38 protein-coding genes and 2 pseudogenes (2 of these 40 cut by a window edge) are annotated in these 57,671 nt (G+C 70.6%); 26 read left to right on the forward strand and 14 right to left on the reverse strand.

The window, feature by feature from the left end; all coding sequences use genetic code 11:
* Together metX and AQJ30_RS06490 are read right to left on the reverse strand one after the other, a co-directional pair.
* Window positions 1–162 carry the 5' portion of a homoserine O-acetyltransferase MetX gene (gene metX / locus AQJ30_RS06485; protein WP_079083866.1) on the reverse strand. 978 nt of this gene lie to the left of the window's left edge, so only the first 162 of its 1,140 coding nucleotides appear in the window; its start codon is at window positions 160–162; its stop codon lies beyond the left edge, outside the window.
* The gene (locus AQJ30_RS06490) at window positions 159–1,520 is read right to left on the reverse strand and encodes a bifunctional o-acetylhomoserine/o-acetylserine sulfhydrylase (protein WP_079083867.1); all 1,362 of its coding nucleotides are present in this window, start codon (window positions 1,518–1,520) and stop codon (window positions 159–161) included. Before AQJ30_RS06490 ends, metX begins: the two co-directional genes overlap by 4 nt.
* Before the next feature lie 478 nt (window positions 1,521–1,998).
* Here AQJ30_RS06490 and AQJ30_RS06495 point away from each other — a divergent pair, with 478 nt between their 5' ends.
* The 3 genes from AQJ30_RS06495 to AQJ30_RS06505 all read left to right on the forward strand — a co-directional run bounded on the left by AQJ30_RS06495 (window position 1,999) and on the right by AQJ30_RS06505 (window position 5,366).
* A complete protein-coding gene (locus AQJ30_RS06495) occupies window positions 1,999–3,303 on the forward strand; it encodes a sensor histidine kinase (protein WP_245726822.1) in 1,305 nt (434 codons plus the stop codon).
* A 103-nt stretch (window positions 3,304–3,406) separates the two neighbouring features.
* Entirely contained in the window at window positions 3,407–4,087 is a 681-nt protein-coding gene (locus AQJ30_RS06500) for a response regulator transcription factor (RefSeq protein WP_067229774.1), read from the forward strand.
* 85 nt (window positions 4,088–4,172) lie between these two features.
* Window positions 4,173–5,366 carry a cytochrome P450 family protein gene (locus AQJ30_RS06505; protein ID WP_169808462.1) on the forward strand — a complete coding sequence of 398 codons (1,194 nt, stop codon included), beginning with the start codon at window positions 4,173–4,175 and terminating at the stop codon, window positions 5,364–5,366.
* Between the two features lie 37 nt (window positions 5,367–5,403).
* On the opposite strand, the gene AQJ30_RS06510 is transcribed toward AQJ30_RS06505, so the two are convergent.
* On the reverse strand, window positions 5,404–6,429 hold the full coding sequence (locus tag AQJ30_RS06510) for a Gfo/Idh/MocA family protein (protein WP_067229777.1): 1,026 nt from the start codon (window positions 6,427–6,429) through the stop codon (window positions 5,404–5,406).
* A 129-nt stretch (window positions 6,430–6,558) separates the two neighbouring features.
* Here AQJ30_RS06510 and AQJ30_RS06515 point away from each other — a divergent pair, with 129 nt between their 5' ends.
* The 8 genes from AQJ30_RS06515 to AQJ30_RS06550 all read left to right on the forward strand — a co-directional run bounded on the left by AQJ30_RS06515 (window position 6,559) and on the right by AQJ30_RS06550 (window position 17,679).
* Window positions 6,559–7,296, forward strand: a complete 738-nt coding sequence (locus AQJ30_RS06515) for a GntR family transcriptional regulator (protein ID WP_107119521.1) — start codon at window positions 6,559–6,561, stop codon at window positions 7,294–7,296.
* Window positions 7,297–7,498: 202 nt separating this feature from the next.
* Window positions 7,499–8,503, forward strand: a complete 1,005-nt coding sequence (locus AQJ30_RS06520) for a sugar ABC transporter substrate-binding protein (protein ID WP_067230902.1) — start codon at window positions 7,499–7,501, stop codon at window positions 8,501–8,503.
* Complete coding sequence (locus AQJ30_RS06525) at window positions 8,500–9,540, forward strand: ABC transporter permease (RefSeq protein ID WP_067229786.1); 1,041 nt, start codon at window positions 8,500–8,502, stop codon at window positions 9,538–9,540. Before AQJ30_RS06520 ends, AQJ30_RS06525 begins: the two co-directional genes overlap by 4 nt.
* Complete coding sequence (locus tag AQJ30_RS06530) at window positions 9,537–10,316, forward strand: ATP-binding cassette domain-containing protein (RefSeq protein WP_067229789.1); 780 nt, start codon at window positions 9,537–9,539, stop codon at window positions 10,314–10,316. The genes AQJ30_RS06525 and AQJ30_RS06530 overlap by 4 nt, the downstream gene beginning before the upstream one ends.
* Window positions 10,317–10,485: 169 nt before the next feature.
* Window positions 10,486–11,631: an ROK family glucokinase gene (locus AQJ30_RS06535; RefSeq protein WP_067229791.1), complete on the forward strand. Its 1,146-nt coding sequence runs from the start codon at window positions 10,486–10,488 to the stop codon at window positions 11,629–11,631.
* On the forward strand, window positions 11,628–12,221 hold the full coding sequence (locus AQJ30_RS06540; RefSeq protein ID WP_067229795.1) for a sugar kinase: 594 nt from the start codon (window positions 11,628–11,630) through the stop codon (window positions 12,219–12,221). The genes AQJ30_RS06535 and AQJ30_RS06540 overlap by 4 nt, the downstream gene beginning before the upstream one ends.
* A 200-nt stretch (window positions 12,222–12,421) precedes the next feature.
* On the forward strand, window positions 12,422–15,349 hold the full coding sequence (locus AQJ30_RS06545) for a DEAD/DEAH box helicase (RefSeq protein WP_245726823.1): 2,928 nt from the start codon (window positions 12,422–12,424) through the stop codon (window positions 15,347–15,349).
* A 248-nt stretch (window positions 15,350–15,597) separates the two neighbouring features.
* Window positions 15,598–17,679, forward strand: a complete 2,082-nt coding sequence (locus AQJ30_RS06550) for an SWIM zinc finger family protein (RefSeq protein ID WP_067230912.1) — start codon at window positions 15,598–15,600, stop codon at window positions 17,677–17,679.
* Between the two features lie 55 nt (window positions 17,680–17,734).
* Here the strand turns inward: AQJ30_RS06550 and AQJ30_RS06555 are convergent, their stop codons facing one another.
* Window positions 17,735–17,935 (reverse strand): DUF4287 domain-containing protein, encoded by a 201-nt coding sequence (locus tag AQJ30_RS06555; RefSeq protein ID WP_067229797.1) that lies wholly within the window; start codon window positions 17,933–17,935, stop codon window positions 17,735–17,737.
* Between the two features lie 217 nt (window positions 17,936–18,152).
* Between AQJ30_RS06555 and AQJ30_RS06560 the strand changes: the two genes are divergently transcribed.
* A complete protein-coding gene (locus tag AQJ30_RS06560) occupies window positions 18,153–18,587 on the forward strand; it encodes a hypothetical protein (protein ID WP_067229800.1) in 435 nt (144 codons plus the stop codon).
* An 89-nt stretch (window positions 18,588–18,676) separates the two neighbouring features.
* Here AQJ30_RS06560 and AQJ30_RS06565 read toward each other — a convergent pair whose 3' ends face one another.
* Entirely contained in the window at window positions 18,677–19,303 is a 627-nt protein-coding gene (locus AQJ30_RS06565) for an HD domain-containing protein (RefSeq protein WP_245726824.1), read from the reverse strand.
* Between the two features lie 375 nt (window positions 19,304–19,678).
* Window positions 19,679–20,665: an alpha/beta hydrolase family protein gene (locus tag AQJ30_RS06570; protein WP_107119498.1), complete on the reverse strand. Its 987-nt coding sequence runs from the start codon at window positions 20,663–20,665 to the stop codon at window positions 19,679–19,681.
* 178 nt (window positions 20,666–20,843) lie between these two features.
* Here AQJ30_RS06570 and AQJ30_RS06575 point away from each other — a divergent pair, with 178 nt between their 5' ends.
* The 5 genes from AQJ30_RS06575 to AQJ30_RS06595 all read left to right on the forward strand — a co-directional run bounded on the left by AQJ30_RS06575 (window position 20,844) and on the right by AQJ30_RS06595 (window position 28,928).
* Complete coding sequence (locus AQJ30_RS06575; protein ID WP_067229803.1) at window positions 20,844–21,218, forward strand: MerR family transcriptional regulator; 375 nt, start codon at window positions 20,844–20,846, stop codon at window positions 21,216–21,218.
* Window positions 21,219–21,446: 228 nt separating this feature from the next.
* Window positions 21,447–22,838, forward strand: coding sequence for a cellulase family glycosylhydrolase (locus AQJ30_RS06580; protein ID WP_067229806.1), 1,392 nt, complete (start codon window positions 21,447–21,449; stop codon window positions 22,836–22,838).
* Between the two features lie 128 nt (window positions 22,839–22,966).
* The gene (locus AQJ30_RS06585) at window positions 22,967–24,184 is read left to right on the forward strand and encodes a cellulose-binding domain-containing protein (RefSeq protein ID WP_067229807.1); all 1,218 of its coding nucleotides are present in this window, start codon (window positions 22,967–22,969) and stop codon (window positions 24,182–24,184) included.
* Window positions 24,185–24,336: 152 nt separating this feature from the next.
* Window positions 24,337–24,819: a GNAT family N-acetyltransferase gene (locus AQJ30_RS06590; RefSeq protein WP_067229809.1), complete on the forward strand. Its 483-nt coding sequence runs from the start codon at window positions 24,337–24,339 to the stop codon at window positions 24,817–24,819.
* A 383-nt stretch (window positions 24,820–25,202) separates the two neighbouring features.
* Window positions 25,203–28,928, forward strand: a complete 3,726-nt coding sequence (locus AQJ30_RS06595) for a terpene synthase family protein (RefSeq protein ID WP_067229815.1) — start codon at window positions 25,203–25,205, stop codon at window positions 28,926–28,928.
* A gap of 37 nt (window positions 28,929–28,965) precedes the next feature.
* On the opposite strand, the gene AQJ30_RS36550 is transcribed toward AQJ30_RS06595, so the two are convergent.
* Entirely contained in the window at window positions 28,966–29,547 is a 582-nt protein-coding gene (locus AQJ30_RS36550) for a SidA/IucD/PvdA family monooxygenase (protein WP_245726853.1), read from the reverse strand.
* Window positions 29,548–30,086: 539 nt separating this feature from the next.
* Between AQJ30_RS36550 and AQJ30_RS06610 the strand changes: the two genes are divergently transcribed.
* Window positions 30,087–30,383, forward strand: coding sequence for a PLP-dependent aminotransferase family protein (locus AQJ30_RS06610; RefSeq protein WP_342671621.1), 297 nt, complete (start codon window positions 30,087–30,089; stop codon window positions 30,381–30,383).
* 305 nt (window positions 30,384–30,688) lie between these two features.
* Window positions 30,689–32,215: an NHL domain-containing protein gene (locus AQJ30_RS06615; RefSeq protein WP_067229835.1), complete on the forward strand. Its 1,527-nt coding sequence runs from the start codon at window positions 30,689–30,691 to the stop codon at window positions 32,213–32,215.
* 55 nt (window positions 32,216–32,270) lie between these two features.
* Here the strand turns inward: AQJ30_RS06615 and AQJ30_RS06620 are convergent, their stop codons facing one another.
* Both AQJ30_RS06620 and AQJ30_RS06625 read right to left on the reverse strand, forming a co-directional pair.
* Window positions 32,271–32,777 carry a hypothetical protein gene (locus tag AQJ30_RS06620; RefSeq protein WP_067229837.1) on the reverse strand — a complete coding sequence of 169 codons (507 nt, stop codon included), beginning with the start codon at window positions 32,775–32,777 and terminating at the stop codon, window positions 32,271–32,273.
* A gap of 43 nt (window positions 32,778–32,820) precedes the next feature.
* A complete protein-coding gene (locus AQJ30_RS06625; protein WP_067229839.1) occupies window positions 32,821–33,915 on the reverse strand; it encodes a hypothetical protein in 1,095 nt (364 codons plus the stop codon).
* Window positions 33,916–34,234: 319 nt separating this feature from the next.
* Here AQJ30_RS06625 and AQJ30_RS06630 point away from each other — a divergent pair, with 319 nt between their 5' ends.
* From AQJ30_RS06630 to AQJ30_RS06645, 4 genes are all read left to right on the forward strand, one after another.
* Window positions 34,235–34,954 (forward strand): hypothetical protein, encoded by a 720-nt coding sequence (locus AQJ30_RS06630; protein ID WP_067229840.1) that lies wholly within the window; start codon window positions 34,235–34,237, stop codon window positions 34,952–34,954.
* Between the two features lie 66 nt (window positions 34,955–35,020).
* Entirely contained in the window at window positions 35,021–36,862 is a 1,842-nt protein-coding gene (locus tag AQJ30_RS06635; RefSeq protein ID WP_067229842.1) for an FG-GAP-like repeat-containing protein, read from the forward strand.
* A gap of 934 nt (window positions 36,863–37,796) precedes the next feature.
* Window positions 37,797–38,969, forward strand: coding sequence for a hypothetical protein (locus tag AQJ30_RS06640; RefSeq protein WP_245726825.1), 1,173 nt, complete (start codon window positions 37,797–37,799; stop codon window positions 38,967–38,969).
* Between the two features lie 283 nt (window positions 38,970–39,252).
* Window positions 39,253–39,963, forward strand: coding sequence for a peptidylprolyl isomerase (locus tag AQJ30_RS06645; protein ID WP_245726826.1), 711 nt, complete (start codon window positions 39,253–39,255; stop codon window positions 39,961–39,963).
* Window positions 39,964–40,318: 355 nt separating this feature from the next.
* Here AQJ30_RS06645 and AQJ30_RS06650 read toward each other — a convergent pair whose 3' ends face one another.
* From AQJ30_RS06650 to AQJ30_RS06660, 3 genes and pseudogenes are all read right to left on the reverse strand, one after another.
* Window positions 40,319–41,641: a hypothetical protein gene (locus AQJ30_RS06650; RefSeq protein ID WP_169808463.1), complete on the reverse strand. Its 1,323-nt coding sequence runs from the start codon at window positions 41,639–41,641 to the stop codon at window positions 40,319–40,321.
* Window positions 41,642–42,022: 381 nt separating this feature from the next.
* A pseudogene (locus AQJ30_RS36560) lies at window positions 42,023–42,275 on the reverse strand (transposase); the annotation flags it as partial.
* A 658-nt stretch (window positions 42,276–42,933) separates the two neighbouring features.
* Window positions 42,934–43,095: pseudogene (locus tag AQJ30_RS06660) on the reverse strand (ATP-binding protein); the annotation flags it as partial.
* A gap of 407 nt (window positions 43,096–43,502) precedes the next feature.
* Here AQJ30_RS06660 and AQJ30_RS38335 point away from each other — a divergent pair.
* Both AQJ30_RS38335 and AQJ30_RS06665 read left to right on the forward strand, forming a co-directional pair.
* Window positions 43,503–44,219 carry a hypothetical protein gene (locus AQJ30_RS38335; RefSeq protein ID WP_159052296.1) on the forward strand — a complete coding sequence of 239 codons (717 nt, stop codon included), beginning with the start codon at window positions 43,503–43,505 and terminating at the stop codon, window positions 44,217–44,219.
* 79 nt (window positions 44,220–44,298) lie between these two features.
* A complete protein-coding gene (locus AQJ30_RS06665; protein ID WP_079083871.1) occupies window positions 44,299–47,610 on the forward strand; it encodes a DEAD/DEAH box helicase in 3,312 nt (1,103 codons plus the stop codon).
* A gap of 169 nt (window positions 47,611–47,779) precedes the next feature.
* On the opposite strand, the gene AQJ30_RS06670 is transcribed toward AQJ30_RS06665, so the two are convergent.
* Window positions 47,780–52,783, reverse strand: coding sequence for an NACHT domain-containing protein (locus AQJ30_RS06670; RefSeq protein WP_067229856.1), 5,004 nt, complete (start codon window positions 52,781–52,783; stop codon window positions 47,780–47,782).
* 517 nt (window positions 52,784–53,300) lie between these two features.
* Here AQJ30_RS06670 and AQJ30_RS06675 point away from each other — a divergent pair.
* On the forward strand, window positions 53,301–54,398 hold the full coding sequence (locus AQJ30_RS06675) for an IS110 family RNA-guided transposase (RefSeq protein WP_067229859.1): 1,098 nt from the start codon (window positions 53,301–53,303) through the stop codon (window positions 54,396–54,398).
* A gap of 473 nt (window positions 54,399–54,871) precedes the next feature.
* On the opposite strand, the gene AQJ30_RS06680 is transcribed toward AQJ30_RS06675, so the two are convergent.
* Window positions 54,872–57,671, reverse strand: partial view of a type ISP restriction/modification enzyme gene (locus tag AQJ30_RS06680; RefSeq protein ID WP_211278936.1) — the 3' portion only. 434 nt of this gene lie beyond the right edge of the window; 2,800 of the gene's 3,234 nt are visible here — the last part of the coding sequence; the start codon falls outside the window, past its right edge — the gene reads right to left on this strand; the stop codon is at window positions 54,872–54,874.

A 57,671-nucleotide genomic window follows, 5' to 3' on the forward strand; every position in this document is an offset into this window, starting at 1 on the left:
CCCCCACGTCTCGAACGCGAGCCGCACGCCGGGCAGTTCACCGCCCGCCTCCAGGGCGAGGGGCGCCGGGTGCGCGTACCACCGGCGGCGCCCCGGCGGGTCCCCCTCCCGCCAGGCGCCCGTGGCCGGTGGAAGGGGGGACGGTGGCAGTACGGTGCTCAGGACGCGCCCTTCGCCGCGCGGAACCCGGCCTCCAGGTCGGCCTTGAGGTCCGCGAGGTTCTCGATGCCGACCGACAGCCGGACCAGGCCGGGGGACGTGCCGGTGGCGGTCAACTGCTCCTCGTCGAGCTGGCTGTGCGTCGTGGACGCCGGGTGGATGATCAGACTGCGCACGTCACCGATGTTGGCGAGGTGACTGAACAGCTCGACGGCGTCGACGAACCGCTTGCCCGCCTCCACCCCGTCGCGCAGCTCGAACGAGACGATCGCGCCCGCCCCCAGCGGCAGGTAGCGCTGCGCCGCCTCGTACCACTGGTTGGACGGCAGTCCCGGATAGTGGACGGCGGCGACCTCGTCGCGCTGCTCCAGCCACTCCGCGAGCGCATGCGCGTTCGCCGAGTGCCGCTCGATGCGCAGGCTCAGCGTCTCCACGCCCTGCAGCAGCAGGAAGGCGGAGTGCGGCGAGAGGGCCGGTCCCAGGTCGCGCAGCAACTGCACCCGCAGCTTGATCGCGAAGGCACCCGGGCCGAGCGCCGGCCAGTACCGCAGGCCGTGGTAACTCGGGTCCGGCTCGGTGAAGTCGGGGAACCGGTCCGCGTGCGCGCCGAAGTCGAACGTGCCGCCGTCCACGACCACGCCCGCGATCGTGGTGCCGTGCCCGCCCAGGAACTTCGTCGCCGAGTGCACGACGACGTCCGCGCCGTGCTCGATGGGCCGCAGCAGGTAGGGGGTCGGCACCGTGTTGTCGACGATCAGCGGCACGCCCGCCCCGTGCGCCACGTCCGCGACCGCCCGCACGTCCAGCACGTTGCCGCGCGGGTTGCCGAGGCTCTCGGCGAACAGCGCCTTGGTGTTGGGCCGGATCGCCGCCCGCCACGCCTCGGCGTCGTCGGGGTCGTCGACGAAGGACACCTCGATGCCGAACTTCGGCAGGGTGTGCCGGAAGAGGTTGTAGGTGCCGCCGTACAGCGAGGTGCTGGAGACCACGTGGTCGCCGGCGCTCGCCACCGTGAGGATCGCCAGGGTCTCCGCGGCCTGCCCGGAGGCCAGCGCCACGGCCGCGACCCCGCCCTCCAGCGCGGCGATGCGCTGCTCGAACACGTCCTGGGTGGGGTTGTGGATGCGGGTGTAGATGTTGCCGGGCTCGGCCAGCGAGAACAGGTCGGCCGCGTGCCGGGTGTCCCGGAAGGCGAACGACGTCGTCTGGTAGATGGGCGTGGCCCGGGCGCCGGTCACCGGATCGGGCGCGGCCCCCGCGTGGATCTGCTTGGTCTCGAACGACCAGGCCGAGGTGTCGGGCGCGGCGGGCGGCTCGTCGGGGGTGTGGCCGGCGGTGACGGAGTCGATGGGCTGGCTCATGGTGGTGCTCCCGGTACGGAGGGTGAAGACGGGTGGCGTGCGAAGAGGAGGACGAGGGAGGGGACGGGGACGCGCGCGTGCGGAGCCGCGGCACGGCGGACCGGCCGGCCCTCACGGGGCAGCGGTCGGTACGGCGGGGAAGCGGTGCGGCGGTGGAGCCGGGGGAAGGAGCCGGAGCGCGGCGTCAGCTCGCGGCGGAACAGCCCGTGGTGGTGACACGCACGTAATCGACGTGGCGGCGGGTCACGAGCACGGTCATGGCATCAGACAACCACAGGTCGGCCCCCTTCGCACCGGCCTGGACAGGACGTCTCACGTTCTGGAACGCCGGCCGGACGCCCCTCGCCGCGCGGGCGCGTGGTGCCGAGTCGCCGAAGGATGACGGCCCGTACGACTTTCGTCGCCGATGTGCCGTCGGGGGCCGACCGTCACGCCCGGGCCGATGTGCCCCGGGCCCGCCGCTGACTACATTCACCCCGTGACGCAGCCCCCCGACACCGCCGTACCGCCCGCGCCGGCCCTCCCCGCGCGCCGGTGGCTGCTGCCGTCCGCGCTCGCCGGTGAACTCGACCCGGACGCCGGGCGGGACGGGCGCCGGCCGCGCCGTACCGCGCGCGACTGGCTGGTGGACTCCTCCTGCTTCCTGCTGGCGGTCTTCGTCGGGCTGGTGGCGGCCGACGGGGTGCGGGGCAACCCGCACGTCCCGCACTCCCTCGCCGTCCTCGACCTGGTGACCGGCGCCCTGGCCTGCGCGGCCGTCTGGCTGCGGCGCCGCCGGCCGGTGGAGCTCGCCGCCGTGCTGGTCCTCGCCGGCTTCGTCTCCGACTGCGCGGGCGGGGCCACGCTGATCGCGCTGTTCACCCTCGCCGTGCACCGGCCGTTCCGGTACGTCGCCTGGATCGGCGGCGCCAGCCTGGCCCTCGTCCCGCCGTACTACCTGTGGCGCCCGGACCCTGACGTGTCCTACCCGGCGGCGGTCGCGTTCATCGTCGTGCTCACCTCCGCCGTGCTCGGCTGGGGCATGCTGGTGCGGGCCAAACGGCAGCTCATGCTGAGCCTGCGGGACCGTGCCCGGCACGCCGAGTCCGAGGCCCGGCTGCGTGCCGAACAGGCCCAGCGGCTGGCCCGCGAGGCCATCGCGCGCGAGATGCACGACGTGCTCGCGCACCGGCTGACCCTGCTCAGCGTGCACGCGGGAGCGCTGGAGTTCCGGCCCGACGCGCCCCGCGAGGAGGTCGCCCGGGCCGCCGGGGTCATCCGGGAGAGCGCCCACGAAGCGCTGCAGGACCTGCGGGAGATCATCGGCGTCCTGCGCGCCGGGCAGCCCGACGACGCCGGCCGCCCCCAGCCCACGCTCGCCGGGCTGGACGCGCTCGCCGCCGAGTCCCGCGACGCCGGCACGAAGGTGGTCCTCGACGTCCGGGTCACCGACCCGGCCGCCGTCCCCGCCTCCGTCGGCCGCACCGCCTACCGCATCGTCCAGGAGGGCCTGACCAACGCCCGCAAGCACGCCCCCGGCAGCGAGGTCACGGTGACCGCGACCGGCGCGCCGGGACAGGGGCTCAGCCTGACCGTCCGCAACCCGGCCCCCGAGGAGGAGGTGCGACCGGTGCCCGGCTCGGGACAGGGCCTCATCGGCCTGGCGGAACGCGCCACGCTCGCCGGCGGCCGGCTCACCCACGGCCCCACGCGCGGCGGCGGCTTCGAGGTGCGCGCGTGGCTGCCCTGGAACGGACCGGCCGGCGCGGCGGAGGGCGGGCCGGGCCGGGAACCGCACGCGTGAACGGGGCCGTTGACCTCGACACCCGGCCGACGACCGTCCGCCCAGGGCCCGTTCGGCGCCGGAGCGCCCCGACGCCCCCGACCGCCGTGATGACATGGGGACCATGACCGCGATCAGAGTGCTCCTCGTCGACGACGACCCACTGGTGCGGGCCGGGCTGGCGCTGATGATGGGCGGGGCCGACGACCTCCGGATCGTCGGCGAGGCCGACGACGGCGACGCGGTCGAGGACCTGGTCGCCCGCACCCGCCCCGACGTCGTCCTGATGGACCTCCGCATGCCCGCGGTGGACGGCCTGACGGCCACCCAGCGGCTGCGCCGCCGCCCGGACGCCCCGCAGGTCCTCGTGCTCACCACGTTCCATGCCGACGAGCAGGTGCTGCGGGCCCTGCGCGCGGGCGCCGCCGGATTCGTCCTCAAGGACACCCCGCCCGCCGAGATCATCGACGCGGTGCGCCGGGTCGCGGCCGGCGACCCCGTCCTGTCGCCCGCCGTCACCCGGCAGTTGATGGCGCACGTCGCCGGCGCGTCGGCCGACACCCGGCGCGCACGCGCGCGGGCCCGCGTCGCCCTGCTGAACGACCGCGAGCGCGAGGTGGCCGTCGCCGTCGGCCGGGGCCTGGCCAACGCCGAGATCGCCACCGGGCTGTTCATGAGCGTCGCCACCGTCAAGACCCACGTCTCCCGCATCCTCGCCAAGCTCGACCTCAACAACCGCGTGCAGATCGCGCTGCTCGCGTACGACGCGGGCCTCCTCGACGAAGGCGCCGCGAACGGGCACTGACGGGGCGGACACGCGCGGGACGAATGAGCGACGAGCGGGGCGGGTACGGCCGAGGCGAAGACCGAGACGCAGGGGGAGGACGGCGATGACCGAGGTGGTCGACTGGGGCGACCGCGGTGAGGAACTGCGCAGGGACCCGCACCCGCTGTACGCCCGGCTGCGCGAGCGCGGGCCGGTGCACCGGGTGCGCCTGCCCGGCGGCGACGGGTTCTACGAGACCTGGCTCGTCGTGGGGTACGAGGAAGCGCGCGCCGCGCTCACCGACCCGCGGCTGATCAAGGACAGCGAACGGCTCGGGATGCACTTCCTGGACGTGGAGACCGTCGGCAAGCACCTGCTGATCAGCGACCCGCCGCAGCACACCCGCCTGCGCTCGCTGGTCTCGCGCGCGTTCACGGCGCGCCGCGTGGAGGAACTGCGCCCGCGCGTCGAGCGGATCACCGGCGACCTGCTCGACGCGATGCTGCCCCGCGGCCGCGCCGACCTGGTGGAGTCCTTCGCCTATCCGCTGCCCCTCACCGTGATCTGCGAGCTGCTCGGTGTCCCGGAGATCGACCGCGCCGCGTTTCGCGCGACGTCCACCGAGATCGTCGCCCCCACCGACGCCGACAGCGAGGGCGACGCGCTGATCCGGCTCGGCGCGTACCTGACCGAGCTGATCGAGGACAAGCGCTGCGCCGGGCCGGGCGGCGACCTGCTGAGCGAGCTGATCCGCACCACCGCCGAGGACGGCGACCGGCTCTCCGTCGGCGAACTGCGCGGCATGGCGTTCCTGCTGCTCGTCGCCGGCCACGAGACCACGGTCAACCTCATCACCAACGCCGTGCACGCCCTGCTCACCCACCCCGCCCACCTGGCCGCCGTGCGCGCCGACCCGGCGCTGCTCGACGGGGTGGTCGAGGAGACGCTGCGCTGGGAGGGGCCGGTGGAGAACGCCACGTACCGGTTCGCCGTGGAGCCCGTGGAGATCGCCGGTGTGACCCTCGACAAGGGCGACCCGGTGCTGATCGGCCTGGCCGCCGCCGGCCGCGACCCCGCGCGCTTCGGCGACCCGGACCGCTACGACATCGGCCGCGACACGCGCGGGCACCTCGCCTTCGGCCACGGCATCCACTACTGCCTGGGCGCCCCGCTGGCCCGCCTGGAGGCCCGCACGGCCCTGGGCGCCCTGCTGGAGCGCGCCCCCGCCCTCGCCTTCGACGGACCGCCCCCCGACACATGGCTGCCCGGCATGCTGATGCGGGGGCGGCGGACGCTGCCGGTGCGGTGGACGCCCTGAGGGCCACGCCGGGACGCGCCACCGGGCCGGGCCCGGCTCACCCCAGCCCCGTCGGCTCCGGCGCCCCCGGGACCTCCCGCAGGGACACCGGGCGGTGCTCGCGGTGGGAGAGGGCGCAGGCCTCGGCGATGCGCAGGGCCTGGAGGGCCTCGCGCCCGTCGCAGGGGTTGGCGCGCTCGCCCCGGACCACCTCGACGAACGCGGCGAGCTCGGCTTCGTACGCGGGGGCGAAGCGCTCCAGGAACCCGGCCCAGGGCTTGTCCGCGGCGGGCGGGCCGGTCGGCTCCGTCGACGCGATCGGCGTGCGGTCGTCCAGGCCGACGACGATCTGGTCCCGTTCCCCGGCGAGCTCCATGCGCACGTCGTACCCGGCGCCGTTCATCCGGGTCGCCGTGGCGGTGGCCAGCGTGCCGTCGTCCAGGGTGAGCACCACGGCCGCGGTGTCGACGTCCCCGGCCGCCCGGAACACCGGCGGTCCCGCGTCGGACCCGGCGGCGTAGACGTCCACCACCTCGCGCCCGGTCACCCAGCGCAGCGCGTCGAAGTCGTGGATCAGCGCGTCCCGGTAGATCCCGCCGGACACCGGCAGCCACTCGGGCGGCGGCGGCGCCTGGTCGGACGTCACCGCCCGCACGGTGTGCAGCCGCCCGAGCCGTCCCGAGCGCACCGCCTCGCGCGCGCCCGTGTAGCCGGTGTCGAAGCGGCGCTGGAAACCCATCTGCAGCACGGTCCCGGCGGACTCGACCTCCGCGATGGCCTGCAGGGTCCCGGGCAGGTCCAGGGCGATCGGCTTCTCGCAGAAGACCGGCAGCCCGGAGCGCGCCGCCCGGCCGATCAGGTCGGCGTGGGCGGACGTCGAGGTGGTGATCACCACCGCGTCGACGCCCCACCGGAAGATCTCGTCCACCCCCGGTGCCGCCGTCTCGCCGAGGCGCAGCGCGAGGTCCTGCGCCCGCGCGGGGTCCGCGTCCGTCAGGATCAGCGACCCGACCTCACGGTGGCGGCTGAGCGTGTTCGCATGGATCGTGCCGAGGCGGCCCGTCCCGATGACCCCGATGCGCATGGAACCAAGGTGCGGTCGGACTCCGCGCGCTGTCAATGCGTATGTCCGGACAATCGGACTACACAACTTCCCGTCAACCGGCCACGGAGCTACGCTCGGGCCGTGCCGAAACCAGATGTGGACCCGACCGTGCAGCTCGACCTCCGGGTGGACCGCAGTTCCCCCGTCCCCCTGTACTTCCAGCTGTCCCAGCAGCTGGAGGCGGCGATCGAGCACGGCGCGCTGACCCCGGGCAGCCTGCTGGGCAACGAGATCGAGCTGGCGGCCCGGCTCGGCCTGTCCCGGCCGACCGTCCGCCAGGCCATCCAGTCGCTGGTCGACAAGGGCCTCCTGGTGCGCCGCCGGGGCGTCGGCACCCAGGTCGTGCACAGCCAGGTCAAACGCCCCCTGGAACTCAGCAGCCTCTACGACGACCTGGAGGCGGCCGGCCAGCGCCCCGCGACCTCGGTCCTGGTCAACACCGTCGTCCCGGCGACCGCCGGCGTCGCGGCCGCGCTCGGCGTGCCCGAGGGCGACGACGTCCAGCGCATCGAGCGGCTGCGGCTCGCCCACGGGGAGCCGATGGCGTACCTCTGCAACCACCTGCCCTCCGGCCTGCTCGACCTGGACACCGCGGAGCTGGAGGCCACCGGCCTGTACCGGATGATGCGGTCCGCCGGGATCACCCTGCACAGCGCCCGCCAGTCGATCGGCGCCCGCGCCGCCACCGCCGCCGAGGCCGAGCGGCTCACCGAGGCCGAGGGCGCGCCGCTGCTCACCATGCAGCGCACGACGTTCGACGACACCGGCCGGGCGGTCGAGTTCGGCGACCACATCTACCGCCCGAGCCGCTACTCCTTCGAGTTCCAGCTCCTGGTCCGGCCGTAGCGCCAGGACCCGGCCCGCCGACCCCCGGTGCGGGACCCGTTTCGTCGCATTGTCCGGACAATGCGACCGCTCCCGGGTCCCCCGGCCGACCGCGCCCGAGCCCGTGTTCGATAATGGGGCGTTTGCGTCCGGTGAACGGTGAACCGTCATGACCGCCGCCGGACGCGCGCACGACAGCACACGGCAAGAAGGGCACGGCCTCGTGGCACGGTTTCGGACCTGGGCAGGGATCGCGTTGGCGGGGGCACTGTGCGTGTCGCTCGCCGGGTGCAGCAGCACCGGGGGCAAGCGCGCCGAGGACGCCCGCAAGGCCGCGGCCGCGCACGGCAGGGCGGCGGTGGACACCCCCCGCTGGACCGTCGCGATGATCACCCACTCGGGCGATGGCGACACGTTCTGGGACATCGTCCAGAGCGGCGCCGAGCAGGCCGCCCTCAAGGACAACATCGCGTTCCTCTACTCGCACGACGACGAGGCGCAGCAGCAGGCGCAGCTCGTCGACGCGGCCGTCGACAAGAAGGTCGACGGGATCATCGTCTCGCTCGCCAAGCCCGACGCCCTCAAGGCCGCCCTGGCCCGCGCCAGGAAGGCCGGCATCCCGGTGATCACGGTGAACTCGGGGTCCGAGCAGTCCAAGGCCTTCGGCGCGCTCACCCACGTCGGCCAGGACGAGTCGGTGGCCGGCGAGGCGGTCGGCGAGGAGCTGAACCGGCGCGGGCGCAAGAAGGCGCTGTGCCTCCTGCACGAGCAGGGCAACGTCGGTCACGAGCAGCGCTGCGACGGCGTGGCGAAGACCTTCCACGGCACGCTCCAGCGGCTCTACGTCAACGGCACGAGCATGCCCGACGTCCAGTCCGCGCTGGAGGCGAAGCTCCAGACGGACCGGGCGACCGACGCCGTGGTCACGCTCGGCGCGCCGTACGCCGACACCGCCGTACAGGCCCGGCGCGGTGCGGGCAGCACCGCCGAGATCGACACCTTCGACCTGAACGCCAAGGTCGCCGCGGGCCTGCAGGACGGCAGCCTCGGCTTCGCCGTCGACCAGCAGCCCTACCTCCAGGGCTACGAGGCCGTGGACCTGCTGTGGCTGTACAAGTACAACGCCGACACCCTCGGCGGCGGCCGGCCCGTGCTGACCGGCCCGCAGATCGTCACCAAGGACCAGGCCGCCGCGCTCGCCGCGTACACGCAGCGGGGGACCCGATGAACGCGGCCACGGACGGAATCCGTGAAGAAAGGTTCCTGCAGAGTGCGTCCGCGCGTCGCCTGCTGAGCCGCCCCGAGCTGGGCTCGGTCGTCGGCGCGGTCGCGGTCTTCGTGGTGTTCGCCCTGGCCGCCGACGGCTTCCTGCGCGCGTCGAGCCTGAGCACCGTCCTGTACGCGTCCTCGACGATCGGCATCATGGCCGTGCCCGTCGCGCTGCTGATGATCGGCGGTGAGTTCGACCTCTCGGCCGGCGTCCTGGTCACGTCCTCGGCGCTGATCTCGTCGATGACCAGCTACCAGCTCACCGCGAACGTCTGGGTCGGCGTCGGCGTGTCGCTGCTGGCCACCCTCGCCGTGGGCGCCTTCAACGGCTTCCTGCTCACCCGCACCCGGCTGCCCAGCTTCATCGTCACCCTGGGCACGTTCCTGATGCTCACCGGCATGAACCTCGGCTTCACCAAGCTGATCGACGGCACGGTCTCCACCAAGACCATCGCCGACATGGAGGGCTTCCCCGCCGCGCACGCGGTCTTCGCCTCCACGCTCACCGTCGGCGGCGTCGACGTGAAGGTCACCATCCTGTGGTGGCTCGCCCTGGTCGCCGTCGCCTCCTGGATCCTGCTGCGTACCCGGGCCGGCAACTGGATCCTCGCCGTCGGCGGCAACGCGGACGCGGCCCGCGCGGTCGGCGTCCCCGTCGCCCGCACCCGCGTCGCCCTCTACATGGGCGTGGCCCTCGGCGCCTGGATCTCGGGCCAGCACCTGCTCTTCTCCTACGACGTCGTCCAGTCCGGCGAGGGCGTCGGCAACGAGCTGATCTACATCATCGCGGCCGTCATCGGCGGCTGCCTGATCACCGGCGGCCACGGCAGCGCCGTCGGCTCGGCGGTCGGCGCCCTGCTGTTCGGCATGACCAGCAAGGGCATCGTCTTCGCCGAGTGGAACCCCGACTGGTTCAAGTTCTTCCTCGGAGCGATGCTGCTCCTCGCGACCCTGCTCAACCACTGGGTCCGCAAGCGCGCGGAGGCGGCCAAGTGACCCTCGTCGAGCTGACCGGCGTCAGCAAGCACTACGGCTCCGTCCGCGCCCTCGACGGCGTCTCCCTGGAGGTCCACGCGGGGGAGATCACCTGCGTCCTCGGCGACAACGGCGCCGGCAAGTCGACCCTGATCAAGATCATCGCCGGGCTCCACCAGCACGACGGCGGCGTCCTGCGGCTCGACGGCGAGGAGACCCGGCTGTCCTCCCCGCGCGAGGCACTGGACCGGGGCATCGCCACCGTCCACCAGGACCTGGCCGTCGTCCCGCTCATGCCGGTGTGGCGCAACTTCTTCCTCGGCTCGGAGCCGCGCAAGGGCGCCGGCCCCTTCAAGCGCCTGGACGTCGACTTCATGCGCCGCACCACGCGCGCGGAGCTGCTGCGCCTGGGCATCGACCTGCGCGACGTCGACCAGCCCATCGGCACCCTGTCGGGCGGCGAACGCCAGTGCGTGGCGATCGCCCGCGCGGTGTACTTCGGCGCCAAGGTCCTCATCCTCGACGAGCCGACGGCAGCGCTCGGCGTGAAGCAGTCGGGCATGGTCCTGAAGTACGTCGCGGCGGCCCGGGACGAGGGCCTGGGCGTGGTGCTCATCACCCACAACCCGCACCACGCGTACCTCGTCGGCGACCGGTTCGTCCTGCTGAAGCGGGGCACCACCGTCGGCCACCACACGCGCGACCGCATCACGCTCGAGGAGCTCACCCACCAGATGGCGGGCGGCAGCGAGCTGGAGGCGTTGAGCCACGAACTGGGGGGACGCGACCGCGGCTGACGCCGGCTCGCGTGAGCCGGGGCGCACCGTCCTGTTCGCTCCACGGGCCGGACCTGGGCGGAAGGGCCGGCCCACGGTACGTCGCCACGCGCGCGTGGGTGCGGCCCCGCGCTCCGCGCCGTTGCCCCATTCGGCGCCCTGGGGGACCGTGCGGCAGAATCGGGCCTTGATGAGCACCTACGGCAACTTCAGCGCCCCCATCGGCTCGCGCCGTGCGCCGGCGCTCCGCACCGTCGGCACGCGTGAGCGCCGCTCCCACCTGACCGCGCCGCGCGTGCCCACGGTGGGCATCGACATCGGCGGGACCAAGGTCATGGCGGGCGTCGTGGACGCCGACGGCAACATCCTGGAGAAGGTCCGCGCGGAGACCCCGGACAAGTCCAAGAGCCCGAAGGTCGTCGAGGACACGATCGTCGAGCTGGTGCTGGACCTGTCCGACCGGCACGACGTGCACGCCGTCGGCATCGGCGCCGCCGGCTGGATCGACGCCGACCGCAACCGCGTCCTGTTCGCGCCCCACCTGAACTGGCGCAACGAACCCCTGCGCGACCGCCTCTCCGGCCGCCTCTCGGTCCCCGTGCTGGTCGACAACGACGCCAACACCGCCGCCTGGGCGGAGTGGCGCTTCGGCGCCGGGCGCGGCGAGGACCACCTGGTGATGATCACCCTCGGCACCGGCATCGGCGGCGCCATCCTGGAGGACGGCCAGGTCAAGCGCGGCAAGTACGGCGTCGCCGGCGAGTTCGGCCACATGCAGGTCGTGCCCGGCGGTCACCGCTGCCCGTGCGGCAACCGCGGCTGCTGGGAGCAGTACAGCTCCGGCAACGCGTTGGTCCGCGAGGCCCGCGAGCTGGCCGCCGCCGACTCCCCGGTGGCGTACGGCATCGTCGAGCACGTCAAGGGCAGCATCGCCGACATCACCGGCCCGATGATCACCGAGCTGGCCCGCGAGGGCGACGCCATGTGCGTCGAGCTGCTCCAGGACATCGGGCAGTGGCTCGGCGTGGGCATCGCCAACCTCGCCGCCGCCCTCGACCCGTCCTGCTTCGTGATCGGCGGTGGCGTCTCGGCCGCCGACGACCTGCTCATCGGCCCCGCGCGCGACGCGTTCAAGCGGCACCTCACCGGGCGCGGCTACCGCCCCGAGGCCCGCATCGTGCGCGCCCAGCTCGGCCCCGAGGCCGGCATGGTCGGTGCCGCCGACCTCGCCCGCCTGGTCGCCCGCCGCTTCCGGCGCGCCAAGCGGCGCCGGGTCGAGCGGTACGAGCGCTACGAGCGGTTCGCCGAGTTCCGCCGCACGAGGGACACGGCATGACCGCCTCGCTGCCCCGCCAGGCCGCGCCGCCGGACGAGCCGCCCCGTCCGCCCGAGGACCGCCGCCACATGATCCGCCGCCGGACGCTCACCCTGCTCATCATCGGGCTGCTCATCGGCGTCCCGGCCGGCTACCTGGTGATCTCCGCCGCGCAGAGCCGCGACAGCGGCCTGGACAAGGAGAAGAAGTACTCCGCGACCGGCCTCACCGAGGGCTGGCCGTCGAAGGTCCAGCGCACGCTGTACCAGGTGCCCGTCCCGCACCCGTCCAACAAGGTCGCGTACTACGAGACGAACAACTGGAAGACCAGCCGCCTCTACGTCCAGTTCCAGACCACCCACGCGGGCCTGGACCAGTTCCTCTCCGACCTGGGCGTCAATCGGGACGACCTGACCAAGGACCGCATCACGATCAGCGCCCGCGACCAGAAGGTCACCGGCTGGAAGTTCTCGGGCCCCGGCTCGCGCCCCGGCGACTACTTCGGGCTGATCCGCCAGCAGAAGAAGCCGCAGCCGACCCAGGACGTGGTGGTCAACACCGGCAATCCGACCTACCCGATGGTGTACGTCGTCTCGCGGACGGTGCCCTGACCGGGGCGTACGGTGCGCGGCCGAGCGCAGGGGCCCGTCGTCCGGACTGTGGTCGGTCGTCGGGGCCGGTCGTCCGGACTGTGGTCGGCCGTGGGGGCCGGTCGTCCGGTGGGCCGTCGGCCGTGGGGCCGATTGTCAGACCCCGCCCGTAGAGTCGAAGACGACTGATCCGGGACGCGGGCGGGAGGTGAACAGGGCTCATGGGCGACACGGCCACGGGGGAGCGGGCGGCCGCTCCGGCGCACCCGGCCGTCCCGGCGCACCCGGCCGTCCCGGGAGCGGCGGCATCCTCGGCGACGGCACCGGCACCGGCGTCCGTCCCGGTGCGCCTCGCCGCCGTCTTCCTGCCCGCCGCCCTCCCGCGCGAGGGCCGCATCGCCCTGTGGGACCCGTCGGACGGCCCGCTGCCCACCCCCGAGGGTGAGGCCGAGCGCACGGAGCTGACGGTCGTACGCCGCCACGGCTCCTCGGTCCGCCGCAGGCAGGCCCCCGCGCTGTCGCTCCCGCTGGACCGGGCGCTCCCGCTGCTCGTGCGTGCCCGCCGCGACCCCACCGCCCACCCGGCCACGGCCTGCTGGGGCGCGGCGGCGCTGCACGCGGTACGGCTGGCCGCCCGCGGCCGCCTGCTGCCCGGCCTCACACCCACCGGACACGACGCCTGGCGGGCGGGCCCCCTCGACCCCGAGGACGTCGCCCACCTGCGCGCGGTCGCCGCCGCCCTCCCGCCCGAGGGCCACGCCGTGCCGCTCCCCGGCCCCGGACCGCTGCGACTGCCCCAGCCGGAGGCGCTGATGCGCGCCTTCCTCGACGCCGTCGCCGACACCCTGCCCCGCACCCCGGCCGCCCCGTACGCCTCGGGCAGGCCCTTCGCCGACCGCAGGCCGCAGCGGCTGCGCGGCGCCCAGGACTGGGCCGCCGAGGTCGCCGCGGGCATGGACGCGGGCGTGCGCATCTCGTTGCGCCTGGACCTGTCGGCGTACGACCTGTTCGACGCCGGGGGCGGGGCGGGCGCCGGCGGGGCGCGCAGCGCCGGGGCCGCCGTGGTGCAGGTGCACAGCCTCGCCGACCCCACCCTGGTGGCCGACGCGGCGGCGCTCTGGGCGGGCGAGGCCGACGCGGCGTTCGGGCCCCGCGCGCGGGTGGACGCGGCGCTCGCCGTGCGGCGCGCGGCCCGGGTCTGGCCGCCCCTGGCCCGGCTCGCCGAGCAGGACGCGCCCGACGTGCTCGCCCTGTCGGAGGAGGAGCTGGGCGACCTGCTGGGCGTCGCCGCCGGCCGGCTCGCGGCGGCCGGGGTCGCCGTCCACTGGCCGCGCGACCTCGCCCACGACCTCGCCGCGACCGCGGTCGTCCGCCCCGCCCCGGGCTCGGCGACCGACGGCACCGGCTTCTTCGACAGCGAGGAACTGCTCCAGTTCCGCTGGCAGTTGGCGCTCGGCGGGGACCCGCTCAGCGAGACCGAGATGGACCTGCTCGCCGAGGCGCACCGGCCGGTCGTCCGGCTGCGCGACCAGTGGGTGCTCGTCGACCCGGCGCTGGTCCGCAAGGCCCGCAAACGCGAACTGGGCCTGCTCGACCCGGTCGACGCGCTGTCCGTCGCGCTCAGCGGCACCGCCGAGGTCGACGGCGAGACGGTCGAGGCCGTCCCGGTGGGTGCCCTGGCCGCCCTGCGCGACCGCCTGACGGCCGGCGTCCGCCCGGCCGACCCGCCACCCGGCCTGCACGCGACCCTGCGCGACTACCAACTGCGCGGCCTGGCCTGGCTCGACCTCATGACCACCCTCGGCCTCGGCGGCTGCCTCGCCGACGACATGGGCCTCGGCAAGACCATCACCGTCATCGCGCTGCACCTGAAGCGCGCCCGCACCGAGCCGACGCTCGTGGTCTGCCCCGCCTCGCTGCTCGGCAACTGGCAGCGCGAGATCACCCGCTTCGCACCCGGCGTCCCCGTCCGCCGCTTCCACGGACCCGAGCGCACCCTGGACGACCTCACCGGCGGCTTCGTGCTCACCACGTACGGCACCATGCGCTCCGCGGCCCCGACCCTGGCCCGCCAGCCCTGGGGCATGGTCGTGGCCGACGAGGCCCAGCACGTGAAGAACCCCTACTCGGCGACCGCGAAGGCGCTGCGCACGATCCCGTCCCCGGCACGGATCGCGCTCACCGGCACGCCCGTCGAGAACAACCTCTCCGAGCTGTGGGCCCTGCTCGACTGGACGACCCCCGGGCTGCTCGGCCCGCTGAAGTCGTTCCGCGCCCGGCACGCCCGCGCCGTCGAGAACGGCGAGGACCCGCAGGCCGTGGAGCGCCTGGCCCGCCTGGTCCGCCCCTTCCTGCTGCGCCGCAAGAAGTCCGACCCGGGCATCGTCCCCGAGCTGCCGCCCAAGACGGAGACCGACCACCCGGTCCCGCTCACCCGCGAACAGGCCGCGCTGTACGAGGCGGTGGTGCGCGAGTCGCTGTCCGTCATCGAGAGCGCGGAGGGCATCGCCCGCCGGGGCCTGGTCCTCAAGCTGCTCGGCGCGCTCAAGCAGATCTGCGACCACCCCGCGCTGTACCTGAAGGAGGAGCACGGCCAGTACGCCGACGACCGCCTCGTCGCCCGCTCCGGCAAACTCGCCCTGCTGGACGAGCTGCTGGACACCGTCCTGGCGGAGGACGGCTCGGCGCTGGTCTTCACCCAGTACGTCGGCATGGCCCGCCTGATCGCCGCGCACCTGGCCGGCCGGGCGGTCCCGGTGGACCTGCTGCACGGCGGGACGCCGGTGGCCGAGCGCGAGCGGATGGTGGACCGCTTCCAGAGCGGGGCGACCCCGGTCCTCGTCCTCTCCCTCAAGGCGGCCGGCACCGGCCTGAACCTCACGCGTGCCGGTCACGTCGTCCACTTCGACCGCTGGTGGAACCCCGCAGTGGAGGAGCAGGCCACCGACCGCGCCTACCGCATCGGCCAGACCCAGCCCGTCCAGGTCCACCGCCTGATCACCGAGGGCACCGTCGAGGACCGCATCGCCGACATGCTCCAGGCCAAGCGCGCCCTCGCCGACGCGATCCTCGGCTCCGGCGAGTCGGCCCTCACGGAACTCACCGACCGTGAGCTGTCCGACCTGGTCTCGCTGCGGAGGGAGGCGTGATGACCGACCAGGACGACGTGACGGACCACGGCGACAAGCCCCACGACGGCGACATGGCCCACCACGGCGACCGCCCGGCGGACGCGGCCCGACGCGCGCTGCGGGCCGCGAGGGGCGGCCGGGGGAGCGCGGAGCAGCCTGAGACGGAGGCGGCGCCGACGACCGGCCACGCCCACACGGGCGGCCCTGAGGCGACGCCGACGCCTGCCTCGGACGAATCGACCCGCGCCGAAGTCGCGGCTCCGGCCATGGAGTTGCCGACCCGCCAGCATCCCGGCGAGGGTCCGCGCCGACCGGCCGACATCGCCCGCGAGGCGCTGCGGCGGGCGAGGGCGGACAGGGAAGCGCCGAGCGGGGAGACGCCGACGGTGGGGGAAGCCGACAGCGCCTCGGAAGCCGACGGCGCCGCCGAACCCGGCAGCGCGGTCGAGGACGTACGCCGGCCTGCCGTCGTCCGCACGGCCGCGGCGGAGGAGGACGCCGTCCCGGACCGTGACCGTGACCGAGAGCGTGACGACCCGTCCCCCGAGGAGCGGGAGCGGGAAGTGGACACGCACGGAGCCACCCACCCCCGTCCCGCAGCGCCCCCCACTCCCGACCGTGACGCAGACGCAGACGCAGACACTGGCGTCCGCCCGCCGCCCCCGGACGGACCGGCGACCCGGCCCTCGGCCCTCGCCAGGGAGGCCCTGCGGTCGGCGCGGGCCGAGGCGCGCCGCGAGGCACCGGACCCGGGTGCGTCACGGGGCCCGGCGTCCCGCCGCCGACGCGCCGAGCCCACCCGTGTCCCCGGTGGACGCGCGGGCGACGTGCGGAGTCTGCTGGCGGACGCGTTTCGGATGCCGTCGGACGACGACGCGGGGGAGGAGCCGACACCGTCATGCGTGAACGCCCCCGGAGCGGGAGCCTGGCAGGAGGAGCCCGCGGCCTCCGCCCCGGACTCCCGGACCGCTCCGGACCCCGAGCGTCACCACGAAGCACCGCCCGCCGTCGCGCCGCCGCGCACCGCGCCCGGCTCGATGGCCGCCCCGGGCCGCGACGGTGACCTGCGGCGCACGTTCCCCGCGTTCCCGCCCCGGAAGCCCGCGCAGGCCGGCCCGGACGGCAGGCCCGGGGAAGAGGGCTCCTCGCCCGCCCCGTTCGCGGACACCTGGTGGGGCAACGCCTGGATCACCGCGCTGGAGGAAGGCGCGCTCGACGTCAAGCGGCTGCTGCGGGGCCGGGGGTACGCCGAGCAGGGACACGTGGACGCGATCACGGTGACCCCGGGATCGGTGCTGGCGTACGTGCAGGGGAGCCGGCCGCGGCCGTACCGGGTGCAGGTGCGGTTGCGCACGCTGGGCGAGGAGGGCTGGGAGCGGTTCCTGGAGGCGGCGGTGGAGCGGCCGGGCCACATCGCGGCCCTGCTGGACAAGGAACTGCCCCACTCCCTGGCCGACTGCGGCGTACCCCTGCTGCCGGAAGCGGGCGACCTGGAACCGCAGTGCAGTTGCCCCGACCGCGGCCACCCCTGCAAGCACGCCGCCGCGCTCTGCTACCAGACGGCACGCCTGCTGGACGCCGACCCGTTCGTGCTGCTCCTGCTGCGGGGCCGGGGTGAGCGGGAGCTGCTGGACGCGCTGTCCCGCCGCAACGCCGCGCGGGCGGCACGGGCGGCCCAGGAGCACGGCCCCGACCCGCTGCCGGGCGTCCGCGCCTCGGAAGCCCTGGCTCCGGAACGGCGGCTGAGCCCCCTGCCGCAGCCCCTGCCCCTGCCGCCGCACCCGGAGCAGCCCCCGGCGTACCCGTCGGTGCCGGACGGCCCGGACTCCTTCGCGCTCGACCAGCTCGCCACCGACGCCGCCGCCCGCGCGCACGCCCTCCTGGCGACCGGCCGGGACGAGGTGGGGGAACTGACGCTGTGGCAGGACGCGGTACGGCTCGCCGCCGCCCGCCCCGGCTCAGGTCTCACGGCCGGCAGCCGCGCCCTCTACTCCTCCCTGGCGTCGGCCGCGGGCCGCACCCCGGCCGAACTGGCCCGCGCGGTGGCGGCCTGGCGGCAGGGCGGCCCCGACGGCCTGGCCGTCCTGGAGGAACCGTGGGACCCGCCGGCGGGCCGCTTCGACCGCGCCCGCCCGCTGCTCCTCGCCGCGGACCTCCCGGCCTTCCGCCCCTGGCGCAACCGCCTCACGCACCCCCGCGGCCACATACAGCTCCGCCTGGGCCACGACGGCCTCTGGTACGCCTACGAGTCCGAACCCGACCAGGACGACTGGTGGCCCCGCGGCACCCCGGACCCGGACCCGGTAGGAGCCCTGACCGGCCTGGCGACGGACCCGGACACCCTCTGAGCCGTCGGGCGGACCGTACGACTCCGACCGCCGGGCCGCCGGTGCGACGGCCCGGCTACTCCGCGAGGGTGTGTGCGACGAGGGCGTTGGCATGACCGTGCCCCAGCCCGTGCTCGGCCTTGAGCCAGTTCACGAGCTCCATGTGCCGGGTCAGCGGCGACGAGCGGATGAGGTCCTTCCATTCCGCCACCGGGCGACCGTACTTGTTCTCGATGGCGGGGAAGTAGCTCGCAGGGCCCTTGACGGCGTCGGTCATGTCGGCAGTGTCCCGTCTGTCTGTGCTGGCTGCACTCGAACCGCCCGCGCCACGGGGGTCCGTCCGGCCGCGGGGCGTTGTTGTCACAGGTATGACGGCCGGGCACGGCTCAGGTCATCGCCCGCCGAACGTGGGCTGCATCACACGGAGTTCGAGGCCGCGGGGCGTCCCGTACAAGGACGTGAGCTGGGGGTTCGCTTGACGGTACGGTCGATGCGTGGAGACGAAGACAGTGAGCGAGTGCCCTTTGCACGGGGGCGGTGTGCGTCCCGACTACCTGGTCGGGCGGTGTCTTGAGCAAGTAGTTGCCTCGTGGCACCTGTACGGCTCGGAGGCTCCGTCCGGCCCACTGGACGTGTGGCTGATCGACAGCGAAGCGGTCGCCACGCGTATCACGACCGGTTCGGACTGGTGCCTGATCGTGGAGACATCGAACCCCTTCGCGAGATACGACATGGCGGAGTCAGGCCGCGTCGAGGTGGTACCGGTCAACGGTGAGACTCCGTTCGCGGACCACCTCGGCGAGAGGGTGCTGGCGGTCAGTGAAGAGAGTGTTGCGGACAGCGGGCGGATCGCACTGGAGATCGCCTTCGGCTCCGGCCGTGTCCGCTGCGAAACCTGGTCCGGCGATCTTCGCCTGTCCAGCAAGTGATCAACAGACCAGCCAGGGCGAGAACGTGTCCGGTGCTGCTGATCACGTGCCTACTGGCGTACCAACACCTCGGTTCATGAGATGACTTCTCAATCCGCGAACGGCGCCCCGAGCAGCAGGTCCTCCGCCGTGGGGACCGGGAACCCCGGGATGTGACGGCGGCCGACCTCCGCGAAGGGGTGCATCAGGGTCGACAGGGGCTTGGTGCGGCACAGCGACAGGATGGTGGAGAGCGCGTCCTGTTTGAACCCCTTCCTCGGGAACGCGGCGAGGATTTCCTCGCGCGTACCGGACGGGATCTGCTGGAGGTCGTTGCCGGAGAAGTCGAGCCCGGAACCCAGGGAGACCATCGCGATCTCGGGCCGTTTCCTGGTGGCGATACCGGTGCTGGTGTGCAGCGCGATCGCGTCCCACACCACGTCCGCCCGCTCGGCCGGAACACGGCGTTCCACCAGGAAGCGGCGCGCGGCATCCGCACCGTCGACTTCGAAGCGTTCGGCCGGAGTCCGATGGGCCTCGACCAGGCCGAGGTCGTGCAGCACCGCCGCGACGAAGGCGAGTTCACGGTCGTAGGGAACACCCCGCCGGTCCAACAGCGCACAGCCGAACAGGTAGGACCGCATGACGTGGTTGAAGAGTGTCTCGGACGACGCCTCGCGGGCGAACTCGGCTGCGTCCCGGGCCAGTCGGCTGCCGGGGATGCGGATTCCCCCCACCGACCGAGGCAGGTGGCCGGCTCCCGACCACGACGCCTCCGGGGCCCTGTCCCCCCGTACGCCCGCATCCGCATCCGCATCCGCATCCGCGGCCACGGCGGAACCGACCTGCGCGGAGGCCACGGTGAAGGCCGCTCCGGCCACCGCCACGCCGGCACCTCGCCTCAGCGCCGTACGCCGAGTGATGTCGTCGCCGTCATGTCCCTTGCTCACCTCGTGCATTGGGTTCCTCTTCGTCGTCGCTCACCTCGTGGAACGCCGGGAGCCTATGAGCGGCGTACGAACGCAAACAGAGGAGCAAATGCCAAGAAGCTCCGGATTCTCGCCAGGGAGCGTTCGTGGCGCTCGGAGCATTCACCCCGTCGAATTGCCGGCTCACTTGGATGTCAGCCGACCCAACGGGTGGCGGCCGTCCCCGAGGACGGCTCGGGCCGCGTTCCAGGCGGTGCTGTCGATGCCCAGGGCGTGACGCACGTAGGCCAGGGTGACGTGCCGGACCAGGGCGACGCGCGCGGGGTTCTCGTCGGTGGTCTCGGCCGCGTCGTAACCGGAGATGCCACCCAGGAAGTGCTGCGCCCCGAAAAGGGTGAGCAGGCTCTTGTCGCCGGGGCTCAAGGTGTAGGGATCGGTGGTCCATTCGGGTCCCCGGGTCGTCAGCGGCAGGTCGTCCTCGTCCCCGGCGACCACCAGGGCGGGTGCGGTGAGGCGGGAGAAGTCCTGCTCGCGCAGCCAGGGCAGCTGGGCGTGCGCGAAGGGCGTCAGGTGGTCCCCGCCCGCCCCCGCCGTGGCCAGCAGCACCCCCGCCATTACGCGCGGGTCGGACAGGTCCTCGGCGACTCCGGTCAGCGGGTCGGTGACGCGTAGGCCCAGCAGGATCGCGGCGGTCTGGCCGCCGAAGGAGTGCCCGGCGACGGCGACGCGACCGCGGTCCAGCCGCCCGGCCAGTCCCGGTACGGCCGCTTCGAGGGCGTCGAGCTCGTCCAGCAGCCGCTTCAGGTCCTCGACCCGGTGGCGCCACATCCGGGGCCTGCGCGGATCGTCCGCGGCGAGGCCCACCCTCCGGGAGTCCAGGTGGGTGGCCTGGACGACGGCGCACCCATGGGCGGCCCAGTGGTCGGTCAGGGGCGCGTAGCCGTCAAGGTTCGAGCCGAACCCGTGCGCGAACAGGATGACCGGCAGGTCCTGGCCGGTGACCGGAGCGGACACGCGCACGTGCAGGTCCGTGCCCCGCGACGCGGAGGGCAGCACGACCGGCTTGACCGAGACGATCGGCGTGGCGGGGGGAGAGGCCAGGGCGGCGACCAAGGCGTCGTGGTCGTGCCCGACAGGTGCTTCTGCGGCCTCGGGCTCGGGAGTGGTCATGAGCTTCGTTCCTCGTGTCGTTCGTACGGTGCGGCGCGGGATGGTGCGACGGCGGAAGGCGGAAGGCGGAGGGCGGAACGTGGACGGCGGACGTCCGGTTCGCCCGTGCCCGGGTACGCTAAAACCTCACGTCGACGTGAGGGGCAAGGGCAGGGGGCGTCCCGGCGAGGAGGGACCCGTGCGGATCGGTGAGCTGGCCGCCAGGGCGGGCGTGAGCGTTCGGGCCCTGCGGTACTACGAGGAGCAGCACCTGCTGACGCCCGACCGCAGCCCCAGCGGCCAGCGCCACTACCCCGAGGCCGCCGTCGAACAGGTGCGGGTCATCCAGCAGTTGTACGCCGCCGGCCTGTCCAGCAGGACCATCGTCGCGCTCCTGCCCTGCGTCGTCGACGGCCTCGCCACCCCCGAACTCCTCGCCCGCCTCGCCGCCGAACGCGACCGCATCGACGCGCAGATCGCCGAGCTGACCGCCACGCGCGACCGCCTCCAGTCCGTCATCGGCGGCGCCACGGACACCCTGCTCACCGGCCGCCCCTGCCGCACCGCGAACTGATCGCACCGCACGGGTAGTTGACCGCACCGCATCGAGAGCTGACCCCACCACGCCGCGCGCACCGGCAGCGCTCGCAAGAAGTCGAAACCGTTCGACGGTCCAATCCCTGTACGCGATCGGCACACCGGTGTACGTTCTCGGGCCGACGGCCTTTTGGGAGCGCTCCCATTCCGCTCCCGCCGTGATCTCTCCGGTTCGCTTCGCTTCGCACGAGCACGAGGAGGAACGTTGAAACGCACTTTGGCCCTCCTGGCCACCTGCGCGACGGCCCTGGGTCTGATGACCCTGGCCGGCCCCCAGGCGGTGGCCGCCACCGGCTGCAAGGTCGACTACACGGTCACCAGCCAGTGGCAGGGCGGCTTCCAGGCCGGGGTGAAGGTCACCAACCTGGGCGACCCGGTCAGCGGCTGGACGCTCAAGTGGACCTGGCCGGACGGCGGTCAGAAGGTCACCCAGGGGTGGAACGGCACCTGGTCGCAGTCGGGTTCCACGGTCAGCGCCACCAACGTCGACTGGAACCGCGCGCTGGCCACCGGCGGCAGCGCCGACCTGGGCTTCACCGGCACCTTCACGGGCAGCAACCCCAAGCCCGCCGCGTTCACGCTGAACGGCGTGGCCTGCACGGGCACCGTCGGCGGCGACACCCCGACCGACCCGGGCACCCCCGGCAACCCGGGCACCGGCACCCCCGTGGGCGTCAACGGACAGCTCAAGGTCTGCGGCGTCAACCTGTGCAACCAGTACAACCGCCCCATCCAGCTGCGCGGCATGAGCACCCACGGCATCCAGTGGTTCAGCAAGTGCTACAACAGCGCCTCCCTGGACGCCCTGGCGACCGACTGGAAGGCGGACCTGCTGCGCATCGCCATGTACGTGCAGGAGCAGGGCTACGAGACCGACCCGGCCGGCTTCACCAGCCGCGTCAACAGCTACGTCGACATGGCCGAGGCCCGCGGGATGTATGCGCTGATCGACTTCCACACCCTCACCCCGGGCGACCCGAACTACAACATCGACCGCGCCAAGACCTTCTTCGCGTCCGTCGCCGCCCGCAACGCCGCCAAGAAGAACGTCATCTACGAGATCGCCAACGAGCCCAACGGCGTGAGCTGGACGGCCATCAAGAGCTACGCCGAGCAGGTCATCCCAGTCATCCGGGCCGCCGACCCGGACGCCGTCGTCATCGTCGGCACCCGCGGCTGGTCCTCGCTGGGCGTCTCGGACGGCTCCAGCGAGGCCGAGGTCGTGAACAACCCGGTGAACGCGTCCAACATCATGTACGCGTTCCACTTCTACGCCGCGAGCCACAAGGACAACTACCGCGCCACGGTGAGCCGGGCGGCGGCCAAACTGCCGCTGTTCGTCACCGAGTTCGGCACGGTGAGCGCCACGGGCGGCGGGTCGCTCGACCGGTCGAGCACCACGGCCTGGCTGGACCTGCTCGACCAGTTGAAGATCAGCTACGCCAACTGGACGTACTCCGACGCCAATGAGAGCAGCGCGGCCTTCAAGCCGGGCACCTGCGACGGCGGCGACTACAGCAGCAGCGGTGTGCTGACGGAGTCCGGTGCGCTGGTCAAGAGCCGGATCAGCACCGCCGACACCTTCCCGACCAGCTGACTCGCCCGCACACCGGACGACCCGTACGACGCGCTCACGCACCGGCGTACGGACGCACCACCCCACTGGGAGCGCTCCCAAGAGAAGGGGGCGCTCCCGCCCGCCCCTTCGCCCCACCGGAGGTATGCATGCGTACCCTTCTCCGGCGCTTACTGCGCCGCCCGCGCCGCCCTTGGACGGCCGCGGCGTTCCTCACGGCCGCCGCGCTCCTCGCGTCCGGCTTCACCGTCCTGTCGGCCAGCGGCGCCGAGTCCGGCTGCCGGGTCGACTACACCGTGAACCAGTGGACCGGCGGCTACACCGCCCAGCTCAAGGTCACCAACCTCGGTCCCGCCGTGACGAGTTGGCGCCTGACGTGGACGTACGCCGGTGACCAGCAGGTGACCTCGGCGTGGAACGCCACCGTCACCCAGACCGGCAGCTCCGTCGTCGCCGTGAACACCAACTGGAACGGCGCCCTGGCCACGGGCGGCACCGCCGATTTCGGCCTCCAGGGCACCTGGCGCTCGTCCGCCCCGGCACCGGTCGACTTCGCCCTCAACGGCGTGTCCTGCGGTGGCACCGGCACCCCGCCGCCGACCACCGCGCCCCCGACCTCGCAGCCGCCGACCACCCCGCCCCCGAGCACACCGCCGCCCACCACCCCGCCGCCGAGTGCCGACTGCGGTGCGGCCGTGATCTGCTCGGGCTTCGAGGACCAGACCGGCTCCACCCCGTCCGGGGCCTGGCGCTCCACCGCGCCCGACTGCCAGGGCACGGGCACGGCCACCGTGGACACCGCGGTCGCGCACGGCGGGGGCAAGTCGCTGCGGGTCGACGGCAGGGCCGGCTACTGCAACCACGCCTTCGTCGCCGCCACCGCCGACCTGTCCTCCGTCGGCCCGGTGATGTACGTACGCATGTGGGTACGGCACACCACCGCGCTGCCCGCGGCCCACGTCACGTTCGTCTCCATGCCCGACTCCTCGCAGGGCGGGCGGAGCCTGCGCGTCGGCGGCCAGAACGGCGCCCTGCAGTGGAACCGGGAGACCGACGACGCCACCCTGCCCGCGCAGAGCCCGACCGGCGTGGCCCTCAGCAGGCCGCTGCCGACGGGGAGTTGGCAGTGCCTGCGGTTCGCGATCGACACGTCCGCGCCCAAGCTCGACACCTGGCTCGGCGACGAACAGGTCCCGGGCCTGCACGCCGACGGCGTCCCCACCCAGGACGTCGACCAGCAGTGGCTGGCCCGCACCACCCCGCCCCGCCCGACCGCCCTGCGCCTGGGCTGGGAGAGCTACGGCACGGGCGACGACACGCTGTGGTTCGACGACGTGGCGGTCGGCTCGTCACCGATCGGCTGCTGACCGGTCGGCCACCAGCAGGAAGGAGCCGGTCCGACCGCAGCCGGGGGAAGCCGGCCGACCACCGGCAGGGGGAGCCGGCCCGACCGCGGGCCGGCTCCTTCGCGGCGTCCGCCCGCCGTGAAGGGACACCCGTACTGCGTCATACTTCTCCGATGAGCAGGCGCACTTCCCCGACCAGCCCGCAGATCACCATCCGGCGGGCCGTCGCGAAAGACGCCAAGCGGCTCACCCGGCTCGTGCGGGGCTCCGGTGCCTACGCGGGGCAGTTCGCGAGCGCGGTCGCGGGCTACCGGGTCGGGCCCGACTACATCGAGGCGCACCGGGTCTTCGTGGCCGTCGGGGGCGGCGAGCACGAGGGGCGGGTCCTCGGGTTCTACGCGCTCGTCCTCGCGCCCCCGGAGCTCGACCTGCTGTTCGTCGCCGACGACGTGCAGGGGCTGGGGATCGGACGGCTGCTCGTGGCACACATGCTGTCCGAGGCCCGTGCCGCCGGACTCGACCACGTCAAGGTCGTGTCGCACCTGCCCGCCGAGGACTTCTACCACCGCGTGGGCGCCGTGCGCACCGGGACCGCGCCCGCGAACCCGCCCGCCGTGCCGTGGGACCGTCCCGAGTTCGAGTTCCGCGTGCTTTGAGCGTGGTGAAGCCCTCCGGCCCCGTAAAGACCGGGGTCGCGTGAGGATCGGGCGGCGTGGCCGAGGCGTGGCTCGGTTCAGGGTTCACGGTTCACGAATCGCACGGAAGAGTGGTTTACCGCTGCCGCAGGGCCCCGCCCCACCCCGGGGGTCTTCCATGGAGTGAGTGGCGCCGGCCGTGACGCGACGGGACGGATGTGGAGATGCGCGAGCGAGTAGCACCCCCTCCCCGCCTCGGTGACCATCCGGTCGGGGATGCGGTCACGCTGTGCAGCCCCGACTGGGTCCAGGCCGAACGGCAGGTGAGGTCCTGGGCGGCGCGGCACGGTATCGACGCCGGCGTGGGAGAGGCGCGACGGCTGGCACGGACGGGGCACGGGCGCATGGCCGGGTGGCTGGCTCCCCTGGCCGGCCCGGTGGAGCTGGCCCTGCTCGCGCAGTGGAGCGCCTTCATCGTGTCGGTCGACGACGGGTTCGACCGGCACGGCCAGTCACCCGCCCAGGTCCGCACCGTGCTCGACCAGCTCGTGGACGTGCTCGACAGCGCGGACGGAACCCGGTACCCGGCGTCGGCACCACCCGCGGTGCGCGCGCTGGCCGACCTGTGGGAACGCACCAGGATCGCCGCCCGGCCGGGCTGGCGGCACCGCTTCTGCGCGCTGTACCGGGACTTCGCCGACGCCACCTGCACCGAGACGCAACGGCGCGCCCGCGGCGTGCGGACGGAGCTCGACGAGTACCTGGCGCTGCGCCGCCGCACCATCACGGTGCTGCCCGTGCTGGCCCTGGTCGAGCGGGCCCTGCCCCCGGCGGCCGAACTGGACGGGCTGCGCGACGCGGCCGCCGACATCATCGCCTGGACCAACGACCTGAGGTCCGCGCCGCGGGAGGAGGACGAGGGCACCGAGAACCTCGTCGGCGTACTGGCCCGCCACCACCGGTGCGGCCGGTCCGAGGCAGCGGCCCGCGCCCGCGCCATGCTGGCCGAGCGCATGGACGACTTCGACCGCGCCGCGCACGGCGAGCGGGCCGCGCCGATCCGACGGGTGCGGGACGGGTCCCTCGCCTGGCAGCGGGAGACCCACCGCAACGCCACCGCACCCGGCACCACCGCCGAAGGGCGTGACCGCGGCGTCCGCGCACTGGTACGGCACCTGACCGTCGCCATCGACCCGGCCGGCCACGTGGACGACCGGTGCGACAGCCGCGTACTGGAGACCGCGCTGCTGCTGGCCCTGCTGCGCGACCAGGGGGCCGAACCCGGCGAGCAGGAACGGCTCACCCGCTTCCTCGCACATCGCCGGCCCGGCGCGAGCGGGATCGACGCCCTGCTGATCGACGCCTGTCTGGACCCGTCCGCTACGGCCGACCGCGCACCGGACATCGCCTCCGGCCTCTCCGTCGCGGTCAGCAGGGGCACCGCCGGCCGCGGACGCCTGAAGTCCGTCATGCTGAGGACGGTGCTGCACCTGCTGTGCGGCTCGGCTCTGGACGACAGCGACATGCCGGCCCCCGCCGGGCCCGAAGGCATCACCACCTACACCGACGTCCACCTGCTCTCGACCCGGATCATCCACGCGCACGCCTGCGGCCGCCCGCACACGGTCACCGACGCCGAGCGCGACCGCCTGGTCTCGCTCCTGTCCCTCGGGCGCACCAGGATGCTGTGGGAGGCCAGCGCCACCACCCAGCTGCTCGGCCTGCACGCGGTGCGCCTCTCCCGGCCCGGCGCGCCGGTCCTGGAGGACGGTCTGCTGCGGTTGTGTCTCGCCGTCAACGGCGACGACGGCGTGCCGTTCCTGGACAGCCAGGACCTGTGGCTGACGGCCGTGGCGGGCCTGGCGTTCACGGGAGAGGCCGACCTGGCGCCGTACGTCGGCCGGATGGCGGACCTGGTGGCGTCCTGGCAGGCCTCCGACGGAGGCTGGCCGTTCGCCAGCGGCATGCGGCAGACCGATGTCGACACCACCACCCGGTGCATGGAGTTCCTGCAGGCCACCGACCCCGGCCGGTACCGCGAGGCGCTGGACGGGGCGACCACGTACCTGACCGGTGTCGCCGGTCCGGACGGCGGGTTCCCCACCTGGGTGCGCGGTGATCCGCCGGACCTGGACATGACCGCCGGCGCGATCCTCGCGCTGGCTCCCCGGGCGGCGCGGCACGGGCGTCTCCTCGCCGGGGCGCTCGAGTTCGTGCTGAACGCGCAGCAGACCGACGGGACGTTCGAGCGGAGCTGGACGGTCAGCGAGTCCAGCGCCATTCTGCGTGCGCTGGACGCCCTGCACGCGGTCCCCGCAGCCGACGCCGGACTCGCCGCCCGGATCGCCGCCGCCACCGCCCGGTCCGTGGCGCGGCTGCTGGACACGCAGAACCCCGACGGCGGGTGGGGCCACCTCCCGGACGACGACAGCGACGTGCTCTCCACCGCCCAGGCCATCCCGGTCCTGGCACGGCACGGTGACCCGCTGTCCGTCAGCCGGGCGGTCGCGTACCTGCTGCGGCAGCAGGACGCCGACGGCGGCTTCACCTCGCCGCCCGATCAAGTCGGCCCCCGCCCACTGCCGTTCGACTACCCGGTGCTCACCGACATCCACGCCCTGTCCGCCCTGCGCAGCGCCCGGGTGCCCGCCGTCGTCACCGACCGGACGGTCCCCGGACCGCCCCGCTCGTCCCGCCCACCTCGCTCATCGGGCCCGGCCACCCCGTCCCCTACGAACTGGTCAGCTCTGGAAGCCGGCCTGCGGGGTGTGCTGCTCCGGCCGGAGCAGGCCGCCTACGAGCAGGCCCGCCTCCTGGTCAACCAGCGCTTCGACCACGTCCGCCCGCAGGCGATCGCCTACCCGGCCGACGTCCACGACGTGGTGGAGTGCGTGCACTTCGCCCGGACCACCCGCGTCCCGCTGGCGCTGCGTTCCGGCGGGCACAGCTACGCCGGATACTCCACCGGCCCCGGGCTCGTACTCGACACCAGTGCGCTGAACTCCGTCACGGTGGGCGGCGGTCGGGCGCTTTTCGGAGCCGGCGTCAAGGGGCTTCAGGCCCACCAGGCACTGGCCGCCGCCGGAGCCGGGCTGCCGCTCGGCCGGTGCCCCACGATCGGTCTGGCCGGGGTCACCCTCGGCGGCGGGCTGTCCGCGTTCACCCGGGCGTGGGGCCTGGCCTGCGACCACCTGCGCGAGGTCGAGATCGTCACCGCCGACGGCCGCATCCGCCGCGTGCGCGCCGACTCGCCGTCGGGCGGGGACGACCTGTTCTGGGCCCTGTGCGGGGGAGGCGGGGGCAACTACGGGGCCGTCACCGCCATGGAGTTCGCCACCGAGGACATCCGCGACCTCAGCTGCACGCGCTTCCTGGTCAGCTGGCCCACCACCGACACGGCCGCCGTCATCCGGGGCTGGACCCTCTGGAACGCCGACCCGGCGACCCCCCGCTCGGTCACCTGCGCCTTCGAGCAGCTCAGCGACTCCGGCGCACCCGGCGTGCCCACGGTGACCGGAACCTTCCTCGGGACGCCCGGTGCCCTCGAACCGGTGCTGGACCACCTGGCCGCCGCGGTGGGCCGGGCGGAGACCGGCCGCGTGGTCGTCCCCTGTGACTACTCGCGGGCTGCCTGCGAGGCGGACCGCTGGGGAGGCGGCACCCTGGGGGCCCGGGTCGCCTTCGCGGCCAAGTCGCACATCGTGCGGGAACCGCTCGGCCCGGCGGCAGCGGCCGGCATGGCCGCGGCCCTCGAGCAGGCGCACCGCTTCACCGGCGTGGGCGGGGCGAGCGGCCTGCTCATCGACGCCCTCGGGGGCGCCGTCGGCGACCGGCTCCCGGGCGCGACCGCCTTCCCGCACCGGACCGCCGTGGGCGTCGTGCAGTACCACTCCTACTGGCACGAGTTCACCGATCCCGCGCACGTCGACCGCCGGCTGGACTGGCTGCGCGACGTCCACGCCACGATGCGGCCGCACCTCGGCACCGGTGGCTACACCAACGGCATGGACCCCGAACTCACCGACTGGCAGGAGGCCTACCACGGCGACAACTACCCGAGGATGCAACGCGTCAAGGCGGCCTGCGACCCCGGGGAACTGTTCACCTTTCCGCAGGCGGTCGGGCGGTGAGGACCGACCACCGGGTGCGCGCAGGGGGCGGACCGTGTCACTGGGCGTCCGCCGGCGCTTCGTCGCCCTCCCGCGGTTGCCGTACGGCGGGGGCGGGCGGCGCGAAGCTGGTCCAGGCGGTGCGGGCGGGCAGCGGATGGACGGTGCGGCCGGCGATCGCGTTGAGGATCACGGCGGCCCGGTGGGCCCCCAGGCCGAGGTCGGGTGTGCCGACGCCGTGGGTGTGCAGCTCGGCGTTCTGCACGTAGAGGCCGCCGGTGAGGGCGGGCCGGGTGGCGACCCGGTGGTCCAGGTCGACGCGGTGGCGGCCCTGCTCGTCCCAGTCGATCAGGTGGGCGATCGGCTCGAGGACCGGGGGCCGGACCGCGCGGTACCCGGTGGCGAGCACCACCGCGCCGGTACGGACCACGCTCCCGGTCGCGGAGTCGCCGTGCCGGCAGCGCAGCTCGACGGTGCCGTCCGGGGCGGCGGTGGCCGCCACCACCGCTGTACCGGGGACGATCTCGACCGGCTCGGCGTGGACCGGCCGTCCGACGGTGCGCTCGTAGAGGTGGTCGTGGATCTCGGCGAGGGTCTCGGCGCTGGCCGCCCTGTACAGCTGCCACTGCTCGGCGACCAGGCGGTCGCCCGGCCGCGGGCAGGGCGTGGAAGCAGCGGGTGTAGTCGGGGGTGAAGTGCTCCAGGCCGAGCTTGGAGTACTCCATCGGGGCGAACGCGCGGGTCCGGGTGAGCCAGCGCAGCCGGGTGCCGTCACCCGGCGCGGGTGCGCAGGAGGTCGAGGAAGACCTCGCCGCCCGACTGGCCCGAGCCGAGGACCGTGACGTCCCGGACGCCGTCCAGGGTGGCGCGGCGCGGTCCAGGTACTACGGCGCGACGTCGGCTACCTCGAGCGCGGCTTCCACGGCATGACGCTCGGCGCGCTCGCCGTGACCGCCAGCCCGGCCAAGCGCGCGGGGGCCGGCGTCCCGCTGCCGCACACCGTGCAGATGCCCTACGACGACCCCGCCGACGACGACGAGCGCGCGGTCACCCGGCTGGTACGGGCCCTGGACTCCGCGGCCGCCGACGGTCCGCCGGGGGTACAACCCGGCGTTCGTCACCGCCACCCGCGCCCTGGAGGTCTTCTGGTCCGACGGCGCGCTCCAGGCCCGGACGGCCCTGCTGGGCGAACGGGTGCGCCGTTCCCTCACCGGGACGGCCCGCCGGCACGGGCTCGCCGCTCCCCGCGGGCGGGGCCTGGCCTGGGGGCTGCCCCTGGAGCGCCCGGGTGCGGCCCAGGAGGTCTGTGACGCGGCGTACCGGGCGGGCCTCCTCGTGGAGACCGCGGGTCTCGCGGGAGAGGTGGTCGAGCTGCTGCCGCCGCTCACCGTGACGGACGGGCAGCTGGAGCGGGGACTCGCGGTGCTCGACGAGGCCGTCGCGGCCGTGGCCGGTACCCGGGGCCCGACGGCCTGACCGGAGCCGCGCGGTGTCCTTCCGGGTGCTGGGTGCCGGGCCCGCACCGGGCGGGCGCCCCGGTTGCCCGGGTCCGCTGGGGCGTGCGGGGCTGCGGCGCACGCCGGGCGCCGCCCCCCAGGAACGGGGGATGCCCAGTTGGGAGGCCGGACGGGGTCGGCCGTCGAGTCGGTTCGGGTCCGCATCACCCCGCTGCGCGGCAATCACCCGAAAGTGATCTGGCGAAGCCCTTCCGCCCCCACGGCTAATGGGGTCCGAGCGGCAACCGTCCGTACGGGCGGTCCGGTACGGGTGAAGGGACGACGATGAGCACTCCTCAAGGAGCGGACGCGGGTCACGACGATTCAGCCCCTCCCATCAAAACGGTCGCAGGAACCGGGGTCGCCGGGTCCACGGGCGACAACGACAGCGCCCGGGCGGCGCAGCTGAACCGCCCGTACGGGGTCGCGGTGGACAGCACGGGCACCGTCTACGTGTGCGAGTTCAGCGGTCACCGGGTCCGCAGGATCACGACCGACGGGAAGATCACCAACGTCGCCGGGACCGGCCGCGCCGGGTTCAGTGGGGACAACGGGCCCGCCGCCTCGGCCCAGTTGAACTCGCCGCGCGAAGTGGCGGTGGACAGCGCGGGTGCTGTCTACATCGCCGACGCCGGCAACCACCGGGTCCGGAAGATCACCCCTGACGGGACGATCAGCACCGTCGCCGGCACGGGCGCCGCGGGCTTCGGCGGCGACGGCGGACCCGCCACCGCTGCCCGGCTCAACGGCCCGTTCGGCGTGGCGGTGGACAGCACGGACACGCTGTACCTCTCCGACTACTACAACCACCGGGTCCGCAAGGTGACCCCTGACGGGACGATCAGCACCGTCGTCGGCAACGGGACCGGGGCGTACAAGGGTGACGGCGGCCCGGCGGCTGCGGCCCAGCTCAACGGCCCCCACGCGGTGATGACGGACGGCTCCGGCAACCTCTTCATCGCCGACTACAGCAATCAGCGCGTCCGCAAGGTCTCCGCCGACGGGACCGTCAGCACCGTGGCCGGCACGGGTGCCGCGGGGTTCAGTGGTGACGGCGGTCCGGCCACCTCGGCGAAGCTGAGCGGCCCGACCGGGCTGGCGATGGACAGCTCCGGTGACCTCTTCGTCGCTGACTACGGCAACCACCGCGTCCGCAAGGTCTCGGCCGACGGGACGATCAGCACGGTGGCCGGCACGGGCGCCGCAGGGTTCAGCGGTGACGGCGGCCTGCCGGCCTCGACCCAGTTGAACAACCCGATCGCGCTCACCGTGGACTGCGTCGACACCCTCTACATCGCCGACTTCGCCAACAACCGCGTCCGGAAGATCGCGTCGGCGAAGCTGTCCGGGCTGCCCGAGTCGGGCACCGTGGTCTCCTGGGCCAACGTCCGCAGCAGGCTGCGGATGGGCGTGCACCAGGAGTCGGCCAGGGACGGGGCGGAGATCCACCAACTGCTCGCCTCGTCCAGGGACCACCAGCGGTGGCGGCTCATCGCCTCGGGCCAGGACGACGGTGAGGTCCTGTACCGGATCGAGAACGTGCGCAGCGGCAAGGTGCTGGAGGTCGCCGACGCGCAGCAGCGGGCGGGGGCGGTGGTCGCGCAGCGTGCGTACGAGGGCGGTGACGCGCACCACCAGCACTGGAGGCTGATCCCGGTCGGCTCGCAGAACGGCTCCGCGCGGGTGTACGAGATCGCCAACCGGCACAGTGGTCTGCTGCTGCGGGTCGACACCAACGCCCGCACGGTCATCAAGCAGCACCGGGCAGAGGGCGACCACGGGGGCCGCCAGTGGCAGATGCTGCCCGTATAGCGCGAGAGGGGGCAGGGGCGGCCTCGCCCCTGCCCCCTCCGGGGCGACCGCGGCCCTACTCGGAACGGGACGGCTTCTCCGCGGACGCCTTGGGCGCCTTGGGGGCGTCCGGGGCCTTGGGGGCGTCCGGGGTCCTGGGCGGCTTGGTGAAGTCGTCCTTCTTCGGCCTGCTCGCCAGGTCCTCGTCCTTCTGGAGGTCGCCGTGCTCCTGCACCGTCGCACTCGCCTCCCGCATGCCCGCGGAGGCCGCCTTGGTGACCGAGCCGGGGTCCTGGGCGTACTGCGACTGCGCTCCGGCGGAGGTCTGGGTGGTCTGGATGAGGGAGCCGAGGAAACCCAGGACCGCCCGTGCCTCGGGCGACGTCTCCTGCACGACCTTCGAGCGGGAGGAGGCGCCGTGGATCGCGTTGTGGAACAGGCTCGTGCTCGTGTCGTCGTACGTGTCGTCGGCGCTGTCCTCGAAGTCGACGCCCTCACCCGGCTGGGGCTTGGCGCTGTCGGTGGTCACGGAGAAGAGCCCTGCGCCCTTGCCCGCGGTGCTGAAGATGTTGTCGAACACCATGGTCGTCACCTCTGGTCGTCGTCATGGCGGCGCCGCCGCGCGGTCAGGGCTGCTTGTAGAGCGTCTGCTGGCTGACGGTCAGTGCTTCGACGTCAAGCACCGTGTGGTGGACGTCCAGGGCGGAGACGACCTCGGCGAGTCCCTTCATGCGGAAGCCACCCGGCGTCAGGTCGATGTCCTCGATGTCGCGGGCGACCAGCCCGCTGAGTCCGGGATAGGTGCCGGGCTGCGGAGGAGACAGCACCGTCACCGGCACGGCGTACTGCACCGCGATCAGTCCGGAGAAGGTCACCGGGATCTCGTACGTGTACTGCTTGCGGGTGCGCCGCTGCGTGACGATCGTCTGCACGCGGGAGTTCGCCGGCACCTTGCCGGAGATCTGCGACTTGGAGGCCCAGCTGGTACTCAGGGAACCACCCACGGTGGCCGCGATGCCCAGGGCCAGCTGGGCGTTGAGCGACGCGTTGCCGGTGGCGCTGCCCGAGGTCGTGAACCCCACCGAATTGGTCATCCCGTTCGACGAGGAATTCGTCGCCGAGCTGCTCGCCGACGTCTCGGTGGTATTGGCGTTGTCGACCCCGACGCTGTCCTTGCTGTTCTTGTTGGTCACGGTGTTCGCGTTCTTGTTCGCCGTCCCGTTCTGGCAGGACGCCTGCAGCTGCGACTGGAGGTCCAGGCGCAGCTGGTTCTGCAACTGCAGTTGCAGCGAGGCCCCGACACTGCCGCCGAAAGTGAGCTTGGCGTCCCCGTGCAGCGACCACGTCACCCCGTTCGAGACGGTGAAGTCGACCGAGTCGCTGAAGCTCATCTCGGACTGGCTGCGATTGACGTAGGAGCGGGTGGAGAAGGTGTCGGGCGGGGGCTGGCCGATGTCGCCCCGCACCTCGATCAGCGGCTCCCCGAGATTCATGTAGGCGAGCCAGCCGAGCTGGAACGCGGTCCCGGTGAAACTGCCGAAGCTCGACTTGTTCACGGAGAACCCGACGGGCTTGTGCTTCACGCCCGAAGGGTCGACGTAGACCAGGTTGGGGTGGTTCATGATCGACTGCCAGGACTGCTCGATGTTGAGTTCCCGGAGGTTCTTCTTCGTCAGCGGCTGACGCTTGGCGTCCACCAGGCTGTACGCGGTGGAAGGCATCTACCCGTCCTCGACTAATTCCGGCCGGAGCGGCGCCGGCCGAAAAGGCAGGTGGAAAGAGGATGGAAATGTTCCATGTCCTCGATAGTCGAATTTAGCACTCGGCATAACGCTACGGAATACGCGCCTGTGCACAGCACTCATTCGAGTGACCGATATCTGGAAATCGCCTTTGCCTGGCGAGAATTCGATCCTCGATCCGCTTTTCGTCACCCGATCGAAGACTTTTCGGCGAGGGCATTCTTCAGTAGCTTTGAAAAGCCCGCTGTATCAAGCGTGTGAGGCCTTTGTCCTCCACAGGAACAGGTGAGGTTTCGCGATGTACACCCAAGAACGCGCGACGGTGTCCAATCTGGTCGTCGGCGGCCCGGTGGCGGTGAACAGCTACGACAACGCGATCGTGGCGGCCCTGGTCGAGAACCGGCCGGTCATGCTCGTCCACGCCTTCAACGGCGGCTACCTGCGGCCCGTCGAGCTGAAGGAGGAGAGCCACGACAAGGGGGTCAAGCTGTCCACCGCGCTCGACCCGGCCACCAAGGAGGCCAAGGGCCACCTCTGGTACATCACCCCGGCCGGCTTCTTCGGACAGCGTCCGCTGTACGTCCTGGAGAGCGCCGCGGGACAGGTGTCACCGAAACCCCCCGCCGCGGGGGCGGCCGACGGCGGCCGCGGTGACGACGGTGCGCCCAAGCCTCGGCGCAGGCGCGTCACCGTCCACCAGGAGGCACCCAAGAGCACGGCCGACGGCGTCCAGGTCGGTCTGCCCGACAAGGTCGGCGACAAGTGGCGCGGGAAGAACGGCGCCCTCGAGGACACACAGCTCTGGATCGTCACGGTGACGCCCTGGGGCGGGATCACCTTCGTCCCGATCACCCACCCGGACACGATCCTGGGCTTCAAGGACCACGCGGTGGCCGCCGACAGCGAGGTCCGCGTCACCTACAACTGGGGTGGGGACTTCACCGGAACGGTCATCAACACCTTCTACCCCCGCCTGCCCAGCGAGTGGGACGTCCCCTACCACCACGTCTTCACGTGAGGGCGTTCCCCACCGTCCCCCACCCGTTCCGGGCCGACGCCCGCACTGCCTGGAAGAGGCACCAGCATGCCCCTGCCCATGGAAGAACTGACGTTCCACATCGTCCACGCCGCCACGGGGAGGACCCTGTGTGCCGAGGCCGGCCCGGGCGGAGCGCTCGTCGTCCGCGACCTCTCCGACGGTGACCCGCCCGCCGAACCGTGGCAGCTCACGCCCGTGCCCGCCGGACCGGGCGGGCGACCCGACGACGACCCCGTCCACGTGATCCGCGGCGCGGCCGGTGGCAAGGTGCTCGAGAACCCCGCTGCCGCGGACCGCGGCGTGCGCCAGGCGAACGCCGCCGCGGGGAAGAAGGCACAGCAGTGGCGCGTCGTCCCCGTCCAGGGCGAGGCGGGCCTCTGCTTCCTCGAGACCGCGACCGACGGCACCGTCCTCGACCTCGCCGACCCCGGAGCGGACGGCTCCCGGGTCGTCCTGCGCGCGTACGACGAGAACGCGGCGAGCCAGCGCTGGCGGTTCGTCACCGTCGCACCCGAGCGCACCAGCGACCTCGTGCTCGGCTGGGACCGGCTGGACCACTGGAACGGCCGCCGGTCCTGGCGCCTGGCTCGCACGACCGCGGTGCGCCCGGCACCCGGCGCGGCGCCGTCCTTCAGCGACCTGCTGCTCGTCCTCGAACGCTTCGGCAGCGACCAGAGCGCCGGCGGCTGGGCCGGCGCCGCAACCGGCCGCGCTCCCGACGGACGCCCGGGTGGGTGGGCCGGGCTCGGCGCGCGCTTCCTCGCCGACACCGCGGGCGCGGGCCGGGCGGACATCGTGGGGATCAAACCCGCGAAGGGCGCGGTGACGGCGGCCGGCCGGGGCGACGGCACGTTCGACGACGACGAACGCGTCCTGCACCAGCCCCCGCCCTCCCCGAAGCCGGCCGACCTGTGGGCGCTCGTGGACATGACGGGTGACGGCACGCCCGACGCCGTCACGCTGAGCGCCGACGGGGTCCGCGTGTCCCCCCAGGACGGCAGCGGGACGTTCCGGCCCGCGGGCGGCACCCCCGCCGTCAAGGCGTTCGGCCACGACCAGCAGGCCGGCGGATGGCTCGCCGACCGGCACCCCCGGTTCCTCGTCGACACCACCGGCGACGGCCGGCGCGACATCGTCGGCTGCCACGACGACGGCGTGTGGATCTCGCTCCAGGACGAGGCGGGGACGTTCGCGCCGCTCCCCGGGGAACCGGCCCTCCGGGCGTTCGGCGCCGGCGAGAAGGCGGGCGGGTGGCTCGTGGAGAAGCACCCCCGCTTCGTCGTCGACACCACCGGCGACGGACGCGCCGACCTCGTCGGGTGCCACGACGACGGCGTGTGGGTCTCGCTCCAGGACGAGGACGGCACCTTCGCCGAACCGCTCTACGTCCTCGACGACTTCGGGACCGACCAGGGGTGGGAGTCGGTCCAGGAGCACCCCCGGTTCCTCCTCCGCACCACCGGTGACGGGGAGGTGGACGTCGTCGGGTTCGGCCCGCAGGGCGTCGTCGTCTCCCGGGGACGCGGTGACGGCACGTTCGGGCCCTCGCAGCTCGTCCTGAACGACTTCGGGCAGGCGCAGGGCTGGACCGGCGGCAAGCACCTCCGGTTCCTCGCCGACGTCACCGGCGACGGCACCCCGGACGTCGTCGGCTTCGGTGACGAAGGTGTCTGGGTGGCGCACAACCGCGGCGACGGCAGGTTCGACCAGGCCCAACTGGTGTGCCGCGGCTTCGGGTACGGCGACGACGCGGGCGCCTGGCGCGTCGACCGGCACCCCCGCTTCCTCGCCGACGTCACCGGCGACGGACGCGTCGACATCGTCGGCTTCGGCGGCCCGGGGGTGTACGTGGCCCGCAACCTCTTCCGCCGGTTCCGGACCCGGTAGCGGCCGGGGGCCCGGGCGGTCGTACGGCGCCGTGCGCGGACCGGGAGGTGTTCGGCCTGGCCGGCCCCGTACGGCCGCAACCCTCGTTGGAGGGGCGGTCACGAGTCGTGAGAAGGTCTGGGGCGTGAGTGAGACACCCCCGAACACCCTGCAATACCGCTTCGACGGGCCGGAAGACGCCCCGGTGCTGATCCTGGGTCCCTCACTGGGCACCACCTGGCACAGGTTGTAAGGGCCGTCCACGAGGGTCCAGGGCAGTCCATGACGGGCACGTAATGCCAGGTCAGGGCCACCTGGTCCGGGTGAGCCGACGCAGTCGGTGATAGGCGTGTGAGAGCGGCGTTCGACGAAAGCCCCGTCGACGCGGCCCGGGGGGACTTGCAAGCAGTGGGTTGCAGCGTCTGGCGTTGGCGCGTCGCACTCGGTTGTCCTCTCTCGTAGCACCCGAATCAAGGACGCGGCGACGACAAGCGTCGTACGGTCGATGCGCAGCACGTGACCCCGGAACTCCCCGCGACGAACCATGCCGTCTTGTTTGCTTCTGCACACCTGTCGGCTTGCTCCGACTGGCGTGCTGCGAAGATGGGGACGTGATACGACGGCGCTCCGCCGGCTTGCTCCAGCGCGACGTCGTCGTTCAGTTGGTCAAGACGGATTGGTGCTTGTACTGGCGGCGCCGCGTCCGCGTCGGCAGCGAGGTGATGGTCAACGCGGTTGGCGGTAGGGCGGCCGCCGGTGTTGGTCCGAGCACTCGCGCATCTCGCACCTGTGCCTCCGTTGGAGGCTAAACCGGCCTATGGGCACTTCCTCAGGTCGGCACTTCAACAGGGGCCCGGAAGGGTGAGAACGGCTGACTCGGTTCAGCCCTGTGGTCGTCGGGACGCAGTGGAAATGGAATGAGAAGGGCCTGCGGAGCGACCTACGATCGTCTGTCATGGGTGTATACGCGAGCCGGAATCGGACGGATGCGGCGCCGAAGCGGGCGGCCGAGCCACAGGCCGAGTTCTTCGAGAGGGTCGCCGGTCCGTTCTGGGACCAGGTTCGGGACGTGATCAACGAATGGTGGTCGCGCTTCCCGGACCAGGCTCGACCCGGCCTGCTCAGCCGGCTGCGGGACCGAAACTCCGACACGAACGTCTACTCTGCGCTGTGGGAGTTGTACCTGCACGAGATGTTGCTAGGTTCCGGTTGCAGCGTGGAGGTTGAGCGGCAGACGGGAACGGGTGGCTATAAGCCCGACTTCCTGGTTACACGCGGCAACGCGCAGTTCGTCATCGAGGCGATCTGGAAAGCTCAGAAGCGTGACGCTGGGTCTTACTCGCTCCCACCGCAGTTGAGCGATGCCATCGATCGCTTGCCGAGTCCGAACTTCTTCGTATCATGCGAACTGCACAGCGCCGGTACGGCAACGCCGCCGCAGAGACGACTAAAGTCCGGGCTGACGCGATGGCTTGCAAGCTTGGACCCCGACCAGGTCATCGCCGAATATGAGCGTAAGGTGCCGCTTCCCAGTCACACTTGGCAAGAGGCTGGCTGGTGCCTCACGTTTCAAGCGATCCCCCGCAGCCCAGGCAAACGTGGCAATCCATCCAGCAGGACAATCGGTGTCTACCCCTCGGCATGGGCGGTCGAGGACGGATCGGAGCGAGTGCTCCACGCCGTCACACACAAGGGTGGGAAGTATGGTGACCTGGACCTGCCATTCATAGTGGCGCTAGGCCGTGCAGCCGACTTCCCCGAAGATGAGGACATCGAGAGAGCGCTGTACGGGAGTACGGTCGAGTACGCTTACGACAGCGGATCGACTTTCACCCGCAAGCCCGATGGCTACTGGAGTGCCACCTACGACCATGCCCACAGCCGTGTCAGCGGCGTGCTCGTCGTGAATAACCCGGCACCCTGGACCTGGACGAAAAACACTCCCGTTCTCTGGCAAAGCCCGGATCCCGCCTCGCTTCCTGCCCCCATCTTCCCTAGCTGGGCAACCGCGCAACTGGTTGGGATCCAGGTCGAGCGCCAGCCCGCGATACGCTCCGTCCACACCGCTCTCGGTCTGCCGGAACGCTGGCCGACCGGCGACGCCTTCCCCCGGAGTGACCCGAGATGACGGCAGCGGCACCGTCAGTCCGACAGCGGCACCCCGGTGAGATCACTGGGGAGGCCGCTCGACCGGGTTCGGGGGGGGCATCCGTCGTGCACCGAGTGGACGCTCTGATCGGCCAGCCGACGCTGTGCCGCATTCGAACGAAGTGGCTTGCGGTCGCGGGCCGAAGGCTGGGAGGCCGATGTGGCTTGCGGACGGGTACTTGCTCGCCGGGCCGCACTTTAGACTGCGACCGCTCCGAAATCTGACGATCTTCTGGAGGGTGTGCAGGATGAACCGAGCTCTCATGACCGCATTGGCGGCAGCAGCGTTGGTAGTGTCCGGGGGCAGCACCACCGCCTCCGCTTCCGATGCCCCGCCGCGAACCACGCACGGTCCTTGCCAGTACGCCCAGACCCCGGATGAGCCGGCGGCGCGGCGGGTTCCCCTGCCGCCTGACCCGCGGCACACCCCCAGTCACGGCACGGTCGATATGTCTGTCCCGACCAGCCAGGGCCCGCTCCCGCTGCGCCTGGACCGGGCGAAGGCGCCGTGCACGATCCAGAGCTTCCTGCACCTGGCGCGGCACCGGTTCTACGACCGCACGGTGTGCCATCGGCTGACGGCGTATCCGACGCTGAAGGTCCTGCAGTGCGGCGACCCGACCGACACTGGTGAGGGCGGGCCGGGGTACGAGTACAAGGACGAGCTGCCGGTGGACCTGCCGCCGGCACCGAGCGATCCGACCGGTACCCGTCGCCTTTACGGGCGCGGTTTGCTGGCGATGGCCAACGCCGGACCGAACACGAACGGTTCGCAGTTCTTCGTCGTCTACGGCAACTCCGCCCTGCGCCCGAACTACACGGTGTTCGGCACAGTCGGTGCCGCCGGCCTGAAGACGCTCGACAAGATCGCTGCTGGCGGAATCGAGCCAACTACTCAGGACCCGGCGCCTGTCGACGGCACGCCCGTGCTGCGGACCGAACTGCTCAGCGTCCGGCCGTCCTGCCGGCCCTGATGAACTGCGGTGCGATCACTATGGGTCCAGCTACGTGCCTGGCCTCACGGTGATCTGACGCCTCAAACGATATGCCGTCGGCGAGGTCTTCAACCTGGTCAGGACGGTATCCACCGACCCTCCGTTATAGGGGCGTCCGTCACTCAGGTCCTCGCCATCATTCAGCGACTGGTCAGCACCAATCCGGACCTGCCGATCGCTGCTGACGTCCTTGTGAGCGTCCCCCAGACTGACCGGAATGCCGCGCGCTCAACAGTCCTCTGCTTCATCGAACGGATCCCGGGTCACTAACTCCGCCCGATAGCCCTGGTCCTTTGATGTGAAGACTCCACCCGCATCTACCGTTGAGGCCGGCTCACGGCGTCCACAACGGGGAAACCCAGTGCGGTGTCGATGAGTCAGCCAGCAATGACGTCACACCCCCGGGGACACCGAGCCTGCCTAGGGCCCAGTCGAGCGTGGCACCTTCGGCATCGCACATTCTGGCAATCACGTTCGTCTGTTCAGGTAGAAGGATCCTTCGGGGGATCACGATCGTCTCGCGGACCCGATCGAGGGGCAGTCCCCGTCGGAACCCCTGTGCGACGGGGCGGTGCGCGTCCTCGTCCAGCGGGAGCGGCAGGCGTCGGCGGGCCGCGTTCGAGACGATAATCCCAGCGACGTGGACGTACTCGCCCAGGAGTGGCCCGAACAGTTCTGCGAGCGCGTCGGTCTTGTCAACGAGCGACATCTCGGCGAAAGGCATCGGGAGGTGGAAGAGGCCGCTATGGTCCTCCACCCAGATCCACGCGGTGCCCGCTCCTTGTGTCTTGGCGCATTTGCCCCGTACCTTGCCCACGAGCCGCTTGCCCTGGTCGCTCTCTACGATGTCCCCGGTCAGGGTGGTGCCATGGGGAGCCGTTCCGGGGTGGACGGTCAGCCGCCTCCCGGCGCTGCTGAGGACATCGACTGCGGCTCCTGAGACCGCGCACTGTTGGGCGGCCTCCTCGGTCCGCTTCTTCCATGTCTCGAAGGCGTCGCCGTTGAGGAGTTCGGGAAGGTCGCCTTCCCAATAGATGTCGCGGTCCCTGTCCAGGGTGAGTAGGTGCATTTGGCAGCTCTGGCGGAACCTCTCGTAGTCCTGGAGCTTCTGGTCCTCGGCGAAGGTGACGACCTCGATGAAGACCGGGCCAATACGGACGTCGCCGGGGCCGCCGCTGGCTTTTGCTGGCTCCAGCTCGACCGGGAGTCCGTGGGTCGCCCCCATGAGCGCGAGACGTGCCTGCGTCTGGGTGTGCAGAAACCGGGACAACGTGACGTCACGGCGGGCAGCCCGCTTGAGCGTGGCAAAGCCGGGCACCCCGGCTTCTTCCAGGTAGGCGCATGCGGCCCACCACCGGACCGCCTCCACCCATGCTCCCCGCTCGGCTCCGGTCATGATTTGGAGTACTGGTGCGGCCCGGCCCAGACCGACGAAGGTGTCGCTGGCCCTGCCCGAGGTGGGGGAGGGGGTCACGGCCTTGGGCAGCCAGCGGCTGTCGAAGAACGCGGTGAGGCCGGCCACCGCGCGCGCGGTCACTTGGTGACCCGCGGGGGAGAGATAGTCGGCGCCCTCCGGGCAACCGAACCATGCCTCCCAGTCGATTGCCCGGAGGCCCTGGTCGATCGCCAGCCATATCTCTCTGTCACGAGGGTGCATGCCCGTCAGCATGAAGGACTCGCAGACGAGGACGCGGGTATTTTTGCGAAGTGCGGCACCTTCTGCGAGGCAGCCCCTGGATCAGTCCTTGTCCGGTGCTCACACCGCAGCGACAGCGGACAGTGAAGTGGGAGGCGTTCCCGGTACGCCCCGCTATACGGGCTCCATGACACGACGAAGTCCCGCCGGGCTCGGCGGGGCTTCTGCGCGCAGGGCTATGACGGAGTGCAGTGGCTGGTGCGGGTACCTTTGTACTCCGGCTCTTCGCTTTCGAGCACGCGGAGCAAGGACGCAGTGACCAAGCGTCAGATTTGCGAGCGCACCCGCCCACCCGTCATACCCGGGAGCGATCGGTGGTCGTGTCGCCTGCTACCTCATCATTTGCCGGGCGAGTCGGAGGAGGGCCTGGGTGTGAGTCTTTCCTCGGGCTCGGCAGCGGTCGTAGTAGGTGCGGGAGGCGGGGTCGTGGAGGGCGGGAACCGCCGAGAGGAACATCCCGCGTGTGAGCTGTCGGTTCCCTGGGGGCGCGTGTGCCGTGGATGGAGGTTCCCGAGGATTTGGTGGCCGGTGGGAGGCCGGCGTAGGAGGCCAGGTGGGCGGCGCTCGGGAAGCTGCTGCCGTCGCCGACCATGACAGGGCAGTCCGGGAGAGTGCTGGCGACGAGAGCCCCGACGGCAATGGCTTCGGCCCCGTCTCCGCCATCGGACGCGGTCTCCCGACTCCGTGACTCGCTGGAATGCCCGGCCCAGCACGTCGATGACCTGCTGGTGGGTGAGTCCTTCGAGTTCATCGACGAAGTCTGCGGCGAGGTCGCTGTCGAACGGGCCCGGTTCCACACGTTCCCATGCATGGCTCCTGATACGGCTGTCTCGGACGAAGGCATGGTTCCAGGAGCCACTGACATCGGTCACGGGGCGAGGAGGACCCGCTTGCGGAGCAGTGCGAAGCCGGCGCGGCCGAACATCTGGCGCTTGAGCATCTTGATCCGGTTGACGTGTCCCTCGACGACGCCGGAGTTCCAAGGCAGGTCAGGCTGGCGATGACTGCGTCGCGGTCTCGGTCGATGTTGGCTGCGAGAGTGTGGAGGCTGGGAAGGTCGTCCTGGCGGACGGCGTCGAGCCACTGCGGGAGCCGTTCGCCCTGGCGCTCGGTGAGCATGTGGGCGAAGGACCGGACGTGACCTGTCAGGGCATCGAGTTCGGGGCAGTTGGGCCAGGATGGTCTTGAGCCGGAGCTGTTGTGGGCGTACGGCCTCTGGTCCCCAGTTGCGTACGGGCGAACGTCCTCAGCCGTTAGGCCACTTCGGTCTCTCGCTCGATGGCCTTGAGGCGGTTCTTCAGCGTGTAGCTGGGGCCGTTGATGGAGATCACGTCGCAGTGGTGGAGGAGTCGGTCGAGGATGGCGGTGGCGAGGACCTCGTCGCCGAAGACTTGGCCCCACTCGCTGAAGCAGGTCGGTGGGGTGAAGCTCACCAGGGAGGCAGCCCGCGACCGGGTGAACGCCGGCGTCCTCGTGTTCCGCCGGACCGTGTCCTATTGGAGCGAAGCTGGGAACCACTGGGTGACTTCCGTCCTCCAGGTTCCCGTATACATCGGCCGCTCACGCGCGACGGTGAAGGGCCAGGTCATCTCTCCTCGATCAATGGGTGACGACAGCGAAGAGCCTCACCGCTGTGGACGTAAGGTGTGGCTGTGGGAGGCAAACAGTCGGGGGGGTGGACTTGTCTCTTCGGTTGGTTGAGGCGGCGTTGGATGAAATAGCGGCATCCGTGAGGTTGAGGGCGTTGCCCGGGCCGTCGTCCCATACGGCGCTGGCCGTGTCTGGGGTCGAGTCGCCAGAAGTTGCGAGGAGTCTCGGCAGGGTGCTGGTGGGCCTACTCCTCGGCGCGGTGAGATGCAATGTCAGTCTTGCAGCCGCTCTTCTCGTGGGCGGCGCGGACGATCGGGAACAGCTTGCGGGCGACGTGATTGACCTGATCGGGGCAAACAACTCATTCGTCACTGACGGTGAGATCCTCTTCCGCGACACGAAAAGGAACGCATGGCTTGCTGAGGGCCTGCTCCATGTTCTTCTGGTCTTGCAGAACCGAGATCCCGGAGAGCTTCTTGGTGGACGTATTCACGCGCTGCGTCAGATGCATCCCATTCCGACCCAGCAGGGCTTCGACGCCGTTGCTCTTTACGTGCATGGGGATGTGCTGTCTCTAGCGATAGGGGAGAGTAAAGCGTCCCGTCTCGATGGCAGCGGGCAGTTGACTCAAGCAGCAAAGATATTCAAGAGCCTTGATTCAGGGGATCATCTGCGTCACTTGAGGCAGGAGCTTATGGCGCTGGAAGGATACCTTTCACCCGACCTCGTCGGGCAAGTGGCCAATTCAGTTTTGAAGCAACGGTGTTACGTTCCGTCTATCGTTCATGAATCTCCCTTCGACGCAAGGAGGGACCGTGTCACTCTGAAAGAATTGACTCCTCCGCGCGACCACAAGCGGCTTTTGGTAATCCGTCTGCAAGACTTTCATGGATTCTTTGATTCTGTCGCTGATGCCATGCGGGAAGCCGTAGCGGAGATTGTGGTGTGACGTGTTTAATCGCGGGATAGACGAACTGCTTCAAGAGCTTCCGCGAATCGGCGAGTTCGATGGAAGAGACATCAGGCGCATGCTGACCCGCGCCTGGGTGAATATCATGGAGTGGCGGGATCTGGCGCCGAGCGTGGGAAGTGCGGAGCGCTCGGGTGTGCCCGACTCGCCATTCATCACGGCAGGCTGGACATCACCCAGAGCTGCGCTGCGCAGACTGGCCACCGCATTGGAAGTGCACGCCGTCCTGGTACCCGGATTGCCCGCGGTCACCATCCAGGCATGCGCCTTTGTAGCGGCAGAGGCTTTGTCGATATGCAATGAGCAACCGGATCCAGAACTCTCCTTGAACTCTGCCTCTCCGCTCGGATCGGCGAGAAGATACGAGAACTTGGAAGCCGGACTGCTGTATCGCATCGCTGGTTACGATGCGAATGCAGCGCGATGTGGGGACGAGATCGGTGAGCTCGACACGCCGATGGATGCTGAGTCCCCGGCGTCCGAGTGGGCTATGGAAACCTTTCGCGAGTTGTTGCTGGCTCAGGCCAATCCCGATCTCTCTGAAGCTCCACCAGTGCCTAGCCGCAGCGACCACCTGGACGTCCGTGTCCGGTCTGCACTCTGGCGGAAGATGGGCCAGGCGGCGCGCCGTCACACACAGTGGCTCACCCACCAGGCAGGCGCCGTCCGAACTGCGGTTGAAGAGATCCGCACGTTGATCTCGTTGTTGCACCCCGACCCGGATGGCTGGGGAGGCCAGGTCGTCCACCCCGACATCCACCACATCGCCGTTCTGCTCGCAAGAGCATTGGAGGAAGACGAGACACGAGCATTGCGTGCCGTGCCGACTCCTCCCGACGAGGACGGGCGCTATGCGAGCTATGTGCAGGAGGCAGCGAAGTCGCGGCCCTTGCTATGGCCCTCCGCCAGGATCTACTCCGAGCGCGCGCTTCCGGGACCCCACGCTCATGCCGTCGTCTGCGTGCCCACCGGGGCGGGCAAGTCGGCGGTTGCGGAACTCGCCATCGCTCAGACGCTCCACCGCGGTTGGGTGCTCTACCTCGCACCGACGAACGCCCTGGTGGGTCAGCTGGTGCGACGGTTGTCGTCGGTCTTTGAGTCCCTGCCCGGTGTACAGGTGCGAGGGTTCCTCGGCGGCGCCGAGTATGCCCTTCTCGAGAGTGAGGATCTCGCCGTCATCGGTTCCTGCCAGGTTTTGGTGATGACACCCGAAAAGTGCTCGCTGGCCCTTAGGCAGAACCCTGACGCCTTCGAAGATCTACAATTGTGCATCCTTGACGAAGCGCACCTCATCGAAGAACCAAACGGGCGTGGCGCGCTCACGGAACTTGTCATAGCCGAAGTACTCCATCGCGCACCTCACGTGAGGGCGCTACTGATGTCGGCGCTGGTTGCCAACGCAGACGAGCTCGCGGACTGGCTCACCGCAGTGACCGGCCTGGAAGCCGTACCCGTCAGCCACCCGTGGCGTCCCACGAGGACCCTGCGAGCTATCGCGGGGTTCGACCAGGCTGGAGAGGAGGCCGCTCAGGCTCTCGCCAGGGATAAACTGAACGCCCTTCCGTCAAGCCGGAAAAGGCTCTCCTACGATGCCCCCATATCGTTGCTGGTCGGACTTCAGGGAGCATGGGCAACCAACCATCCTAAGGATTACTGGGTGGTTCGGACGCCTATGCTCTCTCCGAGAGAGCTCCACCGCACAGATGGGCCATCTTCAACAGGCGTATGCCTCCCGATGACTGCTGCCATCGTCACGGCCATGGCTGAGAAGGGCCACCGTGTCCTGGCCTTTCTCCCCAAGAACCGGCACCACAGCTTCACTCAGGCCGTCAAGTTGCACGGATCCTCGGACTGGGTTCCAGCGAGCCGTGACGCGGACATCGAGGCCCTGCTCACTCTGGCTGATGCCGAGCTCGGCATTGCATCGGAGCTGAGGGCCACCCTGGAGAAAGGCGTGGGTGTGCACACCGGCGCCCTTCTACGCGAAGAACAACGTGCTAGCGAAATATCCTTCGACCGGGACCGGATACGGGTGCTGTTCGCCACCGGCACGTTGTCGCAGGGCCTGAACCTGCCGGCCACTGCGGTGGTCATCGGTGGGACGGAGGTCGGCTTCGACCAGGATGCCTCACCCGCCGAGCGTGAGCGGCGTTCACGCACCCAACTCCTAAACGCCATAGGAAGAGCCGGACGCGCCTACACATCTGCCCGGGCGATCGCTGTGGTTGTACCCGGAAGAGCCACCCAAGTGACATACGGCGCCAGCGGCAAGAGGGTGGCGATCGCGGCCGGGGCGTCCTTCCTGACCCAGGAAGACGCCGCTAACGACATCACCAGCAGACTCGACGGTCTTATCGAAAAAGCCCTCAGTGAAAGCCTGGAGGTCGCCACCCTGGAGGGTGAAGAACAGTCCGCTTTTTCGTTCCTTTCCTTCGCCGCAGGCAGTGGCGATGCACCCGGCGTGGTGCGACGGACCTGGGCGGTTCACAGGGCTGGAGCGGCAGGCCAGGGCGAAGCAATCGCCGAAGCCCTGGAAGCCACTGGCTCGGCCTTCCTCGCCCAGGAACAAGTACCGGACTGGGTAAGCCTGGCAGCCCACCGGGCAGGACTCGGACTCCCGGAAACCTCGTACCTCTACCGCTGGCTCCTCGCTGAGCTGGACGTGTACGAAGCACCCAACACGGTAGAAGACTGGGCCTACCTTCTCGTGGACGCTCTCGCGTCAGCTCCACCAGAGATGATGGAAAGCCTACTTCCGCTGACCAGCGACTACCGGTCCACCGCCATCGAAGCGCTTTGGTCTTCCGATCCGGACGACGCTGCCGAGGGACACCGGGCTCTGGCAGCCACCCTGATCGCCTGGATTCAAGGAGAAGACCTGCTGTCCGTCGCAGGCCACGCCCTCGGGCCGCATGCCGATAGGACTGGCGGCCGTGGGCAAGGCATGCCCCTTCCGAAGATCATTGGCCTTACCGACCGGAGTTTCGGGTTCAGGCTAAGTGTGCTGGCAGGCGCTATGGGGGCGATCGTCACTACAGCGTGCGAAACCGAACTACACCCCGGTTGCTGGGAGTTGCCAGAGGTGTGCTCCAGAGCGCTCAGCCTGCTGCCGTTCGCTGTCAGATGGGGCGCCGGCAATCCGGGTGTCATCGCATGGATGAGAGCTGGAGTCCGGCCTCGGGTGGTCGCCCACATGATAGAGCGATGCATGCCCCTCACCCCCTCGGCGGACTGGATGAACGACGAAGATCTACTTCGCCTTGCGGCACGCCACCTTGCACAAACACCGGAGTGGGTACTGGAGGCCATGCATGAAGAGCGAGAGCGAGATCTCTTCCGTGCCATGGCCCGTGTCCGCGAGATGAAGTAACGCCAGAGGTGCACCGCGGGTCCTTCCAAAGCAACGCGCACGCCGCAGGCCGCACAGCCGGACGGCCCGCCGTCTGCTGGGAAAGTCGGACCCGCTCGACGCACAGGCCGCCGCGCGGGTCGTGCTCTGCGGTCGTGCCCGGGCCCGGGCCAAGTGCGGCGACGGCCTGCTACCGGATGCTCCTCTTGACTTCGGTGACGATGGTTCCGGGGTTCCGTTGTCCCTGTGCCGTGTGGCCGGCGCTCTGGCTGAACTCTTTCCAGACACGGGGGTGCTCGGCGGTCACAGGCTGCCGTTCACCGGTCATGCCCTGGACCAGGCAATGGCCGCCGCGCTCGAGGTGGTGCTCGAGCCACTCCCTGGACGCGAGGAGACTGTAGGCCCTGCCGCTCGGGCGGTCCCACGTCAGGTACTGCACCTGCAGTTGCCCGTCGGTGTCGTACCAGAAGGGGCGGTCCGGGTCGCGCCGCAGCCTGCTATCTCTCAGGAGTGGGTCACTGAGCAGCGTCACGGAGACGGATGCGCCGAGGGAGCAATCCAGGCTCTGACCATCCCAGTTGTAGGTCTGGTCAGTCGGAATAGCGGTGACGGGTTCCCCATCGGGGTCTGTGGCGAACACCATCCGGCCTCGCGGCTGTGCGGCGAGGGTGCGCTCCAGCCAGTCGTCCTCGTCATCTTCCATCGGACCATCCGCCCACTGCTCTGCGAGCTCCAGGAGCAGCTCTTCCCGGCGCTTCTCCCTGCGCTCCCGCCAGATGGCGATGGCGACGCTCCTCTCCGATGCCGGTGGCCCAGGGGCTGGCTCCGGAGAGGAGAGATCGTCGTCTTCTGGGACAGGGGAGTCATCCTCACCGTGATCGGGTTCGTCGTACTGAAAGCTACTCACATGCCAGGACTCGGGTTCCGGATCGGTCCAGGGACTGGGGACGGTGGGGAAGTCGGCTAGGAGAAGGCTACGGCGATCGGGCCCTTCGGGCATCAGCCGGTTAGTGAACGAACGTCCCTTAAGCCATGTGAGCAAGCTGGTGAGTTGGGGGGCAGGCACGAGCCAGCTGTGGATGCGGTGCCATTGCTCCGCCTGGCCACGGGTGACGTTCCATCCTCGGCCGTCGTGGTCGTCCATGGCCTGTTCGTAAAGGACGATCCACTGCCTGCCGTCGCTGTCGGTGCGGATGCCCAGTTCGTCGAGGTCGGGCAGGTTGTCCGGACGGCTGATCCATTCGTCGACGCCCTCGTCGTCGGGCAGGTCGGGGACAGGTGGTGCCAGCGGGTGTGCGGGGTCGGCGGTCGGGAAGGTGGCGTGGTCGGCTTCGTCTGGACTGTTGTCGTCGTCGGTGTCGGAGAAGGGGTGTCGGGCCGGAGGAAGGGAGGGGTCGATGTCGAGCAGCGACAGTCGTGCCGCTCCCGGGTATTCGGCGGCGTCGTGCTCGGTCTGCCGGTGGGGGTGCCGGTGGTTCGCCAGGCGTTCCACGAGCTCGTGGAGGGCCATCCACTGGTACTTCTTGCCGATCCGTTCGCCCTTGTGTGACTGGCGGGAGCCAGAGTGGCGGGAACACATGTTGTCGAATTCGGCGAACAGTTCAGGCGTCCAGCCCAGGTCAGCGACGCGGGCGAGGACCCAGCGTGCGGCCCACTCGGCGTCGACGTGGGCAGCGGCGAGGCGTTCGTCGTCGGGCGGGGGCACTCGGCAGGCCCGCAGCAGCGCGTACTGGTCCGCATCGAGGACGTCCCTCGCCCTCCTCCCAGTGAGGAGTTGTTCAACGGCAGCCGGTGTGCTCAAGGCGGGCCTGACGGACTCCGGAAGGCTTCGCGCGAAGGCCGGGATACGGGCGGGGTCGACTAGGACAGGATCATCGGCACGCTGCCACGCCGGCCGACGGGGATAGTCGGTCGACAGCGGCAGCAAACTGAAATGGCGCACCGCTGGCCGGACCTGGTAATCCGCAAAGTCTCCCAGCGGTGAAAGGGACGAGCGGAGCGATCCCCACAACGACTCCTTCTGTTCCCGCCAAGGGAAGAGGACGTCAAGGTCCTCCTCAGCAGGAGCTTGCCCGATCTGAGGGCAGGCGTGTGGGTGCCTGACCGCGTCTGCTTCCTCGCTGGTGACGGCTCCAGCACGGTGCGCCAGGGTGACAACGCGTGTAGCCGCTTCGCACAGCAGCGCGTTCCGTGAAGCGTGCGCGGGCGAATCAACGGCGCCGTAGGAGTACGTGAGGAGCCGCCGGGCGACTGTACCGAGGAGGTCGTGCTGGCCGTCATCCTCGCCGCGACGGGCCAGGACTCCGTAGCCGACCCACACCAGGCGCTCGAAAAGGTAGGGATCGTCGATCTTCTCCGCGTCCGCCTGGAGGAATCTGTCCAGGAGGGAGACGAGAACGTCTCCGTGCCCCAAAAGCAGCTGCACCAGGGCCTTGGTGGCCCGGTCCCGCAGGAACCGGTTGGAGGACGTGAGAGTCCACACCAGTGTCGTGGCAGCCAGCCGGACGACTTCCTCGTCGCCGGCTCCAGCCGCCTGCACCGGCCGGCGGGTCCGGTCCCCCAGCTGAGGCCGGGCCGTGAGGGACGCAGGGTGGAGATGGCGCGGGGTGGGGTACTGCTCGGCCCAGCGCAGCAGCCGGTGCAGTGCCGTGACATCCCACAATAAGGAGTAGGCCTCGACACCCCACCACGCGTCGCGCTCGGGCCGCGGCTTTCGTAGCAGCACCCGGTGGAGACGGTCGGCATTCAGCAGATGCCCCGGCTCGGCGGTGACCGCTACCGCGGCCTCTAGCACGTCGGAATTGCGTCCGTGACGTGCGGCGGTCTCGTTGAGGAGTTCGATGGTGCGTTCGTTGACGCTGCGTGTGCTGCGCAGCGGAAGCGTTTCCAGAAAGCTGCGGGCCAGCCGATAGCCTCGTACGTCCGCGCGACTGCCGGGGGCAGCGGCGGCCTCTGCAGATGTGGGAGAAGCGGCCAGCAGGTCGATGAGTTCCGACCCGGTTTGCTCGGGCAGGAGAATCGACGCTGCTTCGTGGTAGTTCGGAGCAGCCTGCCTCAGCCAGCTTCGCAGCGCGGAATCGGCGGCCAGTGGGTGTCCTTCGCGTAGCGCGTCGATCTCGTCCTGGTGGGCAGCGAAGACCGACCGCACAACGCGGTCGTCGCCGAACGCCTGGTAGGGGAAACCGATACCGGTTGCCTGGTCGGCCTTGTAGGTCCGCTCGTTGGACACCAGGCCCTGGGCGAGGAGCTGCCCGAGCATCGTGGCCGGCCACGACGTGGCCGCCTGTCCGTACGCGTCGACAAGAGCGCGGGCTTCATCACGCGGCAGCACGGAACGCCGTGCGTCGGCCATGAGCGCCGCCAGGGCGTCCACCGCACGGTGCACGGGCCGCTCCAGGGGATCGAGCCCGAGCCGGGAGCAGATAGTCTCCGCACGGTGGTCGACATAGGCGTCGAACACCGCGCTCCGGTCACGCGGATGGCCGCCCGAGCCGCCACGCTCCAGGCTCTTGCTCAGACTGTCCGCGTACAGCTTTACGAACAAGGGGTTGGTGAAGACCGAGGCCAGCAGGGGAGTGTTGGGAAGAACCGCCGCCACATCCCGCAGGTAGCTCTCCAGCCCCTCCATCTCCCGTCCTGCAAAGCCGGAGTGCACGGAGACTGGCACATCGAAGCGATCAGGCACGACGATCGACTTGAAGGTCGAGCGGCAGGACACCAACAAAGCGATGTGCTGGTACCCGGCCAGACGCACCTGCAGCGCGAGCAGTTCGCTCTTCCAGTTCCCGGCGTCGTCGGAGTCATTGAGCGCATCGATGGTCAACAGGAAGCGGCAACCGCTTGCCGCGCCAGCGGCGTCCATCGCCTGGAGGAAGTCCCGCTCGGCAAGCGGCCCCAGGCCACGCTTCTGCGCGACCTCACTCAGCGTGTTGTGCCCGGTGAGCTCCTGCCCGAACACCACCAGCGCCGGACGGCCCTCGTCTACGGCTCGTCGCGCGGCGTCGACCAGCAAGTGCGTCTTGCCCTGCCCTGCCTCCCCCAGGAGCAGCCAGGTCTTCTTCTCCGCTGTCTGGGCAGCGGGACTCCGCAACAAGCCGTCCAGGCGCTCGCAGGCGTCGAAGGCACGAGCCAGAGCGCGCTCGCACAACCATTGCACGCTCTGCACCGCGGTCACCGGAGCGTTTGCGCCCCGTCCGGCCGCAGGTATGGCGTCGTCGCTTTCACGCTCTTCCTCGGTGAACCGGTCAGCCAGGTCCTTGAACTCACCCAGCCGCTCCAGCATGTCCTCCACCACAGCAGAACTCTGCTCGGCGGGGAAACCGGACGTTGCGGATGCAGCGGACAGGTCGTGGACCAAGGTGTGGGCGCCTTCCCGCAACGCGGGCGTCCACGCGTGCACCCACCGCGCCAGCGCCTGATGGTCGGGGCTGCTGGCCGGCGCGGGATAGCTGTCGTACCAGCGTGTCATCTCGGAACGGAGGGTCACCACAGCGGCCTGCAGATCCCGGGATCGCTGGACGCCCTGCCTCAAGAACTCCTGCGGCAGGGCGCACGCATCCGCCACACGCGCAAGGGGCAACGTCACATGATGCTCGGGTGTGTACCGCGCCTCGGCCAGACGCTCAGCAAGCGTGACCTGTTCCCTGAACCACTCGCTGCCCAGCGCCCGCCGTTCGAAGAAGAACCACTGACGCCCCTCATTTCCAGGCCGGGTCAACCGCTCCAGCAGCTCACCGCCACCGACGTAGCGGATGTCCACGTCGGCAAGACCGGGCAAGTCCTTCTTCCACCGGGCGACGTTGCTGTTCCACCGCTCCCTCGCACCGGTACGCGCCTTCCCGCGCGGGGTGTCAGGGGTGGGGTCGGAGAGGTCGAAGGGGGTGAGGAATTCAAGCCGGACGATCTTCCGGCTCGCGATGTTCTCACCGACTGTTTTGGCGCTCTTCTTCGCCTGAGGGATGAGATCGTCGATGTTGTGGACGAACTTGACCTGGTATCCGTGCGCAGCACTGCCGTCGGGCGCCTGGTCATACCATTCGACGCCGCCGTCCGGAGCAGCAGTCTTGATCGTCTCCCAGCCCGGAGGCGCCGGCGTCCGGAGCTGGAAACAGAGTTCCTCGAACGCGCGATGCTGGCTGCCGTCCCATTCCCGGATGCTGTGCCAGTTGTGTGCCCTGCTGTCGTTCGATGCCACTGCCGTCCTCTGACCGTCCCGCCGCCCCACTGTGCGCGTGTCGGATCCCAGCGTAGAGGGCTGCGCTGACACACCAAGTTTTCCTGGGTCGATGGACCGGATCAGGCGTAGGAATTCCGTTGTAGCCGGTGCCGACCCGAGCGCTGCCGGCCATGACGGTCAGGAGTGGACGGGTAGTCAACGCCTTGTCAGCGCGCTCAGTCATGTTGAGCATCGGTTCGGTCGAAGTCATCCGGCAGTGATCGAGTCATGCCGCTGTACCGGGATCGATGGGACGGTTGTGCAGCGCCGTCCCAGGGGAGGTCTGACTCATGAGATATGTCTGACTCATGAGATCTATGACCGAAGTGTCCAGTCACAGACCTGTCGACTGTCGTCGCGGGATGCTGCCTGCCACCGAGCCACAGGGCGTGTCCCAATAGGGGCCTTGCCGAGTTCAGGCGCCATCACGGTTCAGACCGCCCATGCGGGCCGGTGCGATCCGCCCAGCACGTCACCACCCGGGAGGCGAACCACCATGACGACCAGACAGCGCAGCATCTCCTCGAACACGGACCCGCCCGTGCGGAGAGAGGTCGTACTGGGCGTGGACACGCACGGCGAGATGCATGTCGCTGCCGTGACCTCCCCGCTGGGGAAGGTCCTGGGTAACGAGTCGTTTCCGGCCACGGCGGCCGGCTATCGGCAGCTGCTCGTGTGGGCCCGCAAGCGGGGGACGGTGCGCCGGGCCGGCGTGGAGGGCACCGGCACCTTCGGCGCGGGCCTGTCCCGCTACCTGGTGACCCAGCAGATCCAGGTGTTCGAAGTGAACCGGCCCGACCGGTCGGCCCGCCGGTTGCTCGGTAAGTCGGACCCGCTCGATGCGCAGGCCGCAGCGCGAGCCGTGCTCAGCGGTCGCGCCCGGGCCCAGGCCAAATCCGGCGACGGACCCGTGCACAGCGCCCGGATCTACAAACTCGCCAAGGACTCCGCGGTCAAGGCCCGCACCCAGGCGATCAACCAGCTCAAGGCCGTCCTGGTCATCGCCGACCCCGCCCTGCGGGAACGGTTGTCGACCTTGGGCAATGCCGAGCTGTTCCGCACCTGCGCGACCCTCAGCCCACCCGATGGTGGGGGAGACGAGGACGCGGTGGCCCAGGCCACCCACATGACATTACGCATGCTCGCCGAACGCATCGAACAGCTCAGCGGACAGATCAACGAGCTGAACCAACGCCTGACCCGGCTCGTCGAACGCTACGCGCCGCAACTGCTCGTACCGGTGGGCATCGGCCCGGACAGTGCCGCCACTCTCCTGATCACCATGGGGGACAATCCCGAGCGACTGAACACTGAGGCGTCCTTTGCTGCCCTTTGCGGAGTCAGCCCCATCGAGTACTCCTCTGGCCGGCGGTGCACGCGTCGGCTCAACTACGGCGGCGACCGTCAGGCGAACGCTGCCCTGCACCGCATCGTGTTCACCCGCCTGCGCCACGACCCGCGCACCCGGGCGTACTACGAACGCCGCACCCAGGAGGGCAAGACCCGCCGTGAGATCATCCGATGCCTCAAGCGGTATGCCGCCCGCGAGGTCTTCAACCTGGTCAGACCGGTTTCCCGCGCCCCCGCGTTATAGGGGCGTCAGTGACACGGCGGGGCCCCGCCTGGGGGGTTTGCACGGAGCCGTGAGACGACGAGGCCGCACCAGAGGGCTTCGGCGCGGCCTCGTCATGAGATCGGCTGCGCTGTCGGGCGCGATGCGGTCGGCGCCTAAGGCGGCCCGTGTCCCTGTAACGTCTTCGGGGCGCACCTACTTTGCGAATGCACTCTCGCCTATGCAGCACCTCCTCGAGCACGGATCTACCCAATCGGGGTGAGGTCGACCTGAGTGTGGACACGCACGGCGAGGTTCACGTCGCCGCCCCAGTCTCTCGGTGGGGAAGGTCATGGGCACCTAATCCTCTCCGGCAAGGCCGCCGGCTGCTGGCAGCAGACTCGTGCAACCGTCAGAGTGGATGCGGTTGCGCCGTGCCGGGGTCTGCGGCGGGGCGTCGTGGTGCGAATATTCCGTTGATGTTGCGGTCGTCAGGCACTCAGGCCGGACGGGTGTCAGTCCGAGAAGTCGAGGCTCTCCTGACCAGGGCCGGGGGCGCGTCGAGACATCCGCGGCGGTTTCGGTTCCTTGGTTGCGTAGGCAGGTATGGGCAGGATGCCCTCGCCCCGTAGGTCGTCGGTGCTGATGAGCGGGCCGCTGGTCACCGCGTCCAGCAGCCGGGCCTGTCGGGGTTCGAGGGCTACGAGGAGCCCGAGCGCGTTGATGAGGTCAATCAGATCAACGGTCCACCGGGCAGGCCAGGTCGGGGGCAGGATGTCGTTCAACGGGGTCTGTCGTTCCACGTCTGGCTTGCGCTTGCGGAAGCTGAACCACTTGCGGATCACCTGCACCCCGCCGATCCGATAGTCCCAGACTTCCGGCGCCACCGGACGTATGCAGCCCGTGCCCACCGTGAGGGTTCGCGTGGACGCGTCGTAAGAGATGTCCGCAGGTAACCCGTCGTCCTCTCCGATCACGACGACGCATTCCGGTTGTTCCTCCGGGGGAAGCCTCGGGGGCGAGCCAGGTGAACTGTCGTGGGGGGAGGCGAAGCGCTGGCCGTACGTGTGGATCCACACCGTGCGCCTGCCCACTTCCACGAGCTCTGCCCATAGAGCCGGGTCGCGTGTTATGGGGATACGGGCACCGCGCTCGGCGAGGTTCGCGGCGAAGCGGCGGGTGTAGCCGCTGTGGCCGGCTGTTCCCGCGATGTACGCGAGGAGGTCCTCGGCGGTGACCGTCACGCCGTGCGTCTTGGTGAGAAGACGCAGCAGGCCAGGGGTGACGTTTGGTTCAGGCTGGTGGGGGTGGCGGTAGAGAGGGGCGACGCGGCCGCCTTCGGTGCCTTTGAAGTGGTGCATGTCGGGCAGCAGGGCGGTGAAACTCACCGCCGGCCCCGGACGGCCTGATTCCGTGTGGAGTTCGGACAGGTAGATCTGACGCTGGTCGTTGTGGGCGAACCACAAGGCTGGTCGCGGAAAGTCGATCACTCGCCTGTCCGCGATGATGTACTGCCTGTCGAAGGTCATCCGGCCGTAGGGAACAACGATCGGCAACGTCTCCTTCTCCGCGCCAAGGCTGCCCCTTTCCTGCTGCCCGGGCAGTGGCGGTTCCGGCTTATCCGGACGGCGGTCTCTGGTGGTTTTCAGCAGTGCGGCCTTGTCCTCCGCTGGGGCTTGGACGAGCCTGCGCCACCGGCTCTCCAGGACGTCCCGGCTGGGTGAGACGGGCCAGCTGCGGTTGTTCTTGTTGCCGGAGCTAGTCCAGGGCAGCAGGGCGTCCACCGGTGGCATTGCCGACCACTCGGAGTCGGACATGACGTGAAAAGGCGCGGTCCACTGTGTGGGGCATAGTTGCCAGGAGGTCCCGTCGCGATGACCGTCGAGGCCAAGCCCTTCCAGCCAGTTGAACTTCTCCTCGCGTGTGCCCGCGGGGACGTCGAGTCGCCAGACCCGCGCCGGTGTACCCGGGTCCGGGGCGCCATGGCGGACGAAGACGGCGATGCAGATCTCCCGCTTGACATCCTGGAAGACACGGGTGCGCGTGTCGGAGTAGGCACCCTCGGGGGAGAGACCGATGACCCAGCCCTCGTCGGCGGCCTCGCGCAGGTAGTGGCGCATGCCGGCCGAGCCCTCGCTGTCCAGGTATCCGGAGTTGCTGATGAGGGCAACGATCCCGCTGGGAGCCTTCGGCGCTCCCGAGGCGCTCAACTGGTCGAAGACCTTCCAGGTGGACCACGCCCAGAAGTAGACGTAAAGGTTGTCGAGGGCGTATCCGACGCGTCCGTTGTCCTCTGGGTGGAAGCGGGCGAGGATCGGGCCCTGGCCGTTCGGGTTGCCCTCGGTGACCCAGCGTCCGACGCCCGACTGTCTCGCACCCCGCAGGTAGGGCGGATTACCGATGACCACCATGACCTTCTCGTCCGCCTTGATCTTGTTCGCCATTCGGCGGTGGCGGGCGATCGCCTCGTACATGAAGCCCAGGTGGTGCTCGACGGCAGGGTCGTCGAGTGTGTCGGCCACCAGAAGCCTCGGCGGGCGGCGCGTGATGTCGGTGTCGTGGGATCGGAAGGCGTGGTGCACACGGAGTTCGGCGACGGCGTACGGGCCGGTCTGTTTCTCCAGCCCGACCAGTCGGCCCGAGAGTTCCCGGAGAAGCCCGGACTTGAGCGCCCTGCCGTACTTCAGTGAAAGGGACTTGGCGGCATGGTCGATGATGTTGATGAGGAAGGTCCCGGTGCCCATGGCCGGATCGACGACGGTGACGTCCTCGCTTCCGTAGCCGTCCTCCTGGCCGAGCCGGTCACGCAGCACCTCGTCGGTGAAGCCGACCATGAAGCGGACGACCTCGCCGGCCGTGTAGTAAGTACCCGTCCGCCGTCGCAGTTCCGGGTCGTAGGCGCTTAGAAAGCCCTCGTACAGGTGCAGGTAGGCGTCTCCGGTCTCGTCCTTGAACATCTCGGGGTCGACGGCCGATAAGACGTCGATCAGCGGGTCGATGATGCCCCGCAGATCGTCGAGGGCTTCGTCCGTCAGCACCGCCAGCGCCTTGCCCATCAAGGAATGCCGCTTGCCCAGCCGGATCGCGACCTCGGGAAGCGTGAGCCTGCCCAGATCAATGTGCTCAAGACGAGCCAGCAGCATGGCAAACGTCAGCGTCTGACTGTATTGGTCCGCGAACTCCTCCGGGCGAGCATCGGGAAAGAGCAGGTCCTTCCAGTTGTCGGCCAGGATCGAGAACGCAGCGTCAGCCTCCCCGTGCTCCTCGCGGGTGAGACGTTCGGTGACCTCGTCACGCAACAGGGCACAGATTCCC

This window comes from Streptomyces longwoodensis, from assembly GCF_001514125.1.
Lineage (GTDB): Bacteria > Actinomycetota > Actinomycetes > Streptomycetales > Streptomycetaceae > Streptomyces > Streptomyces longwoodensis.

Coding starts and splice junctions, on each gene's coding strand:
- AQJ30_RS06490 (WP_079083867.1), bottom strand. CDS start 1,520: ATGAGCCAGCCCATCGACTCCGTCACCGCCGGCCACACCCCCGACGAG.
- AQJ30_RS06500 (WP_067229774.1), top strand. CDS start 3,407: ATGACCGCGATCAGAGTGCTCCTCGTCGACGACGACCCACTGGTGCGG.
- AQJ30_RS06505 (WP_169808462.1), top strand. CDS start 4,173: ATGACCGAGGTGGTCGACTGGGGCGACCGCGGTGAGGAACTGCGCAGG.
- AQJ30_RS06510 (WP_067229777.1), bottom strand. CDS start 6,429: ATGCGCATCGGGGTCATCGGGACGGGCCGCCTCGGCACGATCCATGCG.
- AQJ30_RS06525 (WP_067229786.1), top strand. CDS start 8,500: ATGAACGCGGCCACGGACGGAATCCGTGAAGAAAGGTTCCTGCAGAGT.
- AQJ30_RS06535 (WP_067229791.1), top strand. CDS start 10,486: ATGAGCACCTACGGCAACTTCAGCGCCCCCATCGGCTCGCGCCGTGCG.
- AQJ30_RS06540 (WP_067229795.1), top strand. CDS start 11,628: ATGACCGCCTCGCTGCCCCGCCAGGCCGCGCCGCCGGACGAGCCGCCC.
- AQJ30_RS06545 (WP_245726823.1), top strand. CDS start 12,422: ATGGGCGACACGGCCACGGGGGAGCGGGCGGCCGCTCCGGCGCACCCG.
- AQJ30_RS06550 (WP_067230912.1), top strand. CDS start 15,598: ATGGAGTTGCCGACCCGCCAGCATCCCGGCGAGGGTCCGCGCCGACCG.
- AQJ30_RS06555 (WP_067229797.1), bottom strand. CDS start 17,935: ATGACCGACGCCGTCAAGGGCCCTGCGAGCTACTTCCCCGCCATCGAG.
- AQJ30_RS06570 (WP_107119498.1), bottom strand. CDS start 20,665: ATGACCACTCCCGAGCCCGAGGCCGCAGAAGCACCTGTCGGGCACGAC.
- AQJ30_RS06585 (WP_067229807.1), top strand. CDS start 22,967: ATGCGTACCCTTCTCCGGCGCTTACTGCGCCGCCCGCGCCGCCCTTGG.
- AQJ30_RS06590 (WP_067229809.1), top strand. CDS start 24,337: ATGAGCAGGCGCACTTCCCCGACCAGCCCGCAGATCACCATCCGGCGG.
- AQJ30_RS06595 (WP_067229815.1), top strand. CDS start 25,203: ATGGCCGGGTGGCTGGCTCCCCTGGCCGGCCCGGTGGAGCTGGCCCTG.
- AQJ30_RS06615 (WP_067229835.1), top strand. CDS start 30,689: ATGAGCACTCCTCAAGGAGCGGACGCGGGTCACGACGATTCAGCCCCT.
- AQJ30_RS06620 (WP_067229837.1), bottom strand. CDS start 32,777: ATGGTGTTCGACAACATCTTCAGCACCGCGGGCAAGGGCGCAGGGCTC.
- AQJ30_RS06625 (WP_067229839.1), bottom strand. CDS start 33,915: ATGCCTTCCACCGCGTACAGCCTGGTGGACGCCAAGCGTCAGCCGCTG.
- AQJ30_RS06630 (WP_067229840.1), top strand. CDS start 34,235: ATGTACACCCAAGAACGCGCGACGGTGTCCAATCTGGTCGTCGGCGGC.
- AQJ30_RS06635 (WP_067229842.1), top strand. CDS start 35,021: ATGCCCCTGCCCATGGAAGAACTGACGTTCCACATCGTCCACGCCGCC.
- AQJ30_RS06640 (WP_245726825.1), top strand. CDS start 37,797: ATGGGTGTATACGCGAGCCGGAATCGGACGGATGCGGCGCCGAAGCGG.
- AQJ30_RS06645 (WP_245726826.1), top strand. CDS start 39,253: ATGACCGCATTGGCGGCAGCAGCGTTGGTAGTGTCCGGGGGCAGCACC.
- AQJ30_RS06650 (WP_169808463.1), bottom strand. CDS start 41,641: ATGCACCCTCGTGACAGAGAGATATGGCTGGCGATCGACCAGGGCCTC.
- AQJ30_RS06665 (WP_079083871.1), top strand. CDS start 44,299: ATGCTGACCCGCGCCTGGGTGAATATCATGGAGTGGCGGGATCTGGCG.
- AQJ30_RS06675 (WP_067229859.1), top strand. CDS start 53,301: ATGACGACCAGACAGCGCAGCATCTCCTCGAACACGGACCCGCCCGTG.